39 protein-coding genes and 2 pseudogenes (1 of these 41 cut by a window edge) are annotated in these 57,671 nt (G+C 72.2%); 19 read left to right on the top strand and 22 right to left on the bottom strand.

What is annotated here, in order from left to right; translation table 11 throughout:
- Positions 1 to 17,616: the 5' portion of a non-ribosomal peptide synthase/polyketide synthase gene (locus ABIA35_RS23025; RefSeq protein ID WP_370359256.1), read on the bottom strand. 14,604 nt of this gene lie to the left of the window's left edge; 17,616 of the gene's 32,220 nt are visible here — the first part of the coding sequence; the start codon lies at positions 17,614 to 17,616; its stop codon lies beyond the left edge, outside the window.
- Between the two features lie 420 nt (positions 17,617 to 18,036).
- Here ABIA35_RS23025 and ABIA35_RS23020 point away from each other — a divergent pair, with 420 nt between their 5' ends.
- Complete coding sequence (locus ABIA35_RS23020; protein WP_370345244.1) at positions 18,037 to 19,620, top strand: MBL fold metallo-hydrolase; 1,584 nt, start codon at positions 18,037 to 18,039, stop codon at positions 19,618 to 19,620.
- Between the two features lie 82 nt (positions 19,621 to 19,702).
- On the opposite strand, the gene ABIA35_RS23015 is transcribed toward ABIA35_RS23020, so the two are convergent.
- Positions 19,703 to 20,023, bottom strand: a complete 321-nt coding sequence (locus ABIA35_RS23015) for an MbtH domain protein (protein WP_370345245.1) — start codon at positions 20,021 to 20,023, stop codon at positions 19,703 to 19,705.
- Positions 20,024 to 20,225: 202 nt separating this feature from the next.
- Between ABIA35_RS23015 and cysC the strand changes: the two genes are divergently transcribed.
- Complete coding sequence (gene cysC / locus ABIA35_RS23010) at positions 20,226 to 20,828, top strand: adenylyl-sulfate kinase (RefSeq protein WP_370345246.1); 603 nt, start codon at positions 20,226 to 20,228, stop codon at positions 20,826 to 20,828.
- Between the two features lie 104 nt (positions 20,829 to 20,932).
- Here cysC and ABIA35_RS23005 read toward each other — a convergent pair whose 3' ends face one another.
- Positions 20,933 to 21,142, bottom strand: coding sequence for an MbtH family protein (locus ABIA35_RS23005; protein ID WP_370345247.1), 210 nt, complete (start codon positions 21,140 to 21,142; stop codon positions 20,933 to 20,935).
- A 291-nt stretch (positions 21,143 to 21,433) separates the two neighbouring features.
- Here ABIA35_RS23005 and ABIA35_RS23000 point away from each other — a divergent pair, with 291 nt between their 5' ends.
- Positions 21,434 to 22,219, top strand: a complete 786-nt coding sequence (locus ABIA35_RS23000; RefSeq protein WP_370345248.1) for an ABC transporter ATP-binding protein — start codon at positions 21,434 to 21,436, stop codon at positions 22,217 to 22,219.
- Positions 22,220 to 22,222: 3 nt separating this feature from the next.
- On the top strand, positions 22,223 to 24,067 hold the full coding sequence (locus ABIA35_RS22995; RefSeq protein WP_370345249.1) for an FtsX-like permease family protein: 1,845 nt from the start codon (positions 22,223 to 22,225) through the stop codon (positions 24,065 to 24,067).
- A gap of 62 nt (positions 24,068 to 24,129) precedes the next feature.
- Here the strand turns inward: ABIA35_RS22995 and ABIA35_RS22990 are convergent, their stop codons facing one another.
- The 8 genes from ABIA35_RS22990 to ABIA35_RS22955 all read right to left on the bottom strand — a co-directional run bounded on the left by ABIA35_RS22990 (position 24,130) and on the right by ABIA35_RS22955 (position 31,441).
- Positions 24,130 to 24,876, bottom strand: coding sequence for a thioesterase II family protein (locus tag ABIA35_RS22990; protein WP_370359255.1), 747 nt, complete (start codon positions 24,874 to 24,876; stop codon positions 24,130 to 24,132).
- The gene (locus tag ABIA35_RS22985) at positions 24,854 to 26,041 is read right to left on the bottom strand and encodes a class I SAM-dependent methyltransferase (protein ID WP_370359254.1); all 1,188 of its coding nucleotides are present in this window, start codon (positions 26,039 to 26,041) and stop codon (positions 24,854 to 24,856) included. Before ABIA35_RS22985 ends, ABIA35_RS22990 begins: the two co-directional genes overlap by 23 nt.
- Positions 26,042 to 26,105: 64 nt before the next feature.
- Positions 26,106 to 27,341, bottom strand: a complete 1,236-nt coding sequence (locus ABIA35_RS22980) for a beta-ketoacyl synthase (protein ID WP_370359253.1) — start codon at positions 27,339 to 27,341, stop codon at positions 26,106 to 26,108.
- Positions 27,341 to 27,580: an acyl carrier protein gene (locus ABIA35_RS22975; RefSeq protein WP_370345253.1), complete on the bottom strand. Its 240-nt coding sequence runs from the start codon at positions 27,578 to 27,580 to the stop codon at positions 27,341 to 27,343. The genes ABIA35_RS22980 and ABIA35_RS22975 overlap by 1 nt, the downstream gene beginning before the upstream one ends.
- Positions 27,581 to 27,747: 167 nt before the next feature.
- Positions 27,748 to 28,788, bottom strand: a complete 1,041-nt coding sequence (locus tag ABIA35_RS22970; protein WP_370359252.1) for a beta-ketoacyl-ACP synthase III — start codon at positions 28,786 to 28,788, stop codon at positions 27,748 to 27,750.
- A 14-nt stretch (positions 28,789 to 28,802) separates the two neighbouring features.
- A complete protein-coding gene (locus ABIA35_RS22965) occupies positions 28,803 to 29,060 on the bottom strand; it encodes an acyl carrier protein (protein WP_370359251.1) in 258 nt (85 codons plus the stop codon).
- A gap of 79 nt (positions 29,061 to 29,139) precedes the next feature.
- Positions 29,140 to 30,273: a sulfotransferase gene (locus tag ABIA35_RS22960; RefSeq protein ID WP_370345256.1), complete on the bottom strand. Its 1,134-nt coding sequence runs from the start codon at positions 30,271 to 30,273 to the stop codon at positions 29,140 to 29,142.
- Positions 30,260 to 31,441, bottom strand: coding sequence for a cytochrome P450 (locus ABIA35_RS22955; RefSeq protein WP_370345257.1), 1,182 nt, complete (start codon positions 31,439 to 31,441; stop codon positions 30,260 to 30,262). The genes ABIA35_RS22960 and ABIA35_RS22955 overlap by 14 nt, the downstream gene beginning before the upstream one ends.
- 321 nt (positions 31,442 to 31,762) lie before the next feature.
- On the opposite strand from ABIA35_RS22955, the gene ABIA35_RS22950 reads away from it, so the two are divergent.
- The gene (locus ABIA35_RS22950; protein WP_370359262.1) at positions 31,763 to 33,031 is read left to right on the top strand and encodes a beta-ketoacyl synthase; all 1,269 of its coding nucleotides are present in this window, start codon (positions 31,763 to 31,765) and stop codon (positions 33,029 to 33,031) included.
- 93 nt (positions 33,032 to 33,124) lie between these two features.
- On the opposite strand, the gene ABIA35_RS22945 is transcribed toward ABIA35_RS22950, so the two are convergent.
- From ABIA35_RS22945 to ABIA35_RS22935, 3 genes are read right to left on the bottom strand one after another with little or no spacing between them, the layout of a single operon-like run.
- A complete protein-coding gene (locus ABIA35_RS22945) occupies positions 33,125 to 34,183 on the bottom strand; it encodes a hypothetical protein (RefSeq protein WP_370359250.1) in 1,059 nt (352 codons plus the stop codon).
- A complete protein-coding gene (locus ABIA35_RS22940; protein ID WP_370345259.1) occupies positions 34,180 to 34,512 on the bottom strand; it encodes a hypothetical protein in 333 nt (110 codons plus the stop codon). The genes ABIA35_RS22945 and ABIA35_RS22940 overlap by 4 nt, the downstream gene beginning before the upstream one ends.
- A gap of 7 nt (positions 34,513 to 34,519) precedes the next feature.
- Positions 34,520 to 34,705, bottom strand: coding sequence for a hypothetical protein (locus ABIA35_RS22935; protein WP_370359249.1), 186 nt, complete (start codon positions 34,703 to 34,705; stop codon positions 34,520 to 34,522).
- A 308-nt stretch (positions 34,706 to 35,013) separates the two neighbouring features.
- On the opposite strand from ABIA35_RS22935, the gene ABIA35_RS22930 reads away from it, so the two are divergent.
- From ABIA35_RS22930 to ABIA35_RS22910, 5 genes are all read left to right on the top strand, one after another.
- Positions 35,014 to 36,003, top strand: coding sequence for a LuxR C-terminal-related transcriptional regulator (locus ABIA35_RS22930; RefSeq protein WP_370359248.1), 990 nt, complete (start codon positions 35,014 to 35,016; stop codon positions 36,001 to 36,003).
- 310 nt (positions 36,004 to 36,313) lie between these two features.
- The gene (locus ABIA35_RS22925; protein ID WP_370359247.1) at positions 36,314 to 36,712 is read left to right on the top strand and encodes a hypothetical protein; all 399 of its coding nucleotides are present in this window, start codon (positions 36,314 to 36,316) and stop codon (positions 36,710 to 36,712) included.
- Positions 36,713 to 36,846: 134 nt separating this feature from the next.
- A complete protein-coding gene (locus ABIA35_RS22920; RefSeq protein ID WP_370359246.1) occupies positions 36,847 to 38,160 on the top strand; it encodes a histidine kinase in 1,314 nt (437 codons plus the stop codon).
- A 43-nt stretch (positions 38,161 to 38,203) separates the two neighbouring features.
- Entirely contained in the window at positions 38,204 to 38,845 is a 642-nt protein-coding gene (locus ABIA35_RS22915) for a response regulator (RefSeq protein WP_370345264.1), read from the top strand.
- A 156-nt stretch (positions 38,846 to 39,001) separates the two neighbouring features.
- The gene (locus ABIA35_RS22910; RefSeq protein WP_370359245.1) at positions 39,002 to 40,078 is read left to right on the top strand and encodes a ParB/RepB/Spo0J family partition protein; all 1,077 of its coding nucleotides are present in this window, start codon (positions 39,002 to 39,004) and stop codon (positions 40,076 to 40,078) included.
- 268 nt (positions 40,079 to 40,346) lie between these two features.
- On the opposite strand, the gene ABIA35_RS22905 is transcribed toward ABIA35_RS22910, so the two are convergent.
- A complete protein-coding gene (locus ABIA35_RS22905) occupies positions 40,347 to 41,375 on the bottom strand; it encodes a LuxR C-terminal-related transcriptional regulator (protein WP_370359244.1) in 1,029 nt (342 codons plus the stop codon).
- 118 nt (positions 41,376 to 41,493) lie between these two features.
- Between ABIA35_RS22905 and ABIA35_RS22900 the strand changes: the two genes are divergently transcribed.
- From ABIA35_RS22900 to ABIA35_RS22865, 8 genes are all read left to right on the top strand, one after another.
- Positions 41,494 to 41,805, top strand: coding sequence for a hypothetical protein (locus ABIA35_RS22900; protein WP_370345267.1), 312 nt, complete (start codon positions 41,494 to 41,496; stop codon positions 41,803 to 41,805).
- Positions 41,806 to 41,934: 129 nt separating this feature from the next.
- Positions 41,935 to 42,084, top strand: a complete 150-nt coding sequence (locus ABIA35_RS22895; RefSeq protein ID WP_370345268.1) for a hypothetical protein — start codon at positions 41,935 to 41,937, stop codon at positions 42,082 to 42,084.
- A gap of 164 nt (positions 42,085 to 42,248) precedes the next feature.
- Entirely contained in the window at positions 42,249 to 44,753 is a 2,505-nt protein-coding gene (locus ABIA35_RS22890; protein ID WP_370359243.1) for an aminotransferase class I/II-fold pyridoxal phosphate-dependent enzyme, read from the top strand.
- Between the two features lie 73 nt (positions 44,754 to 44,826).
- Positions 44,827 to 46,029: a 3,5-dihydroxyphenylacetyl-CoA synthase DpgA gene (gene dpgA, locus ABIA35_RS22885; RefSeq protein ID WP_370359242.1), complete on the top strand. Its 1,203-nt coding sequence runs from the start codon at positions 44,827 to 44,829 to the stop codon at positions 46,027 to 46,029.
- A gap of 56 nt (positions 46,030 to 46,085) precedes the next feature.
- Positions 46,086 to 46,760 carry an enoyl-CoA-hydratase DpgB gene (gene dpgB, locus ABIA35_RS22880; protein ID WP_370345271.1) on the top strand — a complete coding sequence of 225 codons (675 nt, stop codon included), beginning with the start codon at positions 46,086 to 46,088 and terminating at the stop codon, positions 46,758 to 46,760.
- Between the two features lie 101 nt (positions 46,761 to 46,861).
- Entirely contained in the window at positions 46,862 to 48,097 is a 1,236-nt protein-coding gene (gene dpgC, locus ABIA35_RS22875) for a (3,5-dihydroxyphenyl)acetyl-CoA 1,2-dioxygenase DpgC (RefSeq protein ID WP_370359261.1), read from the top strand.
- Positions 48,094 to 48,930 (top strand): enoyl-CoA-hydratase DpgD, encoded by an 837-nt coding sequence (gene dpgD, locus ABIA35_RS22870; RefSeq protein WP_370359241.1) that lies wholly within the window; start codon positions 48,094 to 48,096, stop codon positions 48,928 to 48,930. Before dpgC ends, dpgD begins: the two co-directional genes overlap by 4 nt.
- A 271-nt stretch (positions 48,931 to 49,201) precedes the next feature.
- Positions 49,202 to 50,533, top strand: a complete 1,332-nt coding sequence (locus tag ABIA35_RS22865) for a cysteate synthase (RefSeq protein ID WP_370359240.1) — start codon at positions 49,202 to 49,204, stop codon at positions 50,531 to 50,533.
- Here ABIA35_RS22865 and ABIA35_RS22860 read toward each other — a convergent pair.
- Positions 50,530 to 51,408: a BTAD domain-containing putative transcriptional regulator gene (locus ABIA35_RS22860; protein ID WP_370359239.1), complete on the bottom strand. Its 879-nt coding sequence runs from the start codon at positions 51,406 to 51,408 to the stop codon at positions 50,530 to 50,532. The two genes, ABIA35_RS22865 and ABIA35_RS22860, sit on opposite strands and share 4 nt — an antisense overlap.
- 191 nt (positions 51,409 to 51,599) lie before the next feature.
- Positions 51,600 to 51,863, bottom strand: coding sequence for a hypothetical protein (locus ABIA35_RS22855; protein ID WP_370345275.1), 264 nt, complete (start codon positions 51,861 to 51,863; stop codon positions 51,600 to 51,602).
- A gap of 1 nt (position 51,864) precedes the next feature.
- Between ABIA35_RS22855 and ABIA35_RS22850 the strand changes: the two genes are divergently transcribed.
- Positions 51,865 to 52,335, top strand: a complete 471-nt coding sequence (locus tag ABIA35_RS22850; protein WP_370359238.1) for a peptidylprolyl isomerase — start codon at positions 51,865 to 51,867, stop codon at positions 52,333 to 52,335.
- A gap of 63 nt (positions 52,336 to 52,398) precedes the next feature.
- Here the strand turns inward: ABIA35_RS22850 and ABIA35_RS22845 are convergent.
- The 5 genes and pseudogenes from ABIA35_RS22845 to ABIA35_RS22825 form a co-directional block, all read right to left on the bottom strand.
- Positions 52,399 to 52,659, bottom strand: a pseudogene (locus ABIA35_RS22845) (cupin domain-containing protein); the annotation flags it as partial.
- A 41-nt stretch (positions 52,660 to 52,700) separates the two neighbouring features.
- Positions 52,701 to 53,351 (bottom strand): annotated as a pseudogene (locus ABIA35_RS22840) (zinc-binding dehydrogenase); the annotation flags it as partial.
- Positions 53,352 to 53,401: 50 nt separating this feature from the next.
- Positions 53,402 to 53,908 (bottom strand): MarR family winged helix-turn-helix transcriptional regulator, encoded by a 507-nt coding sequence (locus tag ABIA35_RS22835; protein WP_370359237.1) that lies wholly within the window; start codon positions 53,906 to 53,908, stop codon positions 53,402 to 53,404.
- Between the two features lie 13 nt (positions 53,909 to 53,921).
- Entirely contained in the window at positions 53,922 to 54,869 is a 948-nt protein-coding gene (locus ABIA35_RS22830; RefSeq protein WP_370345278.1) for a methylenetetrahydrofolate reductase, read from the bottom strand.
- A 165-nt stretch (positions 54,870 to 55,034) separates the two neighbouring features.
- Complete coding sequence (locus ABIA35_RS22825; protein ID WP_370359236.1) at positions 55,035 to 57,623, bottom strand: tetratricopeptide repeat protein; 2,589 nt, start codon at positions 57,621 to 57,623, stop codon at positions 55,035 to 55,037.
- Between the last annotated feature and the right edge of the window lie 48 nt (positions 57,624 to 57,671).

Below are 57,671 nucleotides of genomic sequence, written 5' to 3'. Positions count from 1 at the left end.
AACGCCCAGAATCGCGGTGACCATGTCGATCCCGCGCGGCAGACACAGACCCACCACGCATTCGGGACCCACACCAACACCACGCAAGTACTGCGCGACACGATTGGCCCGCGCATCCAATTCCCCATACGTGACAACGGAATCCCCACACACGACTGCGACAGCGTCGGTGCCCTGAGCCACGCGTTCGGCGATCACGTCATGGATCCCGCTGCCACGCCGCTTACCGCTGAGCACCCGGCGCCGCCCGGCCTTGTCCATGATCTCCACGCGGCGCAGCGGCAGGTCCGGGCTCTGCTCCAGGGCCTGGACCAGGTTCGCCACCGCCGTGAGCATCAGAGCGCACACCTGCTGCGGGTCGGCCGGCGCCACCGCGCCGACCGCGATCCCGAAGCCGGAGCCGGTGTCGTTGACGGCCACGTCCAGGGGGTAGTTGGTGACGCGCCGGACGAACACGGTCTCGACCCCGTCGAGCCGCCGCTCCTCCCCCTGGCGGCCGACGCCGCCCTGGTAGCGGTAGTTGAAGATCGAGCTGAACAGCGGGGCCGGCGCCACCACCCCGCTGGCCTGCTGCGCGACCGCCAGCGGCGCGTGCTCGTGCACCAGCAGGTCGGCCAGTTGCGTGTGCATCCCCGCGACCGCGCCGGCCGCGTCCACGGCGTCGACGCGGACCCGCACCGGCAGGGTGTTCATGAACGGCCCGGGAACCCGGTCGGCGCCGGCCCCGGCGTTCATCCGGCCGAACAGCACGGTGCCGAACACCACGTCCTCCCGGCCCGCGACCGAGGCCAGCACCCGGGCCCACGCCACGTGGAACACCGTCGCCGGGGTCACGCCGAGCACGCGCGCCCGCTCGCGGAGCCGGGCCGCCAGGCCGTCGTCCATCAGGACCCTGGCCTGCTGCGCGGCCTCGCCGGCGCCGTGCACGTCCAGCAGCCCGTAGGGCGCGGTCGTCTCGGTGACGTCACCGAGCAGCTCCCCGAAGAACCGGCTGTGCTCCTCGCGCGTGACGCCGAGGCGGGTCTGGGCCACGAAGTCGCGGAACGGGACGGGCTCGGGCAGCCGGTCGGCCCGGCCGTCCAGGATCGCCACCAGCTCGTCCATGACGACGTCCCACCCGGTGTGGTCCTGCAACATGTGGTGCATCTCCAGCAGCGCCGTCCACCGGCCGGTACCCGGCTCCCCGGCGATGTGCACGCGCACCAGGGGCGCGACGGCCAGGTCCATCCGCGACCCGGCGGCCCGCGCGAGCGCCGACGCGACGTCGCCGCCGGCGTCCACGGCCACCTCGGTGACCGGGAGCGCCACCGTGCGGCAGACCACCTGCAGCGGCTCGGGCAGGCCCTCCCACATCACCGCCGTGCGGTAGATGCCGTGCCGATCGACGATCCGCTGGAGCGCCGCCAGCATCGCGTCGAGCCGGTCCCGGGAGTCGAAGCTCAGCAGTGTGGGCTCCAGGTAGACGTCCTCGCCGCCGTCCTCGGCCATCAGGTGGTGGAAGAACATGCCTTCCTGAAGCGGAGCCAGCGGATAGATGTCGGCGGTGTTCGCCGCGCCGCCGGGCACCTTGGCCACGATCAGGTCCAGCTGGGCCTGCGTGAGGTCGACCAGCGTGACCATGTCCGGGGTGATCTCTTGCGCATCGGCCGGGATCCGGTTCGGCGGCACGACCACTTCCGGCACCCCGGCCACCGCCGCGATCCCGGCCGGAGTCGGCGAGGCGAACAGAGCCCTGACACTCACCGAAACGCCCCGGGCGCGCAGCCGTTCCGCCAGCGACACCGCGAGCAGCGAGTGCCCGCCGAGCGCGAAGAAGTCGTCCTCGACGCCGACCCGGTCCAGCCCCAGCACCTCGGCGAACACCGAGCAGACGACGCCCTCGACGACGGTGGCCGGAGCTCGGCCCTCCGACGCGGACCCGGCGAAGTCCGGGGCCGGCAGGGCCCTGCGATCGAGTTTGCCGTTGGCCGTCATCGGAAGCGCCTCGACGGGGACGAAGGCCGAGGGGACCAGGTATTCGGGGAGGCGCTCGGCGGCGAACCCCCGGACGGCGGCAATCCGCTCCTCGGCCGACACAGCTCCCTGAGCGAGCACAGCCTTCGCCGCGGCTCCCGCAATCGGCGCGGCCGAGCCGGCGAGCACGACATAGCCCACCAGCCGCGTCTCCCCGGCGTCGTCCACATGAGCGACGACGGCCGCCTGCCGGACCAGCGGGCTCTCCAGGAGCACGCCCCGCACCTCGCCGGGCTCGATCCGCCGGCCGCGGATCTTCACCTGGTCGTCGGTCCGCCCCAGATAGATCAGGACCCCGTCCGGGCCCCACTTGCCCCGGTCGCCGGTGCGGTACATGCGCTCACCGGGAGCGCCGAACGGGCAGGCCGTGAAGCGCTCGGCCGTCAGGCCCGCGCGCCGGAAGTAGCCGCGGGCCAGGCCGGCGCCCGCGACGTAGAACTCGCCGGGCACGCCGGGCGGAACCGGGGACAGGGAATCATCGAGCACGTACACGCGAGTGTTCGCCACGGGTGCTCCCACGGCGGTCGTGCCGGCGTCGGCGTCACACCGCCACAGCGTCGTGTCGACCGTGGTCTCGGCCGGGCCGTAGGAGTTGAACATCTCCCGGCCCCGCGCCCAGCGGCTCATCAGGTGCGGCGGGCAGTCCTCCCCGGCCACCGTGAGCACCACCGACGGGTCGATCGAGCCCTCGGCGAGCGTGGCGACCACGGCCGGGGTCAAGGTCACGTGCGTCACCCGCTGCTCGGCGAGGAAGCCGGTCAGATCGGTGCCGAACCTGCGCTCCTCGGGGATGACCACCAGCGTCGCGCCGGTCAGCAGGGTCATGAACCATTCCCAGCCGAACATGTCGAAGCTGGCGGAGGCGAACTGGCCGACCCGGTGGCCCGGTCCGACTCCCATCACGCGCGAGGGGCCGTCGACGAAACTCGCCAGGCCGGCGTGGGAGACCAGCACGCCCTTCGGCCGCCCGGTCGATCCCGACGTGTAGATCACATACGCCGGATGCGCCAGCGACAACGGCGCCGACCGCTCAGCATCGCCGACCAGCGCCGCGCTCAAGCCAAGCAGCTCCGCCGCGGTGTCGGGGGAATCCACCACCAGTACCGGGAAATCCGTACCGGCCGGCACGCACCCGGCGTCCGCCGCCGAAGCCAGCACCAACACCGGCGCCGCGTCGGTCAGCATGAACGCGATCCGGTCCGCCGGATACGCCGGATCCACTGGCACATAAGCGCCTCCGGCCTTCACCACGGCCAGCAACGCGACCATCAGATCCGCCCCGCGGCCCATCGCCACCGCCACCAGCGACTCCGGACCGACGCCCCGGGCGATCAGCAACCGCGCCAACCGGTTCGCCCGCGCGTCCAGCTCGCCATAGGACAGATCACCATCAGCCCCCTCACACACGACCGCGACCGCTCCGGGAGCGCGCGCCGCCTGCTGCTCGAACAGCTCCGGCAACGTCAGCGCCGGCACGTCGACAGCGGTGTCGTTCCACTCGACGACCACCCGGTGCCGCTCCGCGCCGTCCAGCAGCGACACCGCGCTCAACCGCACGCCGGGGTCGGCCGCCATCTGCTCCACGACCCGGACGAACCACTGCGCGAATCGCTGCACCGACGCCGGGTCGAACAAGTCCGCGGTACCGGTCAGCGCACCGCGCAGCCCCGCCGGCGCACCCGCGTCGTCGAAGTCCTCGCTCATCGCGATGTCGAGGTCGAACTTGGCGACGGACTGACGCGCCCGCACGCCCGAAACCTGGACCCCTGCGAAGTCGACATCGACACGCGCGGCGTTCTGGAGGTTGAGCATCACCTGGAACAGCGGATGCCGGGCCAGAGACCGCACCGGCGCCAGTTCCTCCACCAGACGCTCGAACGGCACGTCCTGGTGGCCCAGCGCGCTCAGGCTGGCTTCCCGCGTCCGCAGCACGATGTCGGCCACCGTCGGGTCGCCGGACAAGTCGGTCCGGAGCACCTGGGTGTTGACGAAGAACCCGATCAGGTCATCCAGCGCCTCATCGGTGCGTCCCGCGATCGCCGTGCCCACCGGTATGTCGGTGCCCGCGCCGAGCCGCGACAGCAGGATCACTGTCGCGGAATGCAGCAGCATGAACAGCGTCACGCCCAGCTCGCGTGCCAGATCGGCCAGGCGCGCGTGCAGGTCGGCGGGGATCTGGAGACCGACGGTGTGCCCCAGGTACGAGGCCGCTGGCGGCCGCGCGCGGTCGCTCGGCAGCTCCAGTTCCTCCGGTACGCCGTCCAACGCCTCGCGCCAGTACGCGACCTGCCGGGAGTGGGGGCTGTCCGGATCGTCCTCGGAGCCGAGCAGTTCGCGCTGCCACAGCGAGTAGTCCGCGTACTGCACCGGCAGCGGCTCCCACGTCGGCACAGAACCCTGACACCGCGCCGCGTACGCCTGCGAGAGGTCCCGGGCCAGAGGGCCCGTGGACCAGCCGTCTGTCGCGATGTGATGCACGACCAGGAGGAACACGTGCTCCTGAACATCGGTCTGGAACAGGACCGCACGCAACGGCAGCTCGGACGTCAGGTCGAAGGCGCGGCTGGCGGCCTCGGCGATCGCGTCGGCGACGTCCGCCTCGGTCACCTGGACGACCGGCAGCTCGAAGGCCAGGTCCGCCATCGGCACCACCCGCTGATACGGCGACGCCTCGACGGCCGGGAAGACCGTGCGCAGCACCTCGTGCCGCTCCAGCACATCCCGCACCGCCGCCGACAGCGCCGCCGCGTCCAGGGCACCCGACAACCGCAGCGCGATCGGGTTCGCGTAGACCGTGCTGGGGCCATGGATCCGGTCCAGGAACCACAGGCGCTGCTGGGCGAAGGACAGCGGAACCCGCTCCGGACGCTCCTGCGGCGCCAGCGCCGTCCGGGCCGGGCCGGCCAGCTCCAGCCGGCTCGCCAGGCCCGCCACCGTCGGTGCCTCGAACACCACCCGGATCTCCAGCTCGGCGCCCAGCACCGACCGCACCCGGCTCAGCATCCTGATGGCGAGCAGGGAATGCCCGCCGAGGTCGAAGAAGCTGTCGTCGACCCCGACCCGCTCCAGGCCGAGGATCTCGCCGAAGATCGAGCAGAGGATCTCCTCGACCATCGTCGACGGGCCGCGGCCGGCCGCGGCCTCCGTGTGCTCGGGTTCTGGCAGAGCCCTGCGATCCAGCTTTCCGTTGGCGGTCAACGGCAGCGCGTCGAGCACCATCACCGCCGAGGGCACCATGTAGTCCGGGAGGCGGCGCGCGACGAAGCCGGTCACGGAGGCCACCGTCCCGTCGCGCTCGGCGTCCTCGGTGAGCACGATGTAGGCCACCAGCCGCGATTCGCCGGCGTCGTCCCGGCCCGCGACGACGGCCGCGTGGTCGACCAGCGGGTGCTCGGCGACCACGGCCTGGACCTCGCCCGGTTCGACGCGGAAGCCGCGGATCTTCACCTGGTCGTCGGCCCGGCCGCCGAACACGATCTGCCCGTCGGCGGTCCACCGCACCCGGTCCCCGGTCCGGTACAGCCGGGAGCCGTCGGCGACGAACGGGTCCGCCACGAAGCGCCCCGCCGTCAGACCGGGACGGCCCGCGTAGCCGCGCGCCAGCTGCGGGCCGGCGACGTACAGCTCCCCGGCCACGCCGACCGGCACCGGGCTGAGCCATTCGTCGAGCACGTACATCCGGGTGTTGCCGACCGGGGTCCCGATCGGCACCGGCGCACCGGCCGGCCGTGCGGTCGCCGGACCCGCAGCCGTGAGCCGGGTGGTGGCCACGCCGATCGTGGTCTCGGTGGGCCCGTAGTGGTTGGCCAGAACCCTTTCGCCGCCCAGGCCCAGCAGTTCGCCGACCATCGCCGAGGAGGACGCCTCCCCGCCCAGGACCAGCGTCCGGGCCGGGAGCAGCCGCGCCGGGCCGCCGCCGGCGCTGAGCGCGGCCAGGTGCGAGGGCGTCAGCTTCATGTGCTGGACGCCACGACCGGCGACGTAGCCGGCCACCGCCTCCGGGTCGGTGACCACCTCGTGGTCCAGGATGTGCAGCACACCGCCGGTCGCCAGGCTGGTGAAGACCACGGTGTTCGCGAAGTCGGTCACCATCGCCTGGGCCACGGCGTAGCGCTCGCCGCTGCCGCCGAGCCCGAGCCGGTCCGGCACCACCGCCAGGTAGTTCGCCAGCCCGCGATGGGTGACCTGGACGCCCTTCGGCGCGCCGGTCGACCCGGACGTGTAGATGACGTAGGCCGGATGGTCCGGCAGCACGGCGACGCCGGGGTCCGTCGTCGGCATGGCCGACAGGAACGCCTGGGTGTGCGGGCTGTCCAGCGCGACCATGCGGATCCGGCCGGCCGGCAGGTCCTCCAGGACCTCGTCGGTCCCGACCACGGCCACCACCCGGCTGTCGGAGAGCATGAACGCCAGCCGCTCGACGGGATGCCCCGGGTCCAGCGGGAGGTAGGCCCCGCCGGCCTTCCACACCGCCAGCACCGTGACCACCATGTCCAGGCCGCGCGGCAGCGCCACACCCACCACCGACTCCGGGCCGACGCCCATGCCGCGCAGGTGGTGCGCAAGCCGGGCGGCCCGGCTCTCCAGGTCCTCGTAGCAGACCTCTTCTTCCCCGAAGACGACGGCGATCGAGTCCGGGATCCGCCGCGCCTGCGCCGCGATCAGCTCCGGCGCCGTGGTCAGCGCGACGTCGACGGCCGTGTCGTTCCAGTCCCGCAGGATGCGGGCCAGCTCGGCGTCATCGAGTACCGACATGCTGCTGAGCCGGGCCGAGACGTCCTCGGACACGACTTCCAGCACGCGGGTCAGCCGCCGGGCGATCATCTCGGCGCTGTGCGGGTCGAACATGTCCGCCGCGACGGTCACCACGCCCCGCAGTCCGGCGGGACGGGACCCGCCGTCCTCGCCGCTGAAGTCCTCGACCAGCGCGACACCGATGTCGAACCGCGCCGCCAGGTCGGCCATCGGCACCGCGGCCGCCCGGATGCCGGGCAGGTCCAGGACCGCCTCGCCGGTGTTCTGCAGCGCGAGGTTGACCTGGAACAGGGGATGCCGCGACAGGGAGCGGACCGGCGCCAGCACCTCGACGAGATGCTCGATCGGCACGTCCTGGTGCGCGTAGGCGGACAGGCTCATCTCCCGGACCCGGTCCAGCAGTTCGGCGAAGGTCGGGTCGCCGGACAGGTCGGTACGGAGAACCAGAGTATTGACGAAGAAGCCGACGAGGTCGTCCAGCGCTCCGTCCGTGCGGCCGGCCACCGGCGAACCGATGGCGATGTCAGTGCCCGCACCCAACTTCGACAGCGTGATCGCGAGAGCGGCCTGCGCCACCATGAACAGCGTGACGCCCTGCTCGCGCGCGACGTCGGCCAGCCGCTGGTGCACGGCGGCCGGGACGGTCAGATCGACCGTGTGCCCGCGGTGGCTGGCAGCCGTCGCGGGGCGCGGACGGTCGCTCGGCAGCGCCAGCTCCTCCGGGATCCCGGCCAGAGCCTCCCGCCAGTACTCCACCTGCTGGGAAAGCACGCTGCCGGGGTCGTCCGCTCCGCCGAGGAGTTCCCGCTGCCAGATCGCGTAGTCCGCGTACTGCACCGGCAGCCGCTCCCACTTCGGAGCCTCACCACGACAGCGCGCGGCGTAGGCCGTGGCGAGGTCCCGGGTCAGCGGACCCATCGACCAGCCGTCGGTGGCGATGTGGTGCACCGCCAGGAACAGGACGTGCTCGTCCGGGCCGGTCTCGAAGAGCCGGGCGCGGAGCGGGACCTCGGTGCCGAGGTCGAAGGGGCGGCCGGCGGCGGCGGCGATCGCCTCGTCCAGGTCCGGCTCGGGCATCACGGTGGCGGGCATTGCGGTCTCGGGCATCGCGATTGCGGGCAGGCTCCACAGCACCTCGTCCATGTCCAACAACCGCTGATACGGCCGGCCGTCGTGCTGCGGATAGACCGTGCGCAGCACCTCGTGCCGTCCCATGACGTCCCGGAACGCCGCTTCCAGCGCCGACCGGTCCAGGCGGCCGGCCAGCCGCAGGGCGATCGGGTTGACGTAGGTCGTGCTCGGCCCTTCGAGCTGCGCGACGAACCACAGCCGCTGCTGCGAGAACGAGAGCGGCACGAGGTCGGGACGCTCGCGCGCGACGATGCCCGCGCGGGCCGCTCCGGCGGCCTCCAGGCGCGCGGCCACGCCGGCGACCGTCGGCGCCTCGAAGACCGCCCGCGCCGGCAGTTCCACGCCGAACACCGAGCGGATCCGGCTGACGAGCCGGGTCACCAGCAGGGAGTGCCCGCCGAGGTCGAAGAAGCTGTCGTCGCGGCCGATCTGCTCCAGCCCGAGCGTCTCGGCGAAGACCGCGCACAGCAGTTCCTCGACGAGGTTGGCCGGGCCGCGGCTGGTCGAGGCGGACGTGTAGTCCGGGATCGGCAGTGCCGCACGGTCGAGCTTTCCGTTGGCGGACAAGGGAATCGCGTCCAGGACGACGACGGCCGAGGGCACCATGTGCTCGGGCAGACGCTCGGCGGCGAGAGCCCTCACCGAGGCCGGCAGTCCGGCCACGAGGTCCTCGTCCGGCGAGTCGGTCGCGACGATGTAGGCGACGAGGCGCTTGTCGCCGGGGGTGTCCTCACGAGCGATGACAGCGGCCTGCGACACCAGCTCGTGGGCAACCACGACGGCCTGGACCTCGCCGGGTTCGACGCGGAAGCCGCGGATCTTCACCTGGTCGTCGGCGCGGCCGGCGAATTCCAGGCTGCCGTCGGCGGCCCAGCGGGCCAGGTCGCCGGTCCGGTACATCCGGGAACCGTTCTCGCCGTCGAACGGGTCGGCGACGAAGCGCTCGGCGGACAGGCCGGGTCGGCCCGCATAGCCGCGCGCCACCTGCGTACCGGCCACATACAGATCGCCGGTCACGCCCACCGGTACCGGGCTCAGCATGTCGTCGAGCACGTACATGCGCATGTTCGCGATCGGGGAACCGATGGCCGGTGTCCGGTCAGAGGCGGTGTCCACGTCGCAGCAGGACACCATGACGGTGGCTTCGGTCGGGCCGTACGTGTTCACCACGCGGCGGCCACCCTCGCCCCAGGCAGCAGCCAGCGATGCCGACAATGCCTCAGCGCCGGACACGACCGTGCGCAGCCCCGGAACCGAAGCCGGATCCCACACCTGAAGCAACGACGGCACCACACTCGCCACCGACACCCCGGCGGTACGGACCAGAATCGACAGCAGCTCCAGCTCCGAACGCTCGCCGGGGCCCGCGACCACCAGCGTGCCGCCGGCGGCCAGCACGACCGCCACATCGAACACCGAGGCGTCGAAGCTGAAGGAAGCGAACTGCAACACCGAAACACCCGGCGCCACACCCAGCTCGGCACCGAACGCAGAGGCCAGATTCGCCAGACCGCGGTGACCGACCTGGACGCCCTTCGGCATGCCCGTCGAACCCGATGTGTAGATCACGTAGGCCAGGCCGTCAGCACCGACCTGCACACCGGGAGCATCCGAAGGCAGCGACTCGTCAGACCACACCCGCGCCAGCGACTCAGGTGTGAGCACGCCCACCGGAACCGCATCCACGATCATCAGGTCCAAGCGCTCCGCCGGATACTCCGGATCCAGCGGAAGGTAAGCGCCGCCCGCCTTCCAGACACCCAGAATCGCCGCCACCATGTCGATCCCACGCGGCAGACACAGACCCACCAGGCACTCAGGGTCCACGCCCTCCCGACGCAGGTGCTGCGCTACACGATTCGCCCGCGCGTCCAACTCCCCATACGTGACAACGGAGTCCTCATAGGTGACCGCGACGGCATCAGGGCACTGCGCAGCCCGGCGCGCGAACGCCTCCGGTATCACCTCCGACGGCACCTCGGCCGCCGTGTCGTTCCACCCCGACACCACCTGACGACGCTCGGCCGCGTCCATCACGGCGACCTGACCGACCCGCAGCGCCGGATCGGCGGCCACCGTGGTCAGCACCCGGATCAGGCGGTCGGCGAACGTCTCGGCGCTCTCCGGGTCGAACAGATCGGCCGAGACCGTGACCTCGATACCGAGTCCGGTCGGCGCACCATCGGTGTGGAAGGACTCGACGACCGAGACGTCCAGGTCGAAGCGGGCCGTTCCGGTGCCGATCGGCAGGACGCCGACGTCGAGCCCGGCCAGGCCGGGCACCACGCGGTCGGTGTTCTGCACCGTGAGCATCACCTGGAACAGCGGGTGGCGGGTCAGCGAGCGGACCGGGGCCGTCGCCTCGACGAGGTGCTCGAACGGCACGTCCTGGTTCGCGAACGCCGACAGGCTCGCCTCGCGGACGCGGTCGAGCAGTTCGGCGAACGTCGGGTCGCCGGAGACGTCGGTACGGAGAACCAGGGTGTTGACGAAGAAGCCGACGAGGTCGTCCAGCGCCTCATCGGTCCGGCCGGCGACCGGCGAACCGATGGGGATATCAGTACCCGCACCCAGCTTGGAGAGGGTGATCGCCAGCGCGGCCTGCACCACCATGAACAGCGTCACGCCCTGCTCGCGCGCGACCTCGGCCAAGCGCCGGTGCACGGGTGCCGGAACCGGCATCTCGATCGTGTGTCCCTGGTGGCCGGCCACCATCGCCGGACGCGGACGGTCGCTCGGCAGCGCCAGCTCCTCCGGGATCCCGGCCAGAGCCTCCCGCCAGTACGCCACCTGCTGGGACAGCACGCTCGCGGCATCGTCCTCGGAGCCGAGCAGTTCCCGTTGCCACAACGCGTAATCCGCGTACTGCACCGGCAACGGCGACCACACCGGGGCCTCACCACGGCACCGCGCCGCATACGCCTCGGAGACGTCCCGGGCCAGCGGGCCCATCGACCAGCCGTCCGTGGCGATGTGATGGACCACCAGCAACAGCACGTGCTCTTCCGGCGCGGTCTGGAACAGCCGAGCCCGCAACGGCAGATCGGATTCCAGGTCGAAGGGCTCGCGCACGGCCTCGGACATCGCCGAAGCGCATTCGGTGTCGGCCACGGCGACCGCGGGCAGGTCCCAGTCCAGGCCGCCCGCGTCCAGCACCCGCTGATTCGGCACGCCGTCCAACGCCGGGAACACGGTGCGCAGTACCTCGTGCCGCTCCAGCACATCCCGCACCGCCGCCGAGAGCGCCGGCACGTCCAGGGCACCGGACAGCCGCAGCGCGATCGGGTTCACGTACGCGGTGCTCGACGTCTCCAGCTGCGCGAGGAACCACAGCCGCTGCTGGGCGAACGACAGCGGCATGGTCTGCTGCCGGGCGCGCCCGGTGAGTGCGGCGCGCGCGGGGGCGGCCGTCTCCAGCCGGGCGGCGAGGCCCGCGACCGTAGGCGCCTCGAAGATCGCCCGCACCGCCACCTCGACGCCGAGCACCGAGCGGATCCGGCTGGCGAGCCGGGTCGCCAGGAGCGAGTGGCCGCCGAGGTCGAAGAAGCCTTCATCGGGCTGGACCCGGTCCACGCCGAGGACTTCGGCGAACACCGTGCACAGGAGTTCCTCGACCAGGGTGGCCGGGCGACGGCCCGGCGCCGAAGCCGTGAGGGCGGGGGCGGGCAGCGCCCGGCGATCCAGCTTGCCGTTCGCGGTCAGCGGCAGCACGTCCAGCACGACGATCGCCGACGGAACCATGTAGTCGGGAAGGCGGCCGGCCACGAAGTCGCGGATCTGCGAGCTCAGCGCGGAAGCTGAGGCCGCGGTGTCCGCCGGGACGATGTAGGCGACGAGGCGCTTGTCTCCGGGGGTGTCCTCACGGGCGATGACAGCCGCCTGTGACACCAGTTCGTGGTCGGCGACCACGGTCTCGACTTCGCCGGGTTCGATGCGGAACCCGCGGATCTTCACCTGCTCGTCGGCGCGGCCGGCGAACTCCAGTCGGCCGTCGGCGGACCAGCGCGCAAGGTCGCCGGTCCGGTACATCCGGGAGCCGGCGGCACCGTCGAACGGGTCGGCGAGGAAGCGCTCGGCGGACAGCCCGGGTCGGCCCGCATAGCCGCGCGCCACCTGCGTACCGGCCACATACAGTTCACCGGTCACGCCCGCCGGAACGGGGTTCAGCATGTCGTCGAGCACGTACATGCGCATGTTCGCGATCGGGGAGCCGATGGCCGGTGTCCGGTCAGAGGCGGTGTCCACGTCGCAGCAGGACACCATGACGGTGGCTTCGGTCGGGCCATACGTGTTCACCACGCGGCGGCCACCCTCGCCCCAGGCAGCAGCCAGCGATGCCGACAATGCCTCAGCGCCGGACACGACCGTGCGCAGCCCCGGAACCGAAGCCGGATCCCACACCTGAAGCAACGACGGCACCACACTCGCCACCGACACCCCGGCGGTACGGACCAGAATCGACAGCAGCTCCAGCTCCGAACGCTCGCCGGGGCCCGCGACCACCAGCGTGCCGCCGGCGGCCAGCACGACCGCCACATCGAACACCGAGGCGTCGAAGCTGAAGGAAGCGAACTGCAACACCGCGACGCCCGGCGCCACACCCAACTCAAAACCGAAGGCCGACGCCAGGTTCACGACACCCCGATGGCCGACCTGCACACCCTTCGGCACGCCTGTCGAACCCGATGTGTAGATCACGTAGGCCAGGCCGTCAGCACTGACGTTCACCGCCGGCGCATCAGAGGACAGAGCCGCATCGGACCACACCTGCGCCAGCGACTCGGGTGTGAGCACACACACCGGGGCCGCATCGGCGACCATCAGATCCAGACGCTCAGCCGGATACTCCGGGTCGAGCGGAAGGTAGGCACCGCCGGCCTTCCAGACACCCAGAATCGCCGTGACCATGTCGATCCCACGCGGCAGACACAAGCCCACCACGCGCTCTGGACCAACGCCAACACCACGCAAGTACTGCGCGACACGATTGGCCCGCGCATCCAACTCCCCATACGTGACAACGGAATCCCCACACACCACCGCAACCGCGTCAGGATTCTGTGAGGCACGGCGCGCGAACAGCTCCGGAACCACCTCCGACGGCACCTCGGCCGCCGTGTCGTTCCACCCCAGCACCACCTGACGACGCTCGGCCTCATCGAGCACCGAGAGCCGACTGAGACTCACCGACGGATCCCGCGTCACCGCGTCGAGCACGCGCACGAGTCGCTGCCCGAACAGCGCGGCGCTGTCCGGATCGAACAGGTCGGCCGAGACCGTCACCGAGCCCCGCAGTCCCGCCGGGGCACCGTCGGCCTCCCAGTACTCCCCCAGCCGCACGTCCAGATCGAACCGGGCCGACTCGGCACCGGTCGGCAGCAGCGCGGTACGCACACCGGGCAGCTCCAGGGTCGTCTCGGCGATGCTCCGCACCGTGAGCATGACCTGGAACAACGGATGCCGGGCCATCGACCGGACCGGAGCCAGCGCCTCCACCAGACGCTCGAACGGCACGTCCTGGTTCGCGAACGCCGACAGGCTCGCCTCGCGGACGCGGTCCAGCAGTTCGGCGAACGTCGGGTCGCCGGAGACGTCGGTACGCAGAACCAGGGTATTGACGAAGAAGCCGACCAGATCGTCCAGCGCCTCATCGGTACGACCGGCCACCGGCGATCCGATGGGGATGTCAGCACCCGCACCCAGCTTGGAGAGTGTGACGGCCAGGGCGGCTTGCACCACCATGAACGCCGTCACGCCATGGCTGCGCGTCACCTCGGCCAGCCGGGCGTGGATCCCGGCCGGAACCATCACCTCCACCGTGTGGCCCTCATGACCGGACGCCGCCGGACGCCCCCGGTCGACGGGCAGCGCCAGCTCCTCCGGAACCCCGGCCAAAGCCTGCTGCCAGAACGCCACCTGCCGCGACAGCAGGCTGTCCGCGTCGTCCTCGGATCCCAGCAGCTCCCGCTGCCACAACGCGTAGTCCGCGTACTGGACCGGCAGCGGCTCCCACACTGGCACAGAACCCTGACACCGCGCCGAGTACGCCGCGGAGAGGTCGTCGGCCAGCCGGCCCATCGACCAGCCGTCGGTCGCGATGTGGTGCACCACCAGGACCAGCACGTGCTCATCCGGGCCGACCTGGAACAGCCGGGCGCGCAGCGGGACGTCGACTTCGAGGTCGAAGGTCTGCCGGGCCGCGGCGGCGATGAGCTCGGCCAGATCGGCCTCGCCGACCTGTTCCACCGGCACGTCGACGGCCACGGCCACTGCATTGGCATTGGCATTGGCATCGGCATCGGCATAGACATCGGCATCGGCATCGGCATCGGCGCTCAACACGCGCTGGCACGGCACGCCGTCCACCGCCGGGAACACCGTCCGCAGCACCTCGTGCCGTTCCACCACGTCCCGCAACGCCGCCGACAGCGCCGCCGCGTCCAGCGCACCCGACAACCGCACCGCGATCGGGTTCACGTAGACGGAGGCCGAGCGGTCGAGCCGGTCCAGGAACCACAGCCGCTGCTGAGCGAACGACAACGGCATCGGGTCCGGACGCTCCCACGGCGCCAGCGCGGCCCGGGCCGGACCCGCCAGCTCCAGCCGGCGTGCGAGCGCGCGCGGCGTCGGCGCCTCGAACACCGAGCGCACCGAGACCTCGACGCCGAACACCGGGCGGATCCGGCCGACCAGCCGGGTGGCGAGCAGCGAATGGCCGCCGTGCGCGAAGAAGTCGTCGTCGGCGCCGATCCGTTCCAGACCGAGGACTTCGGCGAACACCGAGCCGAGCAGTTCCTCCACCATGGTCGCCGGGATCCGGCCGGGGCCCGCCGCGTGTTCCGGTGCGTAGTCCGGCGCGGGCAGCGCCCTGTGGTCCAGCTTCCCGTTCACCGTCAGCGGAAGCGCATCCAGCACCACCACGGCGGAGGGCACGAGGTGCTCCGGGACGCGGTCGGACACGAACGCGCGCACCCGTGCGCTCAACGGCGCGTTGGCGTTGGCGTTGCCGCCGGTACCGTCGGCGGGCACGACATACGCGACCAGCCGCTTGTCGCCGGGGACGTCCTCCCGCACGACGACAGCGGTCCGGCCGACCAGCGGACACCGCGCCACGACCGTCTCGACCTCGCCGGGCTCGATCCGGAACCCGCGGATCTTCACCTGGTCGTCGGTCCGGCCCAGGAACTGGAGGCGGCCGTCGGCGGTCCAGCGCACCACATCGCCGGTGCGGTACAGCCGGGACCCGTCGGCGGCGTGCGGATCGGCCACGAACCGCGCCGCGGTCAGACCCGGACGGCCCAGGTATCCACGGGCCAGGCCGATGCCGGCGACGTAGAGTTCGCCGGCCGCCCCGGCCGGGACCGGGGCGAGGTGGGCGTCGAGGACGTACACGCGGGTGTTGGCGATCGGCGTGCCGATGTGCGGGTCCTGGCCTACGGCCAGCGGGTTCGCCATGGTCGCGCAGACCGTGTTCTCGGTCGGCCCGTAGGCGTTGACGAAGCGGCGGCCGGCCGACCAGCGCGCCACCAGCTCGCCGGTGACCGCCTCCCCGGCCGAGATGATCGTGCGCAGGTCGGTCATCCGGTCCGCGGGGACGCCGCTGAGCGCGGCCGGCGTCACCGTGGCGTGGCTGACCCGCTCCCGGCGCATCAGCGCCGCCAGCTCCGCGCCGTCGAACGCGCGCGGCGGGGCGATCACCATCGTGCCGCCCGCCGCGAAGGCCATCAGCAATTCCCAGACGGAGGCGTCGAAACTCGGCGAGCTGCACGCGAGGACTCGGGAGTCGGCGGTGAGGTCGAACTCTGCGATCTGCGCGGCGGCCAGGCTCGGCAGGCCGGCGTGGGTGACGACGACGCCCTTCGGGCGTCCGGTGGATCCCGAGGTGTAGATCACGTACGCGGCGTGGGAGGACAAGACGGCGACTGGTGCCGTCGGCTCGTCCATCGGCTTGTCCGCTGCCTCGAGCGCGCCGTCGTCCAGGATCAGCAGCGGGACGTCGGGGTCTCCGGCAACCACTGTCGTCAGATCACTGATAGTCACGACGCACGTCGGGTGTGCGTCCTGGACCATGAAGGCGATCCGCTCGGCCGGGTAGCCCGGGTCCAGGGGCAGGAACGCGCCGCCGGCCTTCCAGACGGCCAAGATCGCGGTCACCATGGCGGCCCCGCGCGGCAGGCAGATCCCGACGACCGATTCCGGTCCGACTCCCGCGGCGATCAGCCTGTGGGCCAGACGGCCTGCGCGGGCGTCGAGCTCGCCGTAGCTGAGCGTCGTGTCGTCGGCGACCACGGCCACCGTGTCCGGGTACTGCGATGCGCGCTCGTGGAACAGCGAGGGCATCGGCGTCGAGGGAGTCGGGACCGTGGTGGCGTTCCAGGTCCGCAGGACGCGCTCGCGCTCGGCCGGTCCGAGGACCGGCAGCCGGCCGACGGCCTGGTCCCCCGGCACGGTCGCCATCGCGGTCAGGACGCGCTGGAAGCGGTCGGCGAGGGCGCGGACCGAGTCGGCGGTGTGGACCTCGGGGTTGGCGTCGAAGGCGACCGACAGCACGCCGTCGGAGGAGGCGCCGTAGACGTTGAGGCGCATGTCGTCGACGGGGCCGCTGGCCAGGGTGTGGACCTCGGCGGGGCAGTCGCCGAAGGTCAGGACGGCACTGTCCGGGACGACGTTGACCGACAGGCCCCACAGCGCGGCGTCAGGGCCCAAATTCAGGGCGGTGCGGATGCTCTCGTGCCGGTGGAGCTGGTGCCGCATCGCGTCCCGGACCGCTCCGGAAGTCTGCGTGAGAAGTGCGGCGACGGAGGTGTGCGGCCGCACCGCCAGGCGGACCGGCAGGACGTTGGTCGTCATGCCCGGGATGCCGCGCAGCGTCGTCGGGCGTCCGATCGTCGGGAACCCCACGACGACGTCCTCGGCCCCGGTGCCGCGGTGCAGATACGCGGCCGCGGCGCCGACCAGGAACTCGGCGACGCCGACACCGGCAAGACGGGCGGCGGCGCGGATCCCCGCCGACTCCTCGACACCGAACTCGACCCGGTGGCGGCTGGGCAGGAGCCGGGCCCGGCGGACCCGGCGGCCGTCGGGGCCGACGGCTTCGGGGCAGCCGTCCAGGGCCGTACGCCAGTAAGCGGCGTCCTGGCCGAATGCCGGCGAGACACGGTAGGCGGCGTCGGCGGCGATCAGTTCCGAGTACGGCGCCAGGGCGCCCGCCGCCGGGTCCCGGCCGGCGGCCAGCGCCGTGTAGACGGCGGCCTGGCGGGCCAGGACGACCGAGGCGCCGAAACCGTCGACGGCGATGTGGGGCACGCGCTGGTACCACAGGAACCGGTCCGGACCGGCGCGGAACACGGCCTGGGTGAACAGCGGACCGGTCGCGAGGTCGACAGGACGGTGCATGTCGCGCCACATCCACTCCCGCGCGGCGGCGGTGGGGTCCGACTCGGCGCTGACATCGAGCAGGTGCAGGGGCCAGTCCTGCAAACGACCGACGGACTGGGCCGGCTGCCCGCCCTCCGTCCGGATCCGCAGGTGCAGCGCCTCGGCTTCGGCGACCGTGGTCCGCAGAGCCCTTTCGAACAAGTCCAGATCCAGGCCGCCTCGGATTTCCACATAGACGCCCATGTTGTGCAGTGCGCCTTCGGGATTCAGCTGCTGGGCATACCAAAGGCCGAGTTGTCCGGCCGTCAGATCGTGAAGTCCGTCAGCGGATCCGGTCATTCCCCTACACCTCTATCGCTCGCGCCGGGACGGCGGCTATCGGGCTTCTGGTACCGATCGCCAGGCCGAGGCTCCCCGCGCATTGGCGAATACCGGGCAGGAGGCGGTGGGAGGGCTGCGATTCAGCGCCGGAAATGAGTCAGACAATCCTTCGAGGCTGTCGCAGGCCACTGTGACACGGTGCCGCGAACGGCCTCAACGCCCTGGTTGAACGCGGTGGCGGCGGTTCGGCGGGCACCGCGTTCAACTGAGTCCGGGGCGCGGTTGGACGCCCCGCGGCCGGCGGGCGTGCACATATCGAGGGACGCTGTGCACATATTGAGGGAGCATCGCGCGCCATGTCATGGTGGGCCGCGGCCACACCGTGGCGGGGAAGACCGCCGGAATCGCTCGACATCCGGGGAAGACGAGGGAGAGAAGATGAAAGACGAGCCGAGATTTCTCCGGCCGAACACGATCATCGAGCCGCTGGTGGACGGATTCTATGCCTGGCTCCACACCCTGACGCCAGTGCCCGCCGCGCTGAATCTGGCGACTTTGCAGGTTCCCCTGTTGGAATCGTATCTGCAGACACCCCAAGTGCACATCAACGCCTGCAACAACCCGGCGCTGCGCGGCGGGTTCTTCGTGAACATCGGCGAGGAGCGGATCGAGGAGGTCCGCGACCTGCTGGCCGCGATCAAGCGGGACCGGGCCGACATGCTGCGCTTCGCGGCCGCGGTGGCCGAGGGCGAGGAGATCGTACGGCAGACCGCCACCGGATTCGATCTCACGCCGATCTACCCGAAGCTGCCGGCCGAGCTGTCAGGCTTGGTGGAACTGGCCTACGACACCAACAACCAGGCCTCCATGCGCTTCCTGGAGCCGCTGCTCTATGAGAGCAGCGCCTTCACCGAGGACCGGCAGTCGGTCCAGCTGTCGTTGGAGACTGGCGTCGAGCGGCCGTTCATTCTGAGCACTCCTCGGCTGCCCTCGGCCGACGTGCTCGACCTGAAGATCCCGTTCCGGCACCCCGGGCTGACGGAGCTGTTCCGGGCGCGGGTCCACGGCACGACGCTGCGCCGGCTCCAGGAAGCCCTGGAACTGGACTCCGCGCAGGCCGCGTTCCTGGACGGGCTCCTGACCGACGCACCCGACCTGGCCGAGGACCGGCACATCGCCGGCGGCGGCCGGGTGCGCTACTTCGGCCACGCCTGCCTGGTCCTGCAGACTCCCGAGGCGGCGATCGTCACCGACCCGTTCATCAGCGCCGAGGCCGGCGCCACGGACCGCTACACGCTGCGGGATCTGCCCGACTACATCGACCTGGTCCTGATCACCCACGGACACCAGGACCACATCGTGCTGGAGACCCTGCTCCAGCTGCGCGGCCGGGTCGGGTCGGTGGTCGTCCCGCGCTCCTCGCGCGGCAACCTCGCCGATCCCTCGCTCGCGCTCGCCCTGAGCCGCGCCGGCCTGCCGGTGACCGAGGTGGACGACTTCTCGGAGGTGGAGTTCCCGGGCGGGAAGGTGGTCGCCACGCCGTTCCTCGGCGAGCACGCCGACCTGGACATCAGAGCGAAGTCGACGTTCTGCGTCGAGCTGGCCGGGCGCACCGTCTTCGTGGGCGCGGACTCCTCGGGCATCGACCCGGGCTTGTACCGGTACATCCGCGGCCGCGTCGGCCGGGTCGACATGGCCTTCCTGGGCATGGAGTGCGCCGGCGCGCCGCTGACCTGGCTCTACCAGTCGCTGCTGACCCGGCCGGTGACGAAGAAGATGAGCGACTCCCGGACGCTGTCGGGCTCCGACGCGTCGCAGGCCTGCGCGATCATGGAGGAGCTGGGCGCGTCCGAGGCGTACATCTACGCCATGGGCGAGGAGCCGTGGCTGGGGCACGTGATGGCCACGAGCTACACCGAGGACTCCTACCAACTGCAGCAGGTCGAGCAGTTCCTGTCCTGGTGCGCGGCGCGGAACATCAACGCGGAGCACCTGTACGCCAAGCGCGAATGGGTCTGGTGACGTCCCGATCGCAGAACACGGACAGCGGCCCCGGCTTCTCATCGAGCCGGGGCCGCTGTCAGCGGTATCAGGGTTCGTGCTATCAGACGAGCACCAGGCGGCCGGTGCCGTTCAGCGTGGCCAGGTCCAGGTCGGCGACGCAGCGGACCGGGTCGCCGTTCAGATTCAGGGTCCCCTCCAGGTGGACCGTGCCGGCCGAGGCCTGGAAGTCCGCCGCGGTCAGGTCGGTCGCCGCCAGGTCCAGGCGGACGCCCAGGTCGGTCCCGCCGCGCGTGCCGGTGAACTTCACGCTGACGTGCGCGAACTCCTCGATCCGCTGCCGGAGTTCGGCGACCGAGGGCGTCGGCCCGCCGAGCGTCACCGGGTGGTCGCCCGCAGACAGGCGCTGGGTCAGTTCATTCATGGGAGAACAACTCCTCGAGATTGCCGGGCGAATTACCGGACAGTTCCGCGATGGCCCCAAGATAGACAGCGCTCGGGCGCGTTCACAATCCCGATGCCGCCGATGTTTGATCCCCGGAGAAAGCCGGTGCCAGGGTGGAGCCGGACACCGACTTGAAAGGAATTCGGCGGTGACGACTATTCATGCCAGTGCCTTGCGAAACATGCTTCTGCCCGCTTCCCGCGGGCGCTCCGATCCGTCCCGCACCGATCTGTCCCACACCGAACCGTCCCGCACCGGGGCGACGGTCTGGCTCACCGGCCTGCCCAGCGCCGGGAAGTCGACGATCGCCTGCCGGCTGGCCGAGCTCCTGGGCGCCGAGGGCCGCGGCGCGGAGATCCTCGACGGCGACGAGGTCCGTGCCTTCCTGTCCGCCGGCCTCGGCTTCAGCCGGGCCGACCGCGACGCCAACGTCCGGCGGATCGGCTACGTCGCCGAACTCCTGGCGCGCAACGGGGTTCTGGTGCTGGCGGCGGTCGTCTCGCCGTTCCAGGACAGCCGGGACGCGGTGCGCGAATGGCACCGCAGGTCCGGTACTGCGTTCCTCGAGGTGCACGTCGCGACGCCGGTCGAGGTCTGCGCGGACAGGGACGTGAAGGGCCTGTACGCGCGCCAGCGGGCCGGGACGCTGACCGGGCTGACCGGCGTCGACGACCCCTACGAGCCGCCGCCGAGCCCCGAGCTGCGGATCGACACCGGCTCCGAGGACGTCGCCGGGTCGGTGCGGGCGGTCCGGGCGCTGCTCGCCGAGCGGGGGTTGGTGTAACCCGATCGAGGGAATCGTGAAGGGCGGACCGGGATCCCGGTCCGCCCTTCACGATTCCCTCGACGACCTCCCCGCGACGAGACCACGCCGATCCGGCGAGCGGATCAGTTCCCTTCCATCGCGTCGATCAGGCTCTTGGGACGCATGTCGGTCCAGGACTCCTCGATGTAGTCCAGGCACTCCTGGCGCGGGGCCTTGCCGAACACCGTCTTCCACCCCTCGGGGACATCGGCGAACACCGGCCACAGCGAGTGCTGGTTCTCGGTGTTGACCAGCACCAGGAAGTCGGCCTCGGGATTGTCGAACGGATTCATCTGCGTGCCGCCCTTTCTCGAAAGAATATGCACCCTCCGCGCCACTATGACCCGCGGCCGGCGTATCGATCAACAGCCGTGCCGCACTGTTCAACCGCGGCCCGGCCGCAGTCGGACGGAACCGGCGGCCGGGTACCGGAAAACGTTAATCAGGGGTTTGACACTCTTGGCGGCCAGCCGCTATCCATGGGGGAATGCCATCGCCTGAGGCGCCCGTCACGCGGCACGGTTCGACGCAGACGAAGGTAGCTGGACCAAGACCGGCCGGAAAGGCCCTAGGAGCAGATCATCATGACCACCACGGCCACCAACCCAGTGCTTCGAGCCCGCGGGCTCCGCAAGGAATACGGAAAGGGAGACGGGCAGGTCCACGCCGTCGAGAACTGCGACCTCGATGTCGCCCCCGGCGAGACGGTGGCCCTGACCGGGCCCAGCGGCTGCGGGAAGTCCACCATGCTCCAACTGCTGGGCGGCCTGGACCGCCCGTCGCAGGGCGAGGTCTGGATCGCCGGCAAGCGCATCGACAAGATGGGCGAGCGGGCGCTGGCGCACATGCGCCGCGACTCGATCGGCTTCGTCTTCCAGTCCTTCCAGCTGATGGACGAGCTGACCGCGGTGGAGAACGTCGAACTGCCGGCCCTGCTGGCCGGCCGCTCGGCCCGCAAGGCCCGCAAGCGCGCGCTGAGCCTGCTGGAGCAGGTCGGCCTGTCCGAGCGCGCCCGCCATCTGCCCTCGCAGCTGTCCGGGGGCCAGCGGCAGCGGGTCGCGGTGGCCCGCGCGCTGGTCAACGAACCGTTGATCGTGCTGGCCGACGAGCCGACGGGCAACCTGGACAGCGAGGCCACCGCCGACGTGATGCGGCTGTTCGCGCGGCTCCGCGCCGACGGCCAGACGCTGGTCCTGGTCACCCATGACCCGCGCGTCGCGAACACCGCGGACCGGCTGATCACCATGCGCGACGGGGTCTTCGTGGACGAGAGCCGGCCGGCCGGCCGGAGCGGGGCCGGGTCCGGGTCGGGGTCGAAGTCCGGGCCCGTGACCGGGCAGCGCGGCGCGCTCGCCGGACTGGACGGCTGAGCCATGCCACGCCTGCGGATCATCCTCCGCCTGGCCGCCCGGGACCTGCGCCGCCGGCGCGCCGAGGCCGTGCTGCTGTTCGTGGCCTTCACCGCCGCCACGACCACCCTGACCCTGGGACTCACCCTGGGCGGCGTCACCGACCAGCCCTACCAGCAGACGCGTACCGCCACGGCCGGGCCCGACGTCGCCGTGAACTTCTACCCGGCCAAGAACTCGGGTCAGTCCCCTGATATGAGCATGCTGGACCGCGTGCTCGGCGCCTCGGGCGTCACCGCGAAGAGCGGACCGTTCCCGACCGCGTGGACCACCTTCACCGGAAACGGCCACAGTGCTCACGCGCAGGTGGAGGGACGCACGCCCGAGGCTGTGGCGGTCGACCAGCCCAAGCCCGCCGAGGGCCACTGGCTCAGCGGTCCCGGCCAGGTGGTCCTGGAGCGCAGCTTCGCCGACGCGCTCGGCCTGAGGACCGGCACCACGATCACGTTGAACGGCAAGGCCTTCGCCGTCGTCGGGATCGCCGTCACCGCCGCCATCCCGCCCTACCCGCAGACCTGCACCGACGGCTGCGAGCAGGGCACCACCCGGCAGCAGGGCGAGAGCACCGGCCAGGTCTGGGTCGCGCCGTCCGACGCCGAGGCGCTGGCCACGCCGGCCGCCCCGCTGTACTTCCTGGCGGCGCTGAAGCTGGCCGACCCGGCCGACGCCTACACCTGGATCAACACCCACCGGCCGCCGCCGGCGCAGGGCCCGAACAGCGACGACGCCGCGCAGGTGGGCTTCAACACCTACGTCGACATCGGCACCCAGGACGCGAAGGTCGTCGACACGGTGCAGCGCGACATGCTGGTGCTGAGCTGGCTGCTCGGCCTGCTGGCGATCGCCAGCGTGGCCGTGCTGGTCGGCGGCCGGATGGCCGACCAGACCCGCCGGGTGGGGCTGCTCAAGGCCGTCGGCGCGACGCCTCGGCTGGTCGCCGCGGTGCTCCTGGCCCAGTACCTGCTGGTGGCGCTGCTGGCCACGGCGGCCGGGCTGGCCGCCGGACGGCTGGCCGCGCCGGCGCTGACGAGCCCGGGCTCCGGACTGCTCGGCACGGCGGCGACCCCGCAGCTCACGGTCAGCTCGATGGTGATCGTGGCCGCGGTGGCGGTCGGCGTGGCGGTGCTGGCCACGTTCGTCCCGGCGGTGCGCGCCGCCCGGATCAGCACGGTGCAGGCACTCGTCGCCGCCACGCGCGCCCCGCGCCGGCGGCCGCTGGCCACGGCCATTTCGGCCCGGCTGCCGGTGCCGCTGCTGATCGGTCTGCGGATCGCCGCCCGCCGGCCGCGGCGGACGCTGCTGAACGTGGCGAGCATCGCCATCACGGCCAGCGGTGTCGTCGCGGTGTTGTGCGCCCACACCCATCTGAACGCGCAGCAGTCCGGCGGCACGTCCGGCCTGGACAACCCGATGACCGACCGGATGAACCAGGTCCTGCTGGTGGTCACGGTGGCGCTGTCGGCGCTGGCCGCGATCAACGCGATCTTCATCGCCTGGGCGACGGTCTACGACGCCCGGCGCGCCTCGGCGCTGACGCGGGCGCTGGGCGCGTCCCCGTCGCAGGTGACCACGGGCATCGTGGCGGCGCAGGTGGTGCCGGCGCTGCTGGGCGGCCTGCTGGGCGTCCCCGGGGGGATCGGGCTGTTCACCGCGGTGAAGCGCGGGGAGACCACGGTGTATCCGTCGCCGGCCTGGCTGGCCGCGGTCGTGGTGGGGATCCTCGTGGCGATGGTGGTGCTGACGATCGTGCCGGGACGGATGGGCGCTCGGCGTCCGGTGGCCGAGGTGCTCCTGACGGACGCCGCGTAACCCTGTGACAAGGAGGCGTGGGCTTGGGCCCACGCCTCTTTGGTGTTCATGTCAGGGCTCGTTTACCGACGAGCGAGCATGCGGCAAGCCTCATCCAGGAACGCGAAGAACTCGTCGCTACGGCCGGGGAAGAAGTGGTCGCCGTCCAGAACCTCGAACCGGAAGCCGGCGGTGGTCTGCGCCTCCCAGGCCGCGACCGCCTCGACCGGCACCAGCGCGTCCCGGTTCCCAGCCAGGGCCAGGATCGGGGTGTCCAGCGGCGGCTCGTCGGCGTACTCGTACTCCTCGCACAGACCCACATCGGCCCGGAGCGCGGGCATGATCAGCCGCAGCAGCTTGGGATGGGCCAGTGCCTCCTCGGGCATCCCGCCGACGCGCCGCAGGAAGTCGACCATCCCCTCCGCGCCGCGCCGCCGCACCGGCAGCTGCGGCGCGGCGGCGCCGAGGACCACCAGCAGCGCGGGCGGCGGCGAGCCGGCCCGACGCAGCAGCCGCGCGGTCTCGAACGCGGCGAGCGCCCCGAAGCTGTGGCCGAGCAGAACACTGACGCCGGGGGCGACGGTGTCGACCTCCGGCGCCACGGCCTCGACGAGCGCCGCCATGTCGGTGAAGGGCTGCTCGCGCAGCCGGGTCTCGCGCCCGGGAAGCAGGATCGGGCAGATTCGCGTCCCGGGCGCGACCCGGTCCGGCCAGTGCCGGAAGGCGTTCGCCCCGCATCCGGCCGGCGGGAGGCAGTAGATGCGGGGCGACGAAACCGATGCGCGGCCGGCCGGAACCGGCGCCGTATCAGCGTTCTGCGACGATGACATGCTGTCCGAACACGTCCGCGGCGCCCTCCCCCGCCACCGGGGCCAGCGCCGCCACTCGGGCGAACCCGGCGTCGTGCAGGAGGCGGGTCCAGGTTGGCACGCCGGCCAGTGGCGAGCCGGGGATGCGCAGGCCGTCCTGGGCGCTCCACCAGCCGTCGAGGAGGCCGAAGGACATCGTGACGAACATCATCGGGGTGGTGATCTCGCGGAGGACCAGGCGGCCGCCGGGGCTCAGCAGCTGGGCGACGTTGGCCAGGGTGCGGGGGAGGTCGGCGGTGGCGTGCAGGACGTTCGCGGCGACCACCAGGTCGAAGGCGCCGGGTTCGAAGCCCTGCTCGGCGGGGTCGGCTTCAATGTCCAGGCGGTCGAAGCGCATCGTGGGGTGGTCCGCGGCGAAGCGGCGGCGGCCGTGGCGCAGGAAGCTGGCGGAGATGTCCGTGTAGGTGAAGGTGAAGCGGCCCGCGGCCGTGGCCACCGTCTCAAGGATCTGAGTCGTGGTCCCGCCGGTGCCGGCGCCGACTTCCAGGATCCGCAGCGGGCCGGCCCGGCGGGCGGCGAAGACCGGCTCGGCGACGCTCTCGGCCGCCAGCTCGTTGAGCCGGTCCGAGACCGGGTCGCCGCGGTACACGCCCTCCACCAGATCCATGTTCCAGCCCGGGAACAGGACGTTGATCGGCTTGACCTCGCCGCGCAGCAGGCGCGGGTACTCGGCCAGGCAGGCGTCGAGCAGTGCGGTCTGGGCCGTCACCTCGGGGTGGGCGGCCACGAGCGCGGCGGACTCGGCGGCCAGGTCCCGGCCGGCCAGCGCGGCGACGGGCTCGGCGGCCACGACGGCCTCGCCCTCGGCGCGTAGCAAGCCCGCCGCGAGGAGCACGTCGATCAGAACACCGAACAGCGGCCGGTGCTCGGCGGCGACGCCGAGGTCGGCGTCCAGCGCGGACCGGTCCCGGCGCTCGCCGGGCGCGGCGAAGGCGCCCATCTGCTGGAGCACCAGGGCCAGCCGGGCCGCGCTCAGCGCGTCCCGCGCGGCCCAGCCGGCGCGCAGACGCGCGCCGTCGGGGGCCGGGGCCAGGGTGCGTCCGCCCAGCGGATCCCAGACGGCGGCCGGTTTCGGTGCTGGCCCCGCAGCCGGCGCGCGGTCGACTGTCTCAATGGTCGGATTCACGGAAGTGTTCCTCCTGGTTCGCGGTGGGTTCGGGGCGTCCGGGTCAGGGCCTGGTCAGGCCTGATCAGGGCCTGGTCAGCACGAGCACGGCGTTCTGCCCGCCGAACCCGAAGGAGTTGCTCAGCGCGACCTCGACCTCGGCGGTTCTGGGGACCTTCGCGACGACGTCGAGCGCGATCGCGGGATCGAGGGCGTCGAGGTTGGCCGTCGGCGGGATGCGGCCTTCGGCGATGGTGCGGACGGTCAGGGCCGCCTCGATCGCCCCGGCCGCGCCGAGGGTGTGGCCCAGGGCGCCCTTGGCCGAGGTCAGGATCGGCCGGTCGCCGAGCAGGCGGTGCATGGTGCGGGCCTCGATCGCGTCGTTGAGCGGGGTCGAGGTGCCGTGCGCGTTGACGTGGTCGACGTCGCCGGGTGAAAGGCCCGCGTCGGCCAGGGCCGCGGTGACCGCGCGCGCCACGCCCCGGCCCTCGGGATCGGGGGACGTGGGGTGGACCGCGTCCGCCGAGGCGCCGTATCCGCTCAGCCGCGCGTGGATCCGCGCGCCGCGCGCCCGCGCGTGCTCGGTCCGCTCCAGGATCAGGACGCCGGCGCCCTCGCCGAGGACGAAGCCGTCCCGATCCGCGTCGAAGGGCCGGGACGCCGCCGCCGGGTCGCCGCGGCGTTTGGACAGCGCGCCCATCCGGCCGAACGGCGTCACCACGAGCGGGCACACGCAGGCCTCGGCGCCGCCGGCCACGACGATGTCGCAGAGCCCTGAGCGCAGCAGCTCGCGCGCCGTCCCGATCGCGGTAGCCCCCGAGGCGCACGCGGTGCAGGTGCCGAAGTTGGGGCCGCCGGCGCCGGTGGCGATGGCGATCTCGCCGGCCGCCATGTTCGGGGCGGCCAGCGGGATCAGGCGCGGGGACACGGCTGAGGGACCAGAGGCGTGGAGCTTGGCGCTCTCCCGCTCCCAGGCCGGCATGCCGCCCAGCGCGGTCCCGAGCACCACGCCGACCCGGGCCGGGTCCCACGCCGAGGTGTCCAGCGCGGCGTCGGCCAGGGCCTCGTGAGCCGCGGCCAGGGCCAGCTGGACGTGGCGGTCGAGCCGCCAGGCCACGCGGTGGCCGAGCAGCGCCTCGGCGTCGAAGTCCGGCACCCGGCAGGACATGTCGGCCGGCAGGCCGGCCAGGTCCGGGTCGGTGGCCGCGGCGGGCGTCCCGTCGCAGACCCCCTGCCAGGTCCGGGCGACGCCGACGCCGGCCGCGGTCACCAGGCCCAGGCCGGTGACGGCGACGGCGAAGCCGGGGTCGGGACCGGCCATCAGACTCGCGCGCCCTTGCTGGCCAGCAGGCTCGCGGCGGTGCGCAGCGTGTGCTGGGCGGTGAAGTCGTCGTCGCCGATCGGGACGCCGAACTCGTCCTCGGAGATGACGGCCAGCTCGACCAGACAGATCGAGTCGATCTCCAGGTCGCCGAAGGTGGCGTCGGGGTCCAGGTCCTCCGAGAGCAGGCCGAAGCGGTCGACCAGCACGGTCGCGAGGCGGTTCTCCAGGTCGGTCATCGGTTCTCCTTGTGTGGGCGGGTGACCGCCAGGGGTCACGCCGGTGGGATCGCACGGCCGCGTCCTCGCGCGGCCGCGCCGGTTATGCCGGTTGTACTTGTTGCGCTGATTACGCCGGGCGTGCTGGTTATGCCGACCGCGTTGGTGGCGCCGGTCGCGCGCCGATCTCAGTGCCCTGCCAGGTCCGGCCAGACCAGTGCCGCCGAGCCCCAGGCGGCGCCGCCGCCGAAGGCCGTCATCAGGACCCGGTGGCCGGGCCGGAGCGTGCCCTGGGCCGCGGCGTCGGCCAGGGCCAGCGGGATGGAGGCCGAGGCGGTGTTGCCGACCTTGGCGATGTTCGAGGCCCGACAGGCGGCCGCGATGCCCAGACGCTCGCCGAGCGCCTCGGTGATGCGGGCGTTGGCCTGGTGCGCCACCAGGAGGTCGACGTCGTCGGCGCTCCAGCCGGCGCGGGCCAGGACCGTGCGGGAGGAGGCGGTCATCCGCTCCACGGCGATGCGGAAGACCGTGCGGCCGCGCATCGTGAAGTACGGCGAGGCCTGGCCGTCCGGCGTCCCGGCCGGCCGCAGCGAGCCGCCGCCGGGGATCATGATCAGCTCGGCCTGGGTGCCGTCGCTGCCCAGGTCGATCGGGCCCAGCGCGCCGGGCTCGCCGGCCGTGCCGCGGCGCAGCACCACCGCGCCCGCACCGTCGCCGAAGATCACGCGGGTGGCGCGGTCGGCGGGGTCCGTGATGGTGCTGAAGGTGTCGGCGGCGATCAGCAGGACCCGTTCGGCGCCGGTCGCGATGGCGCCGGCGGCGACCCAGAGCCCGTAGACGAACCCGCTGCACACCGCCGCGACGTCGAAGGCCGCGATCCCGCCGAGGCCGAGCCGGGCGGCCACGTCCGGCGCGGTGGCCGGGCACGGCCGGTCCGGCGTCGCCGTGGCCAGCACGACGGCGTCGACGGCGGAGGCCTCGGCGGACTTCAGGGCCCGCGCGCCGGCCTCGGCCGCCAGGTCGGCGGTCGCCGTCCCGGGTTCGACCACATGCCGCTGCCGAATCCCGGTGCGGCTGAAGATCCACTGGTCGGAGGTGTCCAGCTCGCGGGTCAGCTCCTCGTTGGTGACGACCCGCGGCGGGACGTAGGCGCCCAACCCGGCCAGGACCGCGGCAGGCGGGCCGGGCGTCGGCGGGCCGGGCGTCGGCGCGCCGGGTACGGGATTCATCGGCTCCCCCGCTCTCAGCCGGTCGCGGCGGCGGCCGCGTACTCGTACAGGACGCCCAGGACGTCGCCGACGCTCTTCTCGGCGAAGGTGTAGAAGTCCAGCGCCCGCAGGTCGAACTCGATCCCCAGCCCGTCCTCGATCATGGTCAGCCACTCGATGGACTGCAGCGAGTCCAGCCCGAGGGTCCCGAAGACGACGCCGGCGTCCAGATCGCGGCGGCCGGAGATCTCGGCCAGCATCCCGACGGCTTCGGGGACGGATATCTCACTCATCGCGGTGTCTCCCTTGTTCGCAGTTCGCGGTTCGCGGTTCGCAGTTCGCAGTTCGCAGTTCGCGGTTCGCAGTGTCCTGTCATGTCCACGCACCCCGCCCGTAGAGGCGGTTCATCCCCATCCGGCAGGCCCGGCCCAGCTCCTGCCACCGCGCCTCGCCGAGTTCGGCCCGGACCGCCCGGGGCGCGGCGATCCCGGCGGCCCCGACCGCCTCGCGCCGGCTGTCGCGGTCGACGCCGAGAAAGTCGAAGAGCCCTGCGACGCTGGCGTCGGGCCGTTCCACCAGATCGCGGTAGTCCAGTTCGTGCAGCCGCGCGTCCTTGGGCAGCGCGGGCATCCCGGCGGCCACCATCGCCGACCACATGAGCCCGTAGCGCGCGATCGGGACCTGATGGGCCGCGAAGGCCTCGGCGGTGATCCGGTCCGGGGTGAGTGCGGCCAGCGCCGGGTCAGCCGGGATGCCGTCCGTGACACCGGGCCCGGGCCCGGGCCGCCGGCCGGCCGTGACACCGGGCCCTGATTCGCCGTACGGGTCGTGGCCGAGTGCCGCGGCGAGTTGGGCCTGCATCGCGGTGAACTTGAAGCGCGGGTGCCGGCTCATCGACGCCGCGCACTCACGGCCGTCCCGGTACATATGGACGACCTGCGCCTCGGGGAACAGCCGCAGCAGCGCCGCGGCGCTGCCCAGCGATCCACCGGACCGCTCGACCACGACCGAGGGCCTCCGGTCCCCGGCCAGGACGTCGAACAGCCAGCGCAGATGCCGCGACAGCGGCTGCCTTCCCCGGCGCGGCGTCGCCGCCTCCAGCTTCGCGTACAGATCGTCCGGCCGGTCGGTCAGATGCGGGAGCGTCACGCCGAGCAGCGGCGGGAGATCGGCGGGCCAGGCGAACCGGCTCGCGCCCTCGCGCGGCTCGAACAGCGGGTAGAGGACCTCCGGGGCGATCTTCCAGCGCTGCAACACCGCGTCGGCGGGCAGCGGGCGGCTCAGGAAGTCCCAGAACTGCGCCCCGTCCAGGTCGCGCTCGGTGAGGTCCCGGCCCCGCAGGCCGGCGAAGAGCTCTGAGACGCTCAGGATGTCCGGATGGCCGGCCAGCACGTCGGACAGGGCCGTGGAGCCGCAGCGCCCGGTTCCCAGCACCAGGCAGATCCGCATCCCGCGAGCAGGTGGTGAGCCCGCCGCACCGTCGCGGCCCGCGCTACCGGTGGCCATCGCCGGGCTCCCAGTCCACCATGAGCCGCACCAGGCCGCGCGTGGCCAGACCGTCCTTCCAGACCACCGGGTCCGGGGTGTCCGCCAGGCGCAGCGTCGGGAAGCGGGCGAACAGCCGGGTCAGGACGACCTGGAGCTGGAGCCGGGCCAGCGGCGCGCCGAGGCAGCGGTGCGTGCCGTGCCCGAAGGCCAGGTGAACCGGGTCGCGGCCGTCCAGGGCCAGCCGGTCCGGTTCGGGGAACACCGCCGCGTCCCGGTTCCCGTCGAGCATCGACACCACGACGGCTTCCCCGGCCTGCACGGTGACGCCGCCGACCGGTACCGGCTCGACGGCGACCCGGGGGAAGGTCACGACCGAGGCGGAGTTCAGCCGCAGCAGCTCCTCCACGACGGTCGGCACCGATTCCGGCTTGTCGCGCAGGATCCGCGCGGTCTCCGGGTCGTTCAGCAACGCCAGCACCGCGAGGGTGATCTGGCCGATGGTCGACTCGAAGCCGGCCATCAGCAGCGTCAGTCCCATGGTGTGCAGCTCTGAACGCGTCAGGCCGCCGCGCTCGTGCTCGGCGATCAGGACGCTGAGGAGGTCCTCGCCGGGCCGGCGGCGCTTGCCGGCCAGCAGCCTGGTCATGTACCGGGCCAGCTCCAGCCGGCGGCGCGCGCCGTCCTCGGGCGTGGCCTCGATGTCGAACAGCACGCTGACGCAGTCCCGGAACCGGTCGATGTCGTCGGCCGGCACGCCGAGCAGTCCGCACATGACGGCGATCGGCAGGTGCGTCGCGGGCCCGGCGGCGAAGTCCAGCGGCGGTCCGGCCGCCGCCATCAGGGCCAGCTGCTCGTCGACCAGGTTCTCGACCAGCGGGGTGAGCGCGGCGATGCGCTGCGCGGAGAAGGCGCGGGCGGTGACGCGGCGCAGCCGGGCGTGGTCCGAGCCGTCCATGCTCATGACCGACTCCGGCACCGGCTGGGTGTCCAGGAACTTCGGGGCCTGCGGTGCCACGGCGCGCGACCGGCTGAACCGCCGGTCGGAGAGCACCAGGCGGGCCAGCGCGTAGTCGCGGACCAGCCACATGCGGTCGCCGGCCGGAGTGACGATCGGTGCGATCGGCTCCGGCGCGGTCCGCAGCATGTCGGGCATCGGCCCCAGCAGGCGGATGTCGTGCGGATTCACCAGCGGGCTCCCTTGGTCGCTCGGCGGCGCCCCCGCCCGGGCGGTGTGGCGCCGGGCCCGTCGGGGCAGGCCGCGCCACCGAGAGTAGGTCGGGGGGCCGTTGCCGGGTCAATGTCAGAGCACGGACGTTCAACCGGCCCGGCGCCGCAGTTGAACGCCCCCGCGGACGGGCCGCGCACCCGGAGCGGATCAGAGTATTGAGCCGCTTTCCGGCGCTGTGCCATCGTGGGCCGGACCGTGCCCGGCACGGATCGCCTCCAGATCGGCCGACTTCCAGATGGGCGTTGATGCGCAGTGGACATCGTGGACATCGAGAACATCATGGATATCGGGGATTCCGGGAACACCGCGGTCGTCGTCACCGGCTTCGGCGCCGTCACGCCGGTGGGCGCGGACGCGCCGTCGGCGTGGAAGGCGATGCTGGCCGGGCAGTCCGGGGTGCGGACCCTGCCGCAGGAGACCACGGCCGGCTTGCAGGTGCGGATCGGCGCGCCGGCCGACATCGACCTCGCGGCGGTCATCCCGAGCTCGCGGCTGCGGACCATGGACCGCTGCGCGGGGCTGGCGCTGACGGCCGCGCTGGAGGCGTGGCGGCACGCGGGGCTGCCGGAGGTGGACCCCGAGCGGCTCGCCGTCTCGGTCGGCACCGGCATCGGCGGGTTCAGCACGACCGTCTCGGTCCTGGACACCTTCCGGGAGCGCGGCTGGCGCCGGCTCTCGCCGTTCAGCGCGCCCATGCTGATGCCGAACAGCCCGGCCGCCTGGATCGGCATCGAACTCGATGCCCGCGCCGGCGTCCACACCTCGGTGAGTGCCTGCGCGTCCGGCGCGGAGGCCATCGGATACGGCATGGAGATGATCCGCTCGGGACGGGCCGACGTCGTGGTGGCCGGCGGTGCCGAGGCCATGATCACCCCGGAGCTGCTGGGGATGTTCTCCGCGATGCAGGCGCTGTCGCTGCGCAACGACGAGCCGGAGCGGGCTTCGCGGCCCTTCGACCGGGACCGGGACGGCTTCGTGCTCGGCGAGGGCGCCGGCATCCTGGTGTTGGAGTCGGCCGCGCACGCGGCCCGGCGCGGCGCCGAGGTGCTGGCCGTCGCCGCCGGCGTCGGCTTCTCGGCGGACGCGCACCACATCACCGCTCCCCACCCCGAGGGTTCCGGACTTGCTCTGGCCATGCGCAACGCATTGGCCGACGCGCGGGCGACGGCGCAGGACGTGGTCCACGTGAACGCGCACGCGACGTCGACGCGCGCGGGCGACGCCGCCGAGGCCGCCGCGGTGCGCGCCGAGCTCGGCGCGCACCGCGGCGACCGGCGGCCGGTGGTGTCCGCGACGAAATCGATGACCGGCCATCTGGTCGGGGCGGCCGGCGCGGTCGAGGCCGTGGCCGCGATCTGCGCGCTGCGCGACGGGCTCGCGCCGCCCACGATCAACCTCGACGAGCCCGATCCGTCGACGGCGGCCGGACTCGACATCGCGACCGAACCGCGGCGGTTGCCGGTCGCCGCGGGACGGAGTGTGGCGCTGAGCAACTCCTCCGGTTTCGGCGGGCACAACGTGTCGCTGGCCTTTCGGACCGTGGGCTGAACCACGTCCGAGTGGGCTGGGCTGGGTTGGGCTGGGCACCACCAGGCCGACTGCCGAACGGTCTGGCGGTGCCCGCGGCCCGGGCGCCTGCCGTCAGCCCGAGCCTTCGAACTCATCGGCCACCGAGAGCCACGCCTTGGCGCACTCCCGGGCGACGGCGGCCAGGGTCGGCCGCCAGTGCGGGGGTACGGCCCGCACCGCTTGGTCGGCCTGGCCCTGGACGACGACCCGCGTGTCGAACCAGCGGATCAGGGCTCTGCCGGACTGGGAGTAGCGCAGCGTCGGATCGTGCCGCAGCCCTTTGAGCGCCGCGGAGACGTCCACGCCCGGCACGTCGGCCGGCGCGGTGTGCCGCCGCTCGGGTACCGGCGGCTCTCCGGCCTGCAGACGGAGCCGTACGTCGCGGGCGGTGCCCACCGAGATGCCCGCCTCGCGGGCGATCTCGCGGAGCGAGGCCTGCGGCCGCCGGGCGATGATCTCGGCGGCCGCCAGCCGGCCCTGGACCCCCGACAGGGGACGGACCCGGCCGTCGGCGCCGAGGCGTTCGCGGCCCGCGGTCCCGGTTTGCAGACCGGCCCGGATGTCCGCGACGGTCCGCGCCGCCAAGCCCGTGGTGCGTGCGATCGCCCGATCGGACAGCCGCGGGTGCGACCCCATGATGCGGGCCGCCGCCGTGCGCCGGTCCTCGGCCGACAACGGCAGGCCGTGGGCCACGTTCGAGCTGACCCCCAGCCGGAACGCGTCCTCCCGGCTGCCGTCGAAGAACTGGACGGCGATCAGCTCCTGGTCCTTCGTGCGGGCCACGGTGAGCCGGTGCATGCCGTCCACGACGCGCATCGGCGGTCCCCGGTGCACCACGATCGGCGGCAGCGGCGCCTCGATCTCGGCCAGGGCCCGCAGATGGACCGGATCGAGCCCGGCCGTCCGCGGGGAGTCCGCGTCGCACAAGTCCGCCACCGGCACCAGGACGATCTCGGCGCCGTACTCGACCGAGCCCGCCGCGGGACTCCACTCCGCCGCGGCCCCGTCCCCGCCGGCGGCCCGGATCCCGTGCAGGGAACCGGCGAAGAAGCGGTCCCCGACAGAACTCTGCCACGGTGCGGGCTCCACGGCCCGGGCCGGGTCCACCGGATTGTTGGAAACAGTGTTCACAATTCCCCGTCCCCCAGTCTGAGCATGAACAGGACATCGGCTGCCTCGTCGGAGCGGCACAGGACACTGAATCCGGCGAGCTCGGGGAACTTGGCGACCGCCCGGCCGCACAGGTCCAGCGCCGTCTCGCACTCGGCCATGCCCGCACCGCGGTGGAAGAGCACCACGTCCACGGCCCCGTCCCCGTCCGGAACATCCCGGGCCATCGCGTGCTCCAGCCGGTGCTCGGCCGTGGCGACCGCCTTCAGCATGCCGACCAGTTCGGCGCTGTCGAGCGCCGGTACCCGTGACCCCGTTCCCGGCAGCAGCCGGAGCACGACAACCTGCATAGCCAACTCATCCCCAGCAGCTGGTACAGGCCGGGTCGCCGTCCGACGCGGGCGGCGTGTCGTCGGACCGGACGACGGAGGCGGTCCCGGTCCCGGTCCCGGTCCGGCCGGCGGCGGTGGCCGAGGCGGCGCCGGCCCCCAGCAGCATGCCGGACGCCGCGATCACCGCAATAAACAGCTTGAGAAAAGACATGACAACTCCTGTGTATACAGGTCGCCGTGAAGGGCGATCTCAGCCAAGTGGGGGCGGCGGACTCCGGAGGTGGAGCCCTCACTACAGCGAGTGTGTGGGACCCGGCGATCGTCGCGACAGGCCTGCGACCAGGCACTTTCAAGCCATGGCAGCTTGGTGCCACGGGCCCGCGCGGCCGCGGCGGGCGCCGCGCGGCCGAGCCGAAATTGTTCGGGTCCTGATATCTACTGCTGAGACATTCTTGCCCAGCTCGCAAGGCTTCGGAATAATCCCGCATGGGGAGGAAGCGATGAACGGGGGAGTTTGTTGTGCTCAAACAACTTGGTCTGAGCGAAAACGATGAACGGGTTTACTGGTCCCTTCTCACGGACCCCGACCTCGGCGTCGCCGATCTGGCCACGGAGCTCGTGCTCACCGAGGGCGAAGTCCGGCTCGCGCTGGAGCATCTCGGCGAGCTGACCCTCCTGCGCAGCTCCCGCGACACCCCCGGCAGACTGCGCCCGGTCAGTCCCGAATACGGCCTGCGGATCCTGCTGGCCCACCAGGAGGCCGAGCTGGAGGAACGCCGGCGCGAGATCGCCGCGAGCCGGGTCTCGGTCCAGCAGATGGTCGAGCAGTACTCCGACCTGCGGCGCAAGAACACCCAGCTGGAGATCGAGCAGATCGTCGGCCTGGACGCGGTCCAGGCCCGCATGGAGGAGATCATCCACGACGCCCAGACCGACTGCCGCTCCGCGGTCCCGGGCGGACCGGTCGCCCAGGAGGTCCTGACCGCCGCACGCCCCTTGGACGAAGCCCTGTTCCACCGCGGCATCCATCAGCGGGTCCTCTACCAGGAGGCGGTCCGGGCCAGCCCCCACACCGTCGAGTACGGCCGCTGGATGATCGACAACGGCGCGGAGGTCCGCACCTTCCCGGTCCTGCCCCCGCGCATGCTCATCGTCGACAGCTCGACCGCCCTGGTCCCGTCGGCTCCGGACGCCCCGGCGCTCGGCGCCGTGTGCGTCAGGGCGCCGGGGATCGTCTCGGCACTGATAGCGCTGTTCGAACAGACCTGGCAGCTCGCCACGCCGCTGGCCGAGCCGGACGCGCCGGACAGTTCCGGCGGCCTGTCCCCCACCGAGCGCGCACTGCTCTCGATGCTCGCACGAGGGATGACTGATGAGGCCGCTGCCAAGCGGCTGGGCGTCTCGCTGCGGACGGTACGCCGGCGGATGGACGAGTTGATGGCCCGGCTCAACGCGCACAGCCGGTTCGAGGCCGGACTCAAGGCCGGTAAGCGGGGATGGCTGGAGTGAAGCCGGGCACCGGCCGGCGGATTTGAGGGCTGGTCCGGTGTCGAAACCGCCGCTTGACCAAAGCGCTTCAAGCGGTCACCGGAACACCGGCGCCGGCATTCCCGTACCGCTGCCCGGAAGGTGTTCAACCGGCATTCCGGACGCAGTTGAACACGCCGCGGATATCACACTTCTCGATAGCCGCCAACAGATTCTCGTGGAAGTTGTCAGGGCACGGATTCACCATTCCGCAAGCCTTGTCGGGTTTCACAGAGGCCTGCGAGCCTGGGAATGCGATTTCACGATCCCACGAGAACCCAGGAGAAACACTGTGAACAAGCTCATCCGTCTTGCCGCCGTTCTCGCCGGCGCCGGTGCGCTGGCCCTGCCGACCGCTGCCGTGTCCAACGCCGCCTCGGCGCGTCCGGCCGACGCGGCGTGTGTCGTCGTCAACGGCTCGAACGCCTACGGGACCGGCACCATCTCCCTGTGTCCGCAGTCCGACGGCACCACGCACGCCACCGGGAACATCACCCCGCTCCTGCACAGCGACTGGATAGACAACAACTGCATCGCCTGGGACGTCCTGGAGGGCCCCACGCACTCGCAGCTCGAGACCACGGTCTGCCCCGGTCCCGCCGGCACCACCAACGTGACCACTCCCTTCGACTTCTCCTTCACCCCCGAAGCCGCCATCACCGGCGCGCAGATCGTCCACGTCGACGTGTGACGTGCCGCTGGGTGCCCCCGCTCGGGTCACCGGGCAGGGGCACCCGCGTCGGTGTCGGTGGGGGGCCAGCACCACCATCGGGAGTGAGGCCTGCGGGATGGTTCTCCCCCGATGTGCCCGAATACGGTTGACGCGTGCCTCCCACCGAACCGACCACCCGACCGACGACGCAGCAGACCGCGCAGGAGACCACGCAGGAGAACCTCCGAGCCCGCTGGGCGCAGGCGGGCAAGGACGCCCTCTTCCTCATCACCGGCGTGCCGCTGTGGGCGGCGGCGATGCTCGCGCTCCTGGTCTGGAGCCAGCCTGTCCTGTCGCTGCTGACCTCGGGCATCGAACTGGACGTCGCCCGCTTCGCCGTCAGCGTGGTCGTGATCCTGGGCCTGCTGCCCGTGCTGGCCCCGAGCCTGACCGGGTGGCAGCGCCGGCGCTTCGCCGGGCGCGGCCTGGAGATCCTCGACGTCGAGACGCCGCCCCTGCGCGCGGGACTGCGCCGAGCGCTGCGCTCGGAGGCCCGGTGGCGCCAGACCGCCTATCACGGGCTCGCCGGCCCCCTCATCGGCCTGGCCCTGGTGGCCCTGGCCGGCATCATCGGCATCAGCGGCCTGCTGGTGTTCCAGGTCCCGGCCCACATCCTCGGACTGGGCCACTACCACCGGGACTTCCACGACCAGAAGTTCTGGTCCCAGGTCATCGCCCTCACGGTGTCGCTGGCCGCGGCCTGCTACGCACCGCGCATCCTCAGTGCTCTCGCCCACGCCGACGAGACCGCCGCGCGGCGGCTGCTGGGCCCGAGCGAGACGATCGTTCTGGCCGAGCGCGTACAAACGCTGTCCGACAGCCGCGCCGCCACGGTCGAGGCCGCCGACGCCGAACGCCGCCGCATCGAGCGGGACCTGCACGACGGTGCGCAGCAACGTCTGGCGTCCCTGGCCGTGCATCTGGGTATTGCCCGCAAGACGCTCAAGGACGTCACGCCCGAGGCCATGTCCGTCATCATCGACGCCCACGAGCAGGTCAAGGAAGCCATGGCGGAGATCCGCAACCTGGTGCGCGGCCTGCACCCGCCGGTCCTGGACGACCGCGGCCTGGACGCCGCGCTGTCCGGCGTGGCCGCGCGCTCCGCGGTCCCGGTACGGCTGACCGTCGGCTCCACCGGGCCGCTGAGCGCCTCGGTGGAGACCGTCGCCTACTTCGTGGTCTCCGAGGCGCTGGCCAACGTGGTCAAACACTCCCGGGCGAAACAAGCGGCGGTCGACGTGACCCGAAGGGACGGCCGGCTGTTGATCCAGGTGAGCGACGACGGAGTGGGAGGGGCGGACGCTCAAGGCGGCACCGGCCTGACCGGGCTGGCGCAGCGAGTCGCCTCGGTGGACGGACGCCTCCGGCTGACCTCACCGAGCGGCGGACCGACTATCCTGACCGCCGAGCTGCCCTGCGGGGCGTGAACCCGCTCGGCGGCCGGACAGAACGACTTTTCCAGGGAGAATCATGCGCGTGGTGATCGCGGACGACTCGGTCCTCATCCGCGCCGGGGTGGTCCGGGTGCTGGAGCTGGCCGGCCACGACGTGGTCGCGGAGACCGGCGACGGCGTGACGCTGCTCGCGGCGGTCGAGCAGCACCGGCCGGACGCGGTGGTGGCCGACGTCCGCATGCCCCCGACGTTCAAGGACGAGGGCATCGTCGCGGCGGTCCAGATCCGCGAACGCTTCCCGGCCACGGCGGTCCTGGTCCTGTCCCAGTTCGTCGAGGAACGGTACGCGACCGACCTGCTGGCCCGCGACACCACCCGGGTCGGCTACCTGCTCAAGGACCGGGTCGCCGACATCGACTCCTTCATCGAGGCCCTGGAGCGCGTCGCCGCCGGCGGCACCGCCCTGGACCCCGAGGTCGTGGCCCAACTCCTGATCCGCCGCCCCGCCGACCCGCTGGACCGCCTCACCCCGCGCGAGCGCGATGTGCTGGCGCTGATGGCCGAGGGCCGCGCCAACGCCGCGATCTCGGACGTCCTGTCGGTCAGCGAGAGCGCGGTGGGCAAGCACATCAACAACATCTTCACGAAGCTGGACCTGCAGCCCGACGACCTGGGTCACCGCCGGGTCCTGGCCGTGCTGCGGTACCTGTCGGCCTGAGCGGGCTCCGGCTGCGTTGTTCAACCGCTGTCGGTCGGCGCTTGAACAACCATCAGCACACTGACACCACCCGTCACTCGTGAACACCCCCGTCCCTGCTGAAGACTCGGGACGGTAGCAGGCACGCCATGTCCCGGCGTGCGACGGGAGGCTCACATGCGTTCGCTCGATGTTCCCGCGCCCAGACCCGCAGAACACGCCGACGGGGAGGTCGCCCGGTCCGCCGGTGCGGTGTTCGGCGGCACCGCGCCCACCACGTCCACCACGTCCACCACGTTCACCGCGTCCACCACGTTCACCGCGTCCCCCGCGTCCTCCGGCCTCGGCGACGTGGTCCACATCCCGGTGGCCGCGCTCCTGCCCGGGGAGTCCCCCCGCCTCGACGGCCAGAACGACGCCCACGTGGCCCGGCTCGCCGAGATCGACGGACCCCTGCCGCCGATCCTCGTCGACCGGCGTTCGATGCGGGTCATCGACGGCACGCACCGGCTCATGGCCGCCGCGCTGCGCGGGTGGGAGACCATCGCCGTCCGCTTCTACGACGGGGACACCGAGGACGCCTTCCTGCACGCGGTCGAGGCCAACGTGCGGCACGGGTTCCCGCTCTCTCAGGCCGACCGGCGGGCCGCCGCGGCCCGGATCATCACGACCCACCCGCACCTGTCGGACCGGGCCATCGCCCAGGTCGCGGGCCTGGGGGCGAAGACGGTGGCCGCCGTCCGGCGGCAGTCCGGCGACGGGAGCGCGCAGGTGGAGGCGCGCGTCGGACGGGACGGACGGGTCCGGCCGCTCAACGCCGAGGAGGGCCGGCTCAAGGCGGCCGAGGTACTGACCGAGAACCCTGACATGCCGCTGCGGGAGGTGGCGCGGGTCGCCGGCGTCTCCCCGGCGACGGCCGGAGACGTCCGCAAGCGGCTGGAGCGCGGCGACCTGCCCGCGCCGCAGCGGGCCACCCGGAACACCGGCGGGCCGCGCGTGCCGCCGGTGGCACCGGCCGCGGTCCTGGGCAAGCTGATGCGGGATCCCTCGCTGCGCCACAAGCAGGAGGGGCGGCGGCTCCTGCGCCTGGTGCACGACTGCGCGCTGAGCGGCGGGGACTGGAACGACATGCTGACGTCCGTGCCCGCGCATTGCACGGCGCTCGTACGGCAGCTCGCGCTTCAGTACGCGCAGGACTGGACGCGCTTTGCCCAGGAGCTGGACGACCGGGTCAAAGCCGAGGCGGGAACATAACGAGCAGAGGACTGACCCCCGGACGTTCCCACCCCCGAACCAGGGCCGCACCAGCCCATACTGAGGCGGCCCTTCGGCGCCCCGGCTCCCCCCGGCCGGGGCGCACCCCTTTCCCCGCCGGCCCGGACCGCCCCGGACGGACCCGCACCAACCCGCTCCGGCCCGCACAGCAAGGCCGCCGCCGGATTACTCCGACGGCGGCCTGGGCGCCTGGTCACGGTGGCGGCTGAGGAGATCGTGCGCTCGCGGACACCGAAGCGCACCCGCCTCACACCTGAGCGAGCACCGCCTCCTCCTCAGCCACCCGCTCCAGCCCCAGCCAGCCGAGCTCGGCGGCCCGCACCCCCATCTGGAACCTGCTCCGCGTCCCCAGCCGCGCCATCAGATCCGAGGCGAGCCGGCCGACCGTGCGGGTGGAGACCGCCATCCGCCGCGCGATGTACTCGTCGGTGTCGCCGTTGGCCAGCATCCGCAGCAGTTCTCCCTCCTGCGGCGTGAGCCCCTGGTCGTCCCGGCGCGAGGACAGGCCCAGCGGGCTGGCCGAGCGCCAGATCTGGTCGAACAGCGCGCACATCGCGGACACCGGGCCGTGCCCGGTGAGCACCGCGGCGCCCGCGGAGCTCTCCCCGGGGCTGATCGGGATCATCGCGGTGGCCCGGTCGACGATGATCATCCGCAGCGGCAGGGTCGGCGCGGTGCGCACCTCGCCGCCCAGGTTCCGCAGCCACGTGGCGTAGGCGGTGCTCGGGGCGTTGTTGCGGACACTGTCCAGATAGACCGTCCGCATGGTCACGCCCCGATCGAGCAGCTGCTGGTCGAGCGGACGGCTGGCCTCGAGGGTGTCGGCGTTCTGGACGCCGCCGGGAGCCAGCGACAGCACCTCGGACCGGGTCCGGTGGGTGAGCGCCTCCAGCCGGGTGCGGACGGCGTCCAGGCCGACGATCTCCTCGATCGTGTTGTGCTCGCCGAGCGGCCGGGACTCGGCGTACTCGGCGACCAGCAGGGCCAGTGAGGCCCGGCCCTGGTCGAGCTGGTGCTGCCGGTCGACCAGGTCCGCCTGCTTGCGGGCCAGCAGCGCCTCCAGCCCGACGTCCGGCGCCACAGGGCGCATCGCGAGCGGGTTCTCCCGCGAGGCCCGCAGCAGGGCCAGGCGCGACAGTTCGTCCAGGGCGGCACGGACCTCGTCCCGGCTGCGCCCCAGGCTCTGGGTGAGTTCGTCCATACCGTGCGCGGGGTCGCGCAGCAGATGCAGATAGAGGGTCTCAGCTGCTGCTGAAACACCGAAGGCTTCGAGCACGACCGCCTCCCGTCAGCGAAGATCGGCCTCAGTATGAGATGTCTGATTTCCGAAAGGCAAGATTCGGCCAGTCCCGGCACCTGTCCGAGCACGGGGCCCGCCACCGATGCTGAACAGCATGTACGCGATCATCACCCGGCTCGGCAGCGACGGCTCGACCGCCCCCGCGCCCGCGCCGGCGTCCGGCTTCCGGCAGGCGGTCCTCGAGGCCTCGCTGCCGCATGACGGCCTGGAGCATGTGTACGCCGACCAGGGCGGCGCGGCGGACGCCGGGCTGGTCCTGTGGATCTCCGCGGCCGACGCCCGGCGCGCCGAGAAGGCGGCCCGCGGTCTGCTGGCCCGCATCGACGGCCTGACGCTCGGCGGCTACACCCTCGAGGGCTGCCATGTCGAGCTGTTCGGCGCGGCCTCCCCTGATTCAGGCTCCTGAGACTCCGGCTGTCTTGTCTTGGACAAGCAGCTACCAGACAGCTTCCAGCTCTTCAACAGCCCCGGTTCATCAGCCATCGTCGAAGTGTCAGCAGACGAGCAGAAACACCGAAGAGCGAAGGAAGAAACCATGCGCCGCGGCATCCTCACCCTCACCGCCCTCGTCCTGTCCGCCCTGGCGGCGTTCACCGCCGCCGAGACAGCCCGCGCCGTCCCGAGCGCCTCGGTCGCCGACACCGTGTGCACTAACACGATGGGCTGGCAGGTCACCTGCCAGTAGCCCGAGCGCAGAACCGCACCGCCCGAACGCCGTCGCCCAAACCCCACCGCCCCCACCCCCGCAGCGACCGATGGAGACGCCATGACCGCTAACGACGCGAACGACGCGAGCACCCCGGCGCGCGGCGCCGACCGCCCGCCGACCGCGAACCGGCGGGCCGCACGATGATCCTCGACGACCGCACGGACCCGCCGACCGGCGCCCTCACCCTGGCCGGCGTCCGCCGCGAGGCCCGCCGCCGCATGACCGCCGCGACCTGGGACTTCGTGGCCGGCGGCGCGGGAGACGAGCGGACCCTGGCGGAGAACACCGCGGCGTTCGACCGGTTGCGGCTGCGCCCGCGTTTCCTCACCGGCGCCGGGCTCCCGTCCACCCGGACCCGGATCCTGGGCCGGACCTGGGACGCGCCGATCGGCGTGGCGCCCCTGGCCTACCAGACGCTGATCCACCCCGACGGCGAGGTGGCGACCGCGCGCGCCGCGGCGACCTCGGGCCTGGGCATGGTGGTGAGCGCGTTCGCCGGGCGGCTGTTGGAGACGATCAGCGCGCAGGCCGGTCTGCCGCTGTGGCTCCAGCTCTACTGCTTCCGCGACCGGGACGCCACCAGAGCCCTGATCGAGCGCGCGGAGCGTGCCGGGGTCGAGGCGCTGGTCCTGACCGTCGACACTCCGCGCCCGGGGCGCAGGATCCGGGACATCCGCAACGGTTTCCGGTTGCCGGCGGAGGTCTGCGCGGTCAACTTCCGGCCCGCGGATCCGCTGCGGTCCGCGGAGTTCGAGCCGTCCGACTTCGAGCCGGCGGCCGGGTGGGACTACGTCGAGTGGCTGCGCACCGTCAGCCCGCTTCCGGTGCTGCTCAAGGGAATCCTGAGCGCCGCCGACGCCCGGATCGCGGTCGAGGCCGGCGTCGAGGGCCTGATCGTGTCCAACCACGGCGGGCGGCAGTTCGACGGGGCCCCGGCCACGCTGGACGCGCTGCCGGAGGTCGCGGCGGCTGTCCACGGCCGGGTGCCGATCCTGCTCGACGGCGGGGTCCGCCGCGGTTCCGACGTGCTGGCGGCGCTCGCCCTGGGCGCGAGCGCGGTCCTTCTCGGACGTCCCGTCCTGCACGGTCTGGCCGCCGCCGGACAGCAGGGCGTGGAGCGGGTGTTCGACATCGTCGCGGGCGAACTCGCCGAGGCGATGGCGCTGACCGGGACGGCGTCGGCCGACGCGGTGGATCCGGACCTGGTGATCGCCGGGCCCACGGCCGGGACCTCGAATCCGCCGGCGAATCCGCCGGCGGCCGTCCCCCGGCCGGCCCGGGCCCCTCGGCCCGCGTCCACGTCGGATCTGTCCACATCAGATCTGCCCACGTCGGATCTGACCAAGAGCGAGCTGCACCGCAGCCTGTCGGATCCGGTCCTGGACACGATGACCTTCCTCAACGAGGTCACCCACCGCTACCCGGAGGCGATCTCCTTCGCGCCGGGCCGTCCCTACGACGGGTTCTTCGACACCGAGCAGATCTTCGACCACATCCGCCGCTACATCCGGCATCTGGAAGAGCAGGGGTACACGCCCGACCGCGTCAAGGACGCGCTCTTCCAGTACGGCCCGACGGCCGGGCGGATCCGCGAGCTGATCGCCGACTCGCTGCGCCTGGACGAGGGGATCGACGTGCCGCCGGAGTCGGTCGTCGTCACCGTCGGCTGCCAGGAGGCGATGCTCCTGGTGCTGCGGGCGCTCGTCTCAGGGCCCGATGACGTGGTGCTGGTCTCCAGCCCCTGCTACGTGGGCGTCACCGGCGCGGCGCGATTGCTCGACGCCGAGGTGGTCGCGGTCCCGGAACGCCCGGACGGCTTCCACTGCGACGACTTCGAGGCCGCCGTGCGCGCCGAGCGTGCCCGCGGCCGGCAGCCCCGCGCGCTGTATGTGATCCCCGACCACTCCAACCCGCTCGGGACCACGATGCCGTCGGCCACCCGCCGCCGGCTCCTGGACCTGGCCGCGCGGCTGGGCGTGCTCGTCATCGAGGACAGCCCCTACCGGCTGGTCAGCCCCGGTCCGCAGCTGCCGACGCTCAAGAGCCTGGACCGGCGGCGCGGGGTCGTGCACCTCGGCTCGTTCTCCAAGTCGTTGTTCCCCGGCGCCCGCGTGGGCTTCGCGGTGGCCGACCAGACGGTGGCGGACGAGGCCGCCGGGACGACCGGGCTGCTCGCCGATGAGCTGGTCAAGCTCAAGAGCATGGTCACGGTCAACACCTCCGCGCTCAGCCAGGCCGTGGTCGCCGGGATGCTGCTGTCCGGCGGAGGCGGCGCGGCCGACCTCAACAAGGACACGGCCGAGTACTACGGCCAGGCGATGCGAACCACCCTGCGCGAACTCGACCGCGCCTTCCCCGCGGAGCACCGCGAGGCGCTCGGCGTCCGGTGGAACCAGCCCGAAGGCGGCTTCTTCCTCGCCGTGTCCGTCCCGTTCCGCGCGGACAACGCCGCCCTGGCCCGTTCGGCACAGGACTTCGGCGTCATCTGGACGCCGATGTCCTACTTCCATCCGGACGGCGGCGGCACCCATGAACTTCGCCTGTCGGTCAGCTATCTGACCGAGGCGGAAATCGCCGAGGGCGTCGCGCGGTTCGCCGCGTTCGTCGCCGCGGCCGCTCTACCACTGCAGAACCGCCACTCCTGAGAAGGGAAAGCACGATGACCAGTTACGCACCGGCGGTGCGGAGCAAGCCCCGCATGTGGGGGTGGACCTACCGATGATCGCCAGCCCCGGCTCCACACTCGCCCCGGAACGCCGCCCGGCCGACCGGCTCCGTCCGAACCCCGTCCGCGCCGCCCGGATCACCGGTGTCGGCACCGCCGTGACCGAGGACTCCTACTCCCAGCAGGAACTGCTTGACATATTCTCGATCGACGACCCCCGTATCCGCTCTGTCTTTCTGAACAGTGCCATCGAACGGCGCCATCTGACCATCCCGCCGCGCGACGAGAACGGCGTGTGCCAGCCCGAACCGCAGGGCCGGCTGCTGGCCAAGCACAAGCGGCTGGCCGTCGACATGGGTTCCCGGGCGCTCCTGGAGTGTCTGCGCGATGCCGGAAGAAGCCTGGAGGACCTGGACTACCTCTGCTGTGTGACCACCACCGGGTTCCTCACCCCCGGACTCAGTGCCCTGATCATCAGGGAGCTGGGCATCGACCCCGGCTGCCACCGCGTGGACATCGTCGGGATGGGCTGCAACGCCGGTCTCAATGCCCTGAACGCCACGGCCGCGTGGTCCGCGGCCAATCCGGGCCGGCTGGCCGTCATGGTGTGCGCGGAGGCCTGTTCGGCGGCCTACGCGTTCGACTCCACGATGCGGACCGCTGTCGTCAACAGCCTGTTCGGCGACGGGGCGGCGGCGATCGCGCTGGTCGCGCCGGACCGCGATGCCGACGGCAGCGGCGGCGGTGGCGGTGGCGGTGGCGGTGGCGGTGGCGGAGAGGCCGGGGCCGGGGCCGGGACCGGGGCCGGGACCGAAGGGCCGCGCGTGCTGTCCTTCGCCAGCCACATCATCACCGACGCCGTCGACGCCATGCGCTACGAGTGGGACGACGACCTGACCCGGTTCAGCTTCTTCCTCGACCCGGACATCCCCTACGTGGTCGGCGCGAACGCCGAGCGCGTGGTGGACGGCCTGCTCGGGCGGGCCGGGCTGCGGCGCAGCGACATCGGGCACTGGCTCGTGCACTCGGGCGGCAAGAAAGTCATCGACGCGGTGCGCGTCAACCTCGGCCTGACCCGGCACGACGTCCGGCACACCACCGGAGTGCTGCGCGACTACGGCAACCTCTCCAGCGGCTCGTTCCTGTTCTCCTACGAGCGGCTGCTCCGCGAGGGGGTCGTGAGCCCCGGCGACTACGGCGTCCTGATGACGATGGGCCCCGGATCGACGATCGAGACGGCGCTGGTCCAATGGTGAGCGCCGGCCTGCAACAGCATATTGACATAGACGCGACCAGGACGGGGAGTACGGGGATGACGAGCACAGGCGTGCAGACCGGCACGGAGGTCCTGCGGATCGACGGGGCCGAGCCGATATCCGCCGATCTGCTGGCCCGGGTCAGCCGGGCCTGCGACCGGGCCGAGTCGGCCGACGGACGGGTGGTCGTGCATGCCACCGGCACCCCCGAGGGCTCCTGGGCCCAGGGGCTGACCGTGGCGCAGGTGAACCGCTGGGAGCGCGCGGTCCGGCGTCTGGAGCGGCTGCCGGCGGTCACCGTCGCGATCGTGGACGGGGACTGCGGGGGCACCGCGCTGGACCTGGTGCTGGCGGCCGACATCCGGATCGCGACGCCCGCGGCGCGGCTGACCGTCCCGCTCGGCGGCGGGGCGACCTGGCCCGGGATGGCCCTGTTCCGCCTGGTCCGGCAGGGCTCGAACGCGACGGCGGTCCGCCGGGCCGCCCTGTTCGGCGAGCCCATCGGCGCCCTCGACGCCCTCGCGCTGCACCTGGTCGACGACGTGACCGAGGACGTGACCGGCGCGCTCGCGGCGGCGGAGGCCACGCGATGCGTGTCCGGACCCGAACTCGCCGTCCGGCGGCAGCTGCTCGCCGACGCCGCGACCGTCTCGTTCGAGGAGGCGCTCGGCGTCCACCTGGCCGCCTGCGACCGCGAACTGCGGCGCCTGACCGCGGAGCCGGCGCGGTGACGGCCGTGCTGGCCGAGCCGGTGGCCGGCATCGCGGACGTCCGGTTGCCGTTGGACGCGGCGCGGCACGCGGTGCACGAGGCCGACGAGAGTGTCAGAACTCTGCTGGCCGCACTCCCCGAGCCCGACAGGCGCTCCGACACCGAGCGCACGACCGCGGAACAGGCGAAGGACCGTGTCAGAGCCCTGCGCTGCGCGTTCCTGGACACCCATGTCGACGCCGTCTACGACGAGCTGACCTCGGCCAGGACGCGTTACCTGCGGATCGACGAGCTCGCCGACGCGGCCGCCGTCCGGTTCCCCGGGCTGGTGCCCTCGCGGCCGGACCTCGACGCCGAACGTGCGCGGCCGCAGTCCGGCAAGGAAGGCCACGAGATCGACCAGGGCATCTTCTTCAGCCGGGTCCTCGGCTCGCCGGCCTCCGGCGCACACCTGCTCGACGCCATGCTGCGGCCCACGGCCAGAGCGCTGGAACTGCTCCCGGAGTATCTGGAGACGGGCCGGGCCGATCTGGGTCCGGTACGGATCCGCCACGACGGTGGTGCGGCACGCATCACCATGTGCGGCGCCGACTGCCTGAACGCCGAGGACGCACGGCAGGCCGACGCCATGGAGACGGCCGTCGACCTCGCCCTGCTGGACCCCAGGACGCAGGTGGGTCTGCTGCGCGGCGGCGTGATGAGCCATCCACGGTACTCCGGACGCCGGGTGTTCAGCGCCGGCATCAATCTCAAGGCCCTGCATCACGGCGGGATCCCGCTGGTCGACTTCCTGCTCAAGCGGGAACTCGGCTATCTGCACAAGATCCTGCGCGGTGTCCTGATCGACGACCCGGCGCAGTGGCGGTCCCGCACGGTCGAGCGGCCCTGGGTCGCCGCGGTCGACGGCTTCGCGATCGGCGGCGGCACCCAGCTGCTGCTGCTCTTCGACCACGTGCTCGCCGCCGCCGACTCCTACTTCAGCCTGCCCGCCGCGCAGGAGGGGATCATCCCCGGCGCCTCGAACTTCCGGCTGGGCCGCAGCACCGGCGCACGCCTGTCGCGCGGGCTGGTCCTGGACAGCCGGCGGATCCGGGCGACCGAGCCGGAAGCGCGGCTGCTGGCCGACGAGGTCGTGGAGCCGGAGGAGCTCGACGACGCGGTCGAACGGAGCCTGCTGCGGTTCCGGGGCACGGCCGTCACCACCAATCGCAGGATGCTGAATCTGGCCGAGGAACCGGTGGACGCCTTCCGCCGCTACATGGCAGAGTTCGCCCTCCAGCAGGCCCTGCGCATCCACGACGAGGACGTGATCGGCAAGGTCGGCCGGTTCTGCGCGCGCGGGACGGTCCCGTCGTGACCGGTGGCGAGCCGCCCCGGGTCCGGTGCGAGGCGGACGGCGGCGTCCTGCGCGTGACCATCGACCGGCCCGGGGTGCTGAACGCGATGGACCTGCGGACGCACGAGGAGTTGGCGGCGGCCTGGGACGCCTACGAGGCCGACGACGACCTCCGGGTGGCGGTGCTCACCGGTGCCGGCCGGCGCGCCTTCTCGGTCGGGCAGGACCTGCGGGAGCGGGCCCGGCTCGACGCCGATGCCGATGCCGATGCTGAGGCCAATGCCGGGGCCACGGCGCCGAGCACCTTCGGCAGCCGCGGCCGGCCGGGCTGGCCGCGGCTGACCGAGCGGTTCGACCTGAGCAAACCGGTGGTCGCCCGGGTCGACGGCTACGCGCTGGGCGGCGGCCTGGAGCTGGCCCTGGCCTGCGACGTCGTCATCGCCTCCGACCGCTCGGTGTTCGGCCTGCCCGAGGCGCGCCTGGGGCTGGTGCCGGGGGCCGGCGGGGCGTTCCGGCTGGCCCGCCAGCTCCCGCTCAAGGTCGCGATGGGGTACCTGCTGACCGGACGCTCCATGACGGCCGCGGAGGCGTTCCGCATGGGCCTAATCAACGAGGTCGCCCCGGCGGACCGGCTGGACGAGTGCGTCGCGCAGTGGACCTCGGACATCGGGCGCAGCGCGCCGCTGGCGGTCCGTGCCATCAAGGAGGCGGTGATGCGCTCGCTCGACATGCCGCTGGAGGACGCGTTCACGGCGTCCTTCCCTTGGGAGCAGAAACGCAGGTACAGCGCGGATGCCGTCGAAGGCCCGCGGGCTTTCGCGGAAAAGCGCGAACCGGTGTGGACAGGACGCTGATTTCCGCGCGTTCGGCGAAGCCCAGGTAATACCGGCTCCGGAATTGGCGCCGCGGTGTTCAAACGAGGCGTCCGCGCACTTGAACACCGCGAACGTTGATATCCATCGCAGCCTTCGGAGATAGTGGCCGCATCGGCGCGCACCCGATCTCCGACGGGAACCCAGCATTTCGCCACAGCGGCCGGCGCGACCCGCCGGCCGCTCATTCCCCCTGCACCAGCCGGCCGGCGCCATCCGCCGGCCGGCTCACCCGTTCACGAAGGGCACTGGCATGAACTCCATATCAGCGAACCCGTCTGCCCACGGCACCCTGACCGCGACGCGCCACTACACCCTGGTCTGCGACCTGTGCGGCCGGAGCCTGGAGGACGACGGCGTCGTCCTGGACTGTCCGGCCAGCCATCCGCCGGCCCTGTTGCGCACGTCCTACGCCGAGGAGGCCTTCACTCCCCGGCCGGACCGCGACGGCCTGTTCCGTTACCAGGACTGGCTCCCGGTCGTCCGCGCCGGCTCCGACGCCGACGCCGGCCGCACCGCCGTCTATCGGAGCACGGCCCTGGCCGGGGCCCTGGGCCTGGGCGAGCTCTGGATCGCCTTCAACGGCTACTGGCCCGAGCGCGGCGCGGCCCTGGCGACCGCGACGTTCAAGGAGTTCGAGGCGCACGCCGTCCTGGGCCGGCTGCCGGAGAACCAGGTCGTGCTGACCACCGCCTCGTCGGGGAACACCGGCGCGGCGTTCGCCTGGGCCTGTTCCCGGACCCGGACTCCCGCGGTCCTGGTCGTGCCCGGCACGGGGCTGCGCAGGCTGCGCTTCCGGGAAGAGCTGGACCCGTGCGTGACCCTCGTCGTCGTCGAGGACGGCGGCTACCCGGACGCGATCGCCCTCGCGGCCGCTGTCGGCACGCTGCCGCCGTTCCAGATAGAAGGCGGCGTGAAGAACGTCGCGCGCCGAGACGGCCTGGGCACCGTGATGCTCTCCGCCTTCGAGCAGATGCGGGCCCTGCCGACGCACTACTTCCAGGCCGTGGGCAGCGGCACCGGCGCGATCGCGGTCCTGGAGGCGGCCAAGCGCCTGCGTGCCGCGACCTGCCACGACCCGCTCCCCCGCCTGATGCTCTGCCAGAACGAACCGTTCACCCCGATCCGCGACGCCTGGCTCCAGGACCCCTACCCCCTGGACGGCGAAGCGCCGGACCGGTTCCGCAAAGCCCTGAACGACGTCGTCGCCGACGAGCTGACGAACCTGGCCCCGCCCTACTCCGTCACCGGCGGGGTCCGCGACGCGCTCCTGGACAGCGGGGGCGACGTGCTCGCGGCCGACAACGACGAGGTGACGGAGGCCCTGACCATATTCCAGGCCCTCGAGGGCATCGACATCGAACCGGCGGCCGGCGTGGCCGTCGCGGGCCTGCGCGCCGCGGCCGAACAGGGAAAGCTCGACCGCGACTCCGTGGTCCTGCTCAACATCACCGGCGGCGGCCGCGCCCGGCTGGCGCAGGAGCACCGCCTCGTCCCGGCCCGGCCCGCGCTGCGCGTGACCCGCGACGCCCTGGCCCGCCTCGACGAGACGGTCGCCGCGATCGCCGCCGTGGCCGGGGCCTAGGCCTGCTTAGTCTCGCGGTCAGGGGGCCGTCGGCAGGATGGGAGCGCCGCCACCGTTCGACACCGGACGGCGGCGGCGCTGAGCTGCGCTTGGGATTGCGCGGGGACGGGAAGCGGCCGCAGCGGCGCGTTGCGCACATCGCGGTCCTGGGCCAGGACCTCGGAGTACGCCTCGCGCACCTGGGCGCCCGGTTCCACGCCGAGTTCGTCGACCACCTGCTGCCGCAACGCCTGGTAGAGCCGCAGCGCCTCGGCCGGCCGTCCGTCGGCGGCCAGCAGCCGCATCCGCGCGGCCTGCACCGGTTCGTCCAGCGGGGTGTCCCGGGCCAGCGCGTCCAGGTGCGGCAGAGCAGCTTGCGGACTGCCGTCCTCGAGCGCCGTCCGAGCCCACGCCAGCACCGCGGCACGAACGTCCTCCTCGACGGTACGCAGCAGTGGATCGGCGTGGCTCACCCGCACCGCGTCGGCGAACACCGGCTCGCGCCGAAGCGCGACCGCGGCGGCGAGGTCGCCGCGGTCCACCGCCCGCCGGAAGCGGCCGAGGTCGACCGCCTCGGGACGCAGGCGCAGCCGGTAGCCGCTGCCGTCGGAGTCCAGGACGAGGTCGGGATCGTCGAACGTGCCCAGCCAGCTGCGCAGACGGGAGACCGCCGTCTGCAGCGCGCCGAGTCCGACCTGCTTGGCCTGGTCGTCCCAGACCAGGTCCAGCAACCGGCCGGCGCTGAGCCGCTGTCCTTCGGCCAGCAGCAGGACTCCGAGCAGACCCTTGAGCACCGGGGATCGCGGAAGACGTTCGGGGACCCGGCCGGCCTGCTGCTCCGCGCCGCCTTCGGCCTCGACCCGCAGTGGTCCGAGCACGCCGAAGGACACCCTCACGACCGCGGTTTGTCACAACCTGGGGTCAGGGCGTATGAAAAAGGTGGTCTGCCCCCGTGACAGACCACGTGTCGGACGCTACGGGAAAACGCTTACAGTTCGCTTACCGATCCGGCCGTACGCGAGTCCTGTCCTTCCCCGGGACACGCTGACCCGTTCGGGTAGCCTGCCCCCGTGGATATTCCTCGACGTCACAGGACCGGCATCGGCACGGCCGCCGCGATCAGCGGATTGCTGCTGCTGTCAGGGTGCGCCTCCAGCGGCACGATCGGCTCGGCCGCCGGGTCCCCCGGGTCCCCCGCGTCTTCCGGGAGCACGGCTTCTCCCCCGGTCTCGACCTCGGACTCCCCGTCCGCCCCGCCTTCGGACTCCACCTCGGCCTCGGCGCCGTCGGGCAATCCCACGAGCTGGTCCAGCGAGCCGCCGATGACGATCGACCAGGCGAAGAAGTACACGATGACCCTCCACACGAACCGGGGCGACATCGTCATCGCGCTCAACGCCGCGAAGGCGCCGCACACGGTGAACTCCTTCAACTTCCTGGCCGGCCAGAAGTTCTTCGACGGAAGCCGCTGCCACCGCCTGACCACCCAGGGCATCTACGTGCTCCAGTGCGGCGACCCGACCGGAACCGGAACCGGCGGCCCCGGCTACCAGTTCCAGGACGAGAACCTGGCCGGCGCCACCTACCCGGCCGGCACCGTGGCCATGGCCAACGCCGGCCCGGGCACCAACGGCAGCCAGTTCTTCCTGGTCTACAAGGACACCGCGCTGCCCCCGAGCTACACGCCCTTCGGCACCATCAGCTCCGGCCTGGACGTCCTGACCAAGATCGCCGCCGGCGGCGACGACGAGTCCAACGGCGCCGGCGACGGGCATCCGAAGATCGACGTCGTGCTCACCACCGTCACGGTCACCGCGGGCTGACCGGCGGGCCAAGACTGGCAAGGTCGGCCAGGGCTGCGCGGGACTGGCCGAGACGGGAGCGCCCTACAGAAACTCGCTCCGGTAGGTCTCGGCCAGCTCCGCCGCGAGCCGGCGGCGCTGCGCGAGCTCGTCCTGCGACAACCGCGGCGGCGGCGCGTCCTGGCCCGCGACCACATCGCCGATCCGCAGGAAGTACTCGTCCTGGCCCGCGGGCGTGCACATGCACAGCATGCGGGCCGGCGCGCCCGAGACGTTGCGGAAGTTGTGCGGCGCGTTGGCCGGGACGTTGATCGTGGATCCGGCCCGGACGGTGTGCTGCTCGCCGGTGATCAGCATCGCGTACTTTGCTTATGGAATAAGCGGCATCAGGCGCCGGGAACGAGGACCACGGTCTTGCCGCTGGGCAGTCGCCCGGCTGCGGCACCGGCGTGCAGGGCCGGCAGTTCGGCCAGCGGGATCCGCTGGGCGATCTCGATGCGCAGCTCGCCGCGGTCGATCAGCCCCACCAGATGTGCCAGCTGCTGCGCGTCGCTGCGGACGTACAGGTCGATGCCGCGCACACCGCGCTCGTCGTCACTCGGCGCGGGCATCCACACCGTGGTGTTGACCAGGACTCCGCCCGGCCGAATCACATCGAGCAGCGCGGCCAGCTGCGCCGGTTCGATCGGCGCGAGGTTGAGCACCACGTCGACCGGGGCCGTCGCGGCGGTCACCGAGGTGGTGGTGTGGTCGACAACCTCGTCGGCGCCGGCGGCCTTGACCCGCTCGGCGCTGCTCGGACCGGCCGTGGCGATCACGTAGGCGCCGGCCTTCTTGGCCAGCTGCACGGCGTAGCCGCCGACCGCCCCGCCGGCCCCGTTGACCAGCACCCGCTGGGATTCCTTGAGCCCGGCGTGGTCGAACAGCGCCTGCCACGCCGTCAGGCCCACCGCCGGCAGCGCCGCGGCATCGGCCAGCGGCACGCTCGCCGGCGCCGCGGCGAGAATCTCAGCGGGTGCCACGACATACGCAGAGGCACCGGAACGGCGACTCAGATCACGGCTGGTCGGTTACTCCCGCCGCCCTTTCAGGTGGCGCGGTCGCGCTTGGCGCGGGGCTTGGCAGACCGGGGCGGAATGGCGCGCATATGCTGACGGACCCGCCCCAGAACAGCGCTGAGGGTGGCGATGTCCTCATCGGCCATCGGATCGATCAGCAACTGCCGGACCCGGTCGACATGCCCGGGCAGCACATGGGCGATCAGCTCCCGGCCGGCATCGGTGACCGTCACGATGACACTGCGCTCGTCGTCCGGCGACGACGAACGCGTGATCAGCCCGCGCTTCTCCAGCAGCCCCGCCTGATAGGTGAGCCCGCTACGGCTGTACACGACGCCGTCGGCCAGATCGGTCATCCGAAGACGTCCCTCGGGCGCGTCCACGAGACGGGCCAGGATCTGGAACTGCACGTAGCTCAGATCACCGTCGGCCCGCAGGTGCTCGTCCACCGCGTACTGGAGAAGGCTGCTGACCTCCATCAGCGCGAAGTACGCGCCGAGCTGCTCCGAGTTCAGGCCGGGTGTGGAGTCACTCACCCCACGATGGTACTTACTTGGAATTCGAAGTGCGCGCTGCGCCGCCGGCGTCCGACCGGCCGAGCACCACGCCCACCTCGCGCGCCAGCGCCGCCGAGGCCTCGATCTCCACTCGGCGGTTCGAGACGCTCTCGATCAGGAAGCCGAAGGGCATGCCGAGTTTGCGGCAGAAGGCGGTCAGGTCGCGGGCGGTGGCGACGCAGTACTCGTACGACTCCGTGAGGGTGTCGTCCGCGTGGCGCAGGGAGTTCGCCAGCCAGCCCGGGACGTCGACGCCGAGCCACCTGAGGAAGGCGAGGGTCTTGACCGAGCCGCAGACCGAGAGGGTGAACAGCACCGGGGACGGGGCGAGGCCGCGCTCGTGGCAGGCGTAGTAGTAGTCGGAGACGAGGTTCTTGGCCGCGTTGGTGTTGTAGACGACCTGGGAGATGAAGAAGCCGCAGCCCTCGGCCTGTTTGGCGATCAGGCGGAGGTGCTCCTCGTGGCGCTCGGCGATGGCGACGCCGCCGAGCAGCAGGCCGGGGCTGACGTCGCGCCGGAGGGCCTGGGCTTCCGGCAGGCTGGTTCGGACGTCCTTGGCCTTCGACGAGGCGCCGACGAAGACGGAGTGGACACGGCTGGTGTCCGCCTGCCCGAGCCAGGTGCGCAGCTCGGCGTCGGTGTACTTGCCGACGCAGCGGTAGATGACGGCCGGCCGGTCCCAGGCGGCGAGGTACTCGGCGTGGTACGTCGCCGGATCCATGGTCGGGAGGTAGGGGAAGGGACGCTCGGCCGGGTTCCGGTCGCTCTCGTCGTCGATGTCGTAGAGCGCCAGGCCGTCGACAGCCAGACCGTTCAGGCGCGCGAGCGTCACCTCGGCGATCTCGCGCACGCGCTCCGGGCCGGTGGTCAGCCGGGGCGGCACGACGCCGAGCAGCAGCGCGCCGCCGTCGTGGGCGTTGGCCAGGAGCGCGTGGGACATGCTTTGGAAGCTAGCAGCCTGTTCGGTATACGGAATGCCGCCGCCACTCTGTGAGACGACACGCGCCACGAGGCCGGGCGCCAGACGCCAGACACCAGACACCAGACACCAGACGCCAGACACCAGACACCGAAGACGCGGCCCACCGGTCCGAGCTGCCCCCAGCTACGCGTCGAGCTCGGACAGCCGGGCCTGGACCCGTTCGACGTCCGCGCGCATGCCGAGGCGCCGGTAGATCTCCAGCGCCTGGTTCAGGTATGCCAAGCCCTGGGCGGGGTCGCCGGTGGCCAGGTAGTGGTCGGCGATGCCCTCCAGGGAGATCGCCTCGTCGTCGAGTTTGTGCAGCTCGCGGTTCATCGCCAGTGCCTGCTGGTACAGGGCGAAGGCTTGGGGGCGGTCGCCGAGGGCGGCGATCGTGGCCGCGTAGAAGTTCAGCGCCCAGGCCTCGTTGAAGCGGTTGCCGACCTCGCGCAACATCTCCAGGGCCTGGCGGTGGGTGTCAGCCGCGGCCTGGAAGTCGCCGGACAGGTAGTGCATCTGCCCCAGATAGGTCAGGGCCCAGCCCTCGTTGTCGCGGTCGCCGAGCTGGCGGAAGATCTCCCGGGCCCGGGTGTGGGCGTCCGTCGCACCCGGATGGTCCCCGGCCAGGCACCGCACCCGGCCGAGGTCGTTCAGGGCGATGGCCTCGCCGAGGCGGTCGCCCAGTTGGCGGGAGATCTCCAGGGCCTGGGAGTGGGCGTCCACCCCGGCCGGATAGTCGCCGCTTTGATGGTGTACGCACCCCAGGTCGTTCAGGGCGTTGGCTTCGCCGAGGCGGTTGCCGATCTGCCGGAAGATCTCCAAAGCCCGCATGTGGGCGTCCACCGCGGCCGGGTAGTCAGCGCTCTGATGCCCTACCCGTCCCAGGTCGTTCAGGGCGTTGGCCTCACCGAGGCGGTTGCCGATCCGCTGGAAGATCTCCAAGGCCCGGGTGAGGGTGTCGGCCGCACCCGGGAAGTCCCCGGCCATGTGCTGCAACCGGCCCAGGTTGGTCAGGGCGACCGCCTCGCCGAGTCGGTCGCCGATCTGCCGGTAGATCTCCAAAGCCCGGGTCAGAGCATCCTCCCGGCCCGCAGTGGTCCACCCGCGAAACCGCACCTGGCCCAGATTGGCCAGGGCGTTCGCCTCACCGAGACGGTCGCCGATCCGCTGGGAGATCTCCAGAGCCTGCGCGAAGGCGTCCGCCGCGCCGGGGGAATCGCCCGTCAAGCGCCGCACCCGCCCCAGGTCGTTCAAGGCAGTGGCACGGGCCGCGGGGCGGTCGAGGCGGGCGGCTGCCTCGACGGCGGCCTGGTGGACTTCCAGCGCGCGGGTCCATGGGCCCTCGGAGAGCAGGATCTCGGCCATGCCGGCGGCCAGGGCGACGGTGTGGTGGTCGAGATGGCGAGCGTGGGCCAGCGCGTCGTCCAGGTTGGGGTGTTCGGTACGCAGCCAGTCCCGGGCGGTCTCGGGATCGGTCAGGTCCGGGGCGTGCGCAGGAGCCGGGCCGTCGGGCACGGCACGCGGCAGGCGCGCGATGGCTATGGACGCCGTTTGTGCGGTGTGGGCGTAGTAGTGCAGGAGGCGGTCGAGGGCCGTCGCGCGCTGCTTGGCCGATTCATGGGCCACGGCCAGGGTGCGGGCGTATTCACGCAGCAGGTCGTGCAGCCGGTAGCGGCCGGGGGCGGTCTCGGCGAGCAGGCTGCGGTCGGTGAGGTCCTGGAGCAGCGTGTCGGCTTCGTTCAAGCCGGTGTCCAGGAGCGCGGCGGCCGCGTGGACGTCGCAATCGGGACCGGGGATCAGTCCGAGCAGGCGGAACATGGCTTGCTGCGCCGCGGTGAGGTTCTGGTAGGACAGGTCGAAGGCGGCACGTACTTGGCGGTCGCCGTCGTCGAACGCCGCCAGGTCGGCCAGGCCGGCGCGCAGCCGTGCCTCCAGGTGGTCCAGGGTCCAGGTGCGGCGGTGGGCCAGGTTGGCGGCGGTGATGCGCAGCGCCAGCGGCAGGTTTCCGCACAGCTCGGCGATGCGGGCGGCCGCCGCGTCGTCGTCGATGCGGCCGGGCCCGGCGTGGCGGCGCAGGAGCAGGATCGCGTCACCGGGGTCCAGGACGTCCAGCGGCAGCAGGTGGGCGTCGTCCAGGGCTTTGAGGCGGTTGCGGCTGGTGACCAGGACCAGGCAGCCGGCGGTGGCGGGAAGCAGCGGACGGACTTGCTGCTCGCTGGCGGCGTCGTCCAGCACGATCAGGGTGCGGCTGCCGGCCAGACGGTTGCGGAAGGCTTTGGCCCTCTCCTCCACCTCCGGCGGGATGGCCCGGGGGTCAAGACCGAGGGCCTGCAGAAGCTGGCCCAGGGCCTCGCCCGAGTCGCGAGGACTGGTGCCGGCACTGTGGGCGTGCAGGTCGACGAACAACTGCCCGTCGGGGAACTGCTCGGCCAGAAGGTGCCCGACATGCACGGCCAGGGCGGTCTTGCCGATCCCGGCCATACCGTCGATCGCCGAGACCACCACCGTCGTCGCCTTGCCGCCGGCGGCGGCCGCGATATCAAGGAGCTGTTCGACGTCGCTATCGCGCCCGGTCAGGGTGGCGAGGTTCGCGGGCAGTTGCCGAAGCGCCCCGGCCACGCCGCCGACTTTGGCCTTGACGTGCATCCGGACGCACACCTGCCGCCAACGCGCCACCTCCGGCTCGTCCACACCGAGCGCCCGGACGACAGCCGTCACCAGATCGATGTCCAAGCGACGACGCTGCGGCTGAAAGACGCTGGAGACAGTGGTGTGCGCGAT

Origin of the sequence: Catenulispora sp. MAP12-49 (assembly GCF_041262705.1) — a bacterium.
Lineage (GTDB): Bacteria > Actinomycetota > Actinomycetes > Streptomycetales > Catenulisporaceae > Catenulispora.
This window is presented reverse-complemented; position numbering and strand designations above follow the sequence as displayed.

Bases quoted from the DNA above. Each gene is read 5' to 3' on its own strand.
- ABIA35_RS22940 (WP_370345259.1), bottom strand. From the start codon at position 34,512: ATGCAGGTTGTCGTGCTCCGGCTGCTGCCGGGAACGGGGTCACGGGTA.
- ABIA35_RS22850 (WP_370359238.1), top strand. From the start codon at position 51,865: ATGACCCTCCACACGAACCGGGGCGACATCGTCATCGCGCTCAACGCC.
- ABIA35_RS22895 (WP_370345268.1), top strand. From the start codon at position 41,935: ATGCGCCGCGGCATCCTCACCCTCACCGCCCTCGTCCTGTCCGCCCTG.
- ABIA35_RS22830 (WP_370345278.1), bottom strand. From the start codon at position 54,869: ATGTCCCACGCGCTCCTGGCCAACGCCCACGACGGCGGCGCGCTGCTG.
- ABIA35_RS23015 (WP_370345245.1), bottom strand. From the start codon at position 20,023: ATGAATGAACTGACCCAGCGCCTGTCTGCGGGCGACCACCCGGTGACG.
- ABIA35_RS22980 (WP_370359253.1), bottom strand. From the start codon at position 27,341: ATGGCCGGTCCCGACCCCGGCTTCGCCGTCGCCGTCACCGGCCTGGGC.
- ABIA35_RS22965 (WP_370359251.1), bottom strand. From the start codon at position 29,060: ATGAGTGAGATATCCGTCCCCGAAGCCGTCGGGATGCTGGCCGAGATC.
- dpgA (WP_370359242.1), top strand. From the start codon at position 44,827: ATGATCGCCAGCCCCGGCTCCACACTCGCCCCGGAACGCCGCCCGGCC.
- ABIA35_RS22935 (WP_370359249.1), bottom strand. From the start codon at position 34,705: ATGTCTTTTCTCAAGCTGTTTATTGCGGTGATCGCGGCGTCCGGCATG.
- ABIA35_RS22910 (WP_370359245.1), top strand. From the start codon at position 39,002: ATGCGTTCGCTCGATGTTCCCGCGCCCAGACCCGCAGAACACGCCGAC.
- ABIA35_RS23005 (WP_370345247.1), bottom strand. From the start codon at position 21,142: ATGAATCCGTTCGACAATCCCGAGGCCGACTTCCTGGTGCTGGTCAAC.
- ABIA35_RS22890 (WP_370359243.1), top strand. From the start codon at position 42,249: ATGATCCTCGACGACCGCACGGACCCGCCGACCGGCGCCCTCACCCTG.
- ABIA35_RS23000 (WP_370345248.1), top strand. From the start codon at position 21,434: ATGACCACCACGGCCACCAACCCAGTGCTTCGAGCCCGCGGGCTCCGC.
- ABIA35_RS22990 (WP_370359255.1), bottom strand. From the start codon at position 24,876: ATGTCATCGTCGCAGAACGCTGATACGGCGCCGGTTCCGGCCGGCCGC.
- ABIA35_RS22915 (WP_370345264.1), top strand. From the start codon at position 38,204: ATGCGCGTGGTGATCGCGGACGACTCGGTCCTCATCCGCGCCGGGGTG.
- ABIA35_RS22970 (WP_370359252.1), bottom strand. From the start codon at position 28,788: ATGAATCCCGTACCCGGCGCGCCGACGCCCGGCCCGCCGACGCCCGGC.
- ABIA35_RS22960 (WP_370345256.1), bottom strand. From the start codon at position 30,273: ATGGCCACCGGTAGCGCGGGCCGCGACGGTGCGGCGGGCTCACCACCT.
- ABIA35_RS22900 (WP_370345267.1), top strand. From the start codon at position 41,494: ATGTACGCGATCATCACCCGGCTCGGCAGCGACGGCTCGACCGCCCCC.
- ABIA35_RS23020 (WP_370345244.1), top strand. From the start codon at position 18,037: ATGAAAGACGAGCCGAGATTTCTCCGGCCGAACACGATCATCGAGCCG.
- dpgB (WP_370345271.1), top strand. From the start codon at position 46,086: ATGACGAGCACAGGCGTGCAGACCGGCACGGAGGTCCTGCGGATCGAC.
- ABIA35_RS22995 (WP_370345249.1), top strand. From the start codon at position 22,223: ATGCCACGCCTGCGGATCATCCTCCGCCTGGCCGCCCGGGACCTGCGC.
- ABIA35_RS22950 (WP_370359262.1), top strand. From the start codon at position 31,763: ATGGATATCGGGGATTCCGGGAACACCGCGGTCGTCGTCACCGGCTTC.
- cysC (WP_370345246.1), top strand. From the start codon at position 20,226: ATGCTTCTGCCCGCTTCCCGCGGGCGCTCCGATCCGTCCCGCACCGAT.
- ABIA35_RS22975 (WP_370345253.1), bottom strand. From the start codon at position 27,580: ATGACCGACCTGGAGAACCGCCTCGCGACCGTGCTGGTCGACCGCTTC.
- ABIA35_RS22865 (WP_370359240.1), top strand. From the start codon at position 49,202: ATGAACTCCATATCAGCGAACCCGTCTGCCCACGGCACCCTGACCGCG.